Annotated in this window: 50 protein-coding genes (2 of these 50 cut by a window edge); 19 read left to right on the forward strand and 31 right to left on the reverse strand. The window is 44.5% G+C overall.

Annotation, left to right across the window (positions count from 1 at the left end):
- The 13 genes from ACE1CD_RS06840 to ACE1CD_RS06900 all read right to left on the reverse strand — a co-directional run.
- Nucleotides 1-819, reverse strand: the 5' portion of a protein-coding gene (locus ACE1CD_RS06840; RefSeq protein ID WP_374822652.1) for a P-aminobenzoate N-oxygenase AurF. It extends 387 nt beyond the left edge of the window; only the first 819 of its 1,206 coding nucleotides appear in the window; its start codon is at nucleotides 817-819; its stop codon lies beyond the left edge, outside the window.
- Nucleotides 820-821: 2 nt separating this feature from the next.
- The gene (locus ACE1CD_RS06845; RefSeq protein WP_374795372.1) at nucleotides 822-1,745 is read right to left on the reverse strand and encodes a ferritin-like domain-containing protein; all 924 of its coding nucleotides are present in this window, start codon (nucleotides 1,743-1,745) and stop codon (nucleotides 822-824) included.
- A 72-nt stretch (nucleotides 1,746-1,817) separates the two neighbouring features.
- Nucleotides 1,818-2,930, reverse strand: a complete 1,113-nt coding sequence (locus ACE1CD_RS06850; RefSeq protein ID WP_374822655.1) for a Rieske 2Fe-2S domain-containing protein — start codon at nucleotides 2,928-2,930, stop codon at nucleotides 1,818-1,820.
- Nucleotides 2,879-3,619, reverse strand: coding sequence for a hypothetical protein (locus ACE1CD_RS06855; RefSeq protein WP_374822659.1), 741 nt, complete (start codon nucleotides 3,617-3,619; stop codon nucleotides 2,879-2,881). Before ACE1CD_RS06855 ends, ACE1CD_RS06850 begins: the two co-directional genes overlap by 52 nt.
- A gap of 187 nt (nucleotides 3,620-3,806) precedes the next feature.
- Nucleotides 3,807-4,811 (reverse strand): Rieske 2Fe-2S domain-containing protein, encoded by a 1,005-nt coding sequence (locus tag ACE1CD_RS06860; RefSeq protein WP_374795369.1) that lies wholly within the window; start codon nucleotides 4,809-4,811, stop codon nucleotides 3,807-3,809.
- A 77-nt stretch (nucleotides 4,812-4,888) separates the two neighbouring features.
- A complete protein-coding gene (locus tag ACE1CD_RS06865) occupies nucleotides 4,889-5,188 on the reverse strand; it encodes a type II toxin-antitoxin system RelE/ParE family toxin (protein ID WP_374795368.1) in 300 nt (99 codons plus the stop codon).
- Nucleotides 5,185-5,415, reverse strand: a complete 231-nt coding sequence (locus ACE1CD_RS06870) for an addiction module protein (protein WP_374795367.1) — start codon at nucleotides 5,413-5,415, stop codon at nucleotides 5,185-5,187. The genes ACE1CD_RS06865 and ACE1CD_RS06870 overlap by 4 nt, the downstream gene beginning before the upstream one ends.
- 44 nt (nucleotides 5,416-5,459) lie before the next feature.
- A complete protein-coding gene (locus ACE1CD_RS06875; protein WP_374822662.1) occupies nucleotides 5,460-5,870 on the reverse strand; it encodes an Mpo1-like protein in 411 nt (136 codons plus the stop codon).
- 9 nt (nucleotides 5,871-5,879) lie between these two features.
- Nucleotides 5,880-7,592 (reverse strand): amidohydrolase family protein, encoded by a 1,713-nt coding sequence (locus ACE1CD_RS06880; protein ID WP_374795365.1) that lies wholly within the window; start codon nucleotides 7,590-7,592, stop codon nucleotides 5,880-5,882.
- A gap of 86 nt (nucleotides 7,593-7,678) precedes the next feature.
- Complete coding sequence (locus tag ACE1CD_RS06885) at nucleotides 7,679-8,566, reverse strand: hypothetical protein (protein ID WP_374822665.1); 888 nt, start codon at nucleotides 8,564-8,566, stop codon at nucleotides 7,679-7,681.
- Nucleotides 8,563-9,630 (reverse strand): DNA-methyltransferase, encoded by a 1,068-nt coding sequence (locus ACE1CD_RS06890; protein WP_374795363.1) that lies wholly within the window; start codon nucleotides 9,628-9,630, stop codon nucleotides 8,563-8,565. The genes ACE1CD_RS06885 and ACE1CD_RS06890 overlap by 4 nt, the downstream gene beginning before the upstream one ends.
- 109 nt (nucleotides 9,631-9,739) lie before the next feature.
- Entirely contained in the window at nucleotides 9,740-11,029 is a 1,290-nt protein-coding gene (locus tag ACE1CD_RS06895) for a glycosyltransferase (protein ID WP_374795362.1), read from the reverse strand.
- Between the two features lies 1 nt (nucleotide 11,030).
- The gene (locus ACE1CD_RS06900; RefSeq protein ID WP_374822668.1) at nucleotides 11,031-11,675 is read right to left on the reverse strand and encodes a YybH family protein; all 645 of its coding nucleotides are present in this window, start codon (nucleotides 11,673-11,675) and stop codon (nucleotides 11,031-11,033) included.
- A 154-nt stretch (nucleotides 11,676-11,829) separates the two neighbouring features.
- Here ACE1CD_RS06900 and ACE1CD_RS06905 point away from each other — a divergent pair, with 154 nt between their 5' ends.
- A complete protein-coding gene (locus tag ACE1CD_RS06905; RefSeq protein ID WP_374822671.1) occupies nucleotides 11,830-13,032 on the forward strand; it encodes a bifunctional sterol desaturase/short chain dehydrogenase in 1,203 nt (400 codons plus the stop codon).
- A 246-nt stretch (nucleotides 13,033-13,278) separates the two neighbouring features.
- On the opposite strand, the gene ACE1CD_RS06910 is transcribed toward ACE1CD_RS06905, so the two are convergent.
- A complete protein-coding gene (locus tag ACE1CD_RS06910) occupies nucleotides 13,279-14,148 on the reverse strand; it encodes a DUF4435 domain-containing protein (RefSeq protein WP_374795359.1) in 870 nt (289 codons plus the stop codon).
- Nucleotides 14,145-15,503 carry an AAA family ATPase gene (locus ACE1CD_RS06915; protein ID WP_374795358.1) on the reverse strand — a complete coding sequence of 453 codons (1,359 nt, stop codon included), beginning with the start codon at nucleotides 15,501-15,503 and terminating at the stop codon, nucleotides 14,145-14,147. Before ACE1CD_RS06915 ends, ACE1CD_RS06910 begins: the two co-directional genes overlap by 4 nt.
- Nucleotides 15,504-15,618: 115 nt before the next feature.
- On the opposite strand from ACE1CD_RS06915, the gene ACE1CD_RS06920 reads away from it, so the two are divergent.
- On the forward strand, nucleotides 15,619-15,801 hold the full coding sequence (locus ACE1CD_RS06920; RefSeq protein ID WP_374795357.1) for a hypothetical protein: 183 nt from the start codon (nucleotides 15,619-15,621) through the stop codon (nucleotides 15,799-15,801).
- Between the two features lie 88 nt (nucleotides 15,802-15,889).
- On the opposite strand, the gene ACE1CD_RS06925 is transcribed toward ACE1CD_RS06920, so the two are convergent.
- The 6 genes from ACE1CD_RS06925 to ACE1CD_RS06950 form a co-directional block, all read right to left on the reverse strand.
- The gene (locus tag ACE1CD_RS06925; RefSeq protein WP_374822674.1) at nucleotides 15,890-17,386 is read right to left on the reverse strand and encodes an ATP-binding protein; all 1,497 of its coding nucleotides are present in this window, start codon (nucleotides 17,384-17,386) and stop codon (nucleotides 15,890-15,892) included.
- A 236-nt stretch (nucleotides 17,387-17,622) separates the two neighbouring features.
- Nucleotides 17,623-18,405, reverse strand: coding sequence for an intradiol ring-cleavage dioxygenase (locus tag ACE1CD_RS06930; protein ID WP_374822677.1), 783 nt, complete (start codon nucleotides 18,403-18,405; stop codon nucleotides 17,623-17,625).
- Nucleotides 18,406-18,674: 269 nt separating this feature from the next.
- Nucleotides 18,675-20,954: a GAF domain-containing protein gene (locus ACE1CD_RS06935; protein ID WP_374822680.1), complete on the reverse strand. Its 2,280-nt coding sequence runs from the start codon at nucleotides 20,952-20,954 to the stop codon at nucleotides 18,675-18,677.
- Between the two features lie 387 nt (nucleotides 20,955-21,341).
- On the reverse strand, nucleotides 21,342-23,303 hold the full coding sequence (locus ACE1CD_RS06940; protein ID WP_374822683.1) for a response regulator: 1,962 nt from the start codon (nucleotides 23,301-23,303) through the stop codon (nucleotides 21,342-21,344).
- Nucleotides 23,300-26,611 (reverse strand): response regulator, encoded by a 3,312-nt coding sequence (locus ACE1CD_RS06945; protein WP_374822686.1) that lies wholly within the window; start codon nucleotides 26,609-26,611, stop codon nucleotides 23,300-23,302. Before ACE1CD_RS06945 ends, ACE1CD_RS06940 begins: the two co-directional genes overlap by 4 nt.
- Nucleotides 26,596-27,399 (reverse strand): alpha/beta fold hydrolase, encoded by an 804-nt coding sequence (locus tag ACE1CD_RS06950; RefSeq protein WP_374795351.1) that lies wholly within the window; start codon nucleotides 27,397-27,399, stop codon nucleotides 26,596-26,598. The genes ACE1CD_RS06945 and ACE1CD_RS06950 overlap by 16 nt, the downstream gene beginning before the upstream one ends.
- A 598-nt stretch (nucleotides 27,400-27,997) precedes the next feature.
- Here ACE1CD_RS06950 and ACE1CD_RS06955 point away from each other — a divergent pair.
- Nucleotides 27,998-28,258, forward strand: a complete 261-nt coding sequence (locus ACE1CD_RS06955) for a MoaD/ThiS family protein (RefSeq protein ID WP_374795350.1) — start codon at nucleotides 27,998-28,000, stop codon at nucleotides 28,256-28,258.
- A 50-nt stretch (nucleotides 28,259-28,308) separates the two neighbouring features.
- On the opposite strand, the gene ACE1CD_RS06960 is transcribed toward ACE1CD_RS06955, so the two are convergent.
- Nucleotides 28,309-28,545, reverse strand: coding sequence for a hypothetical protein (locus ACE1CD_RS06960; RefSeq protein WP_374795349.1), 237 nt, complete (start codon nucleotides 28,543-28,545; stop codon nucleotides 28,309-28,311).
- A 321-nt stretch (nucleotides 28,546-28,866) separates the two neighbouring features.
- On the opposite strand from ACE1CD_RS06960, the gene thrC reads away from it, so the two are divergent.
- From thrC to ACE1CD_RS06975, 3 genes are all read left to right on the forward strand, one after another.
- The gene (thrC, locus tag ACE1CD_RS06965) at nucleotides 28,867-30,168 is read left to right on the forward strand and encodes a threonine synthase (protein WP_374822689.1); all 1,302 of its coding nucleotides are present in this window, start codon (nucleotides 28,867-28,869) and stop codon (nucleotides 30,166-30,168) included.
- 88 nt (nucleotides 30,169-30,256) lie between these two features.
- Nucleotides 30,257-30,532: a MoaD/ThiS family protein gene (locus ACE1CD_RS06970; RefSeq protein WP_374795347.1), complete on the forward strand. Its 276-nt coding sequence runs from the start codon at nucleotides 30,257-30,259 to the stop codon at nucleotides 30,530-30,532.
- 191 nt (nucleotides 30,533-30,723) lie between these two features.
- A complete protein-coding gene (locus tag ACE1CD_RS06975) occupies nucleotides 30,724-31,359 on the forward strand; it encodes a DUF2996 domain-containing protein (protein WP_374822692.1) in 636 nt (211 codons plus the stop codon).
- Nucleotides 31,360-31,414: 55 nt separating this feature from the next.
- Here the strand turns inward: ACE1CD_RS06975 and ACE1CD_RS06980 are convergent, their stop codons facing one another.
- A complete protein-coding gene (locus ACE1CD_RS06980) occupies nucleotides 31,415-31,882 on the reverse strand; it encodes an NINE protein (protein WP_374795587.1) in 468 nt (155 codons plus the stop codon).
- A 366-nt stretch (nucleotides 31,883-32,248) separates the two neighbouring features.
- Here ACE1CD_RS06980 and acsF point away from each other — a divergent pair, with 366 nt between their 5' ends.
- From acsF to ACE1CD_RS06995, 3 genes are all read left to right on the forward strand, one after another.
- Complete coding sequence (gene acsF, locus ACE1CD_RS06985; protein ID WP_374795345.1) at nucleotides 32,249-33,325, forward strand: magnesium-protoporphyrin IX monomethyl ester (oxidative) cyclase; 1,077 nt, start codon at nucleotides 32,249-32,251, stop codon at nucleotides 33,323-33,325.
- A gap of 257 nt (nucleotides 33,326-33,582) precedes the next feature.
- On the forward strand, nucleotides 33,583-34,326 hold the full coding sequence (locus tag ACE1CD_RS06990) for a hypothetical protein (protein ID WP_374795344.1): 744 nt from the start codon (nucleotides 33,583-33,585) through the stop codon (nucleotides 34,324-34,326).
- 292 nt (nucleotides 34,327-34,618) lie between these two features.
- Complete coding sequence (locus ACE1CD_RS06995; protein ID WP_374822695.1) at nucleotides 34,619-35,173, forward strand: hypothetical protein; 555 nt, start codon at nucleotides 34,619-34,621, stop codon at nucleotides 35,171-35,173.
- Nucleotides 35,174-35,228: 55 nt separating this feature from the next.
- Here ACE1CD_RS06995 and ACE1CD_RS07000 read toward each other — a convergent pair whose 3' ends face one another.
- The 3 genes from ACE1CD_RS07000 to ACE1CD_RS07010 all read right to left on the reverse strand — a co-directional run bounded on the left by ACE1CD_RS07000 (nucleotide 35,229) and on the right by ACE1CD_RS07010 (nucleotide 39,930).
- The gene (locus ACE1CD_RS07000) at nucleotides 35,229-36,863 is read right to left on the reverse strand and encodes an AMP-binding protein (RefSeq protein WP_374822698.1); all 1,635 of its coding nucleotides are present in this window, start codon (nucleotides 36,861-36,863) and stop codon (nucleotides 35,229-35,231) included.
- A gap of 142 nt (nucleotides 36,864-37,005) precedes the next feature.
- Nucleotides 37,006-37,947, reverse strand: coding sequence for a GNAT family N-acetyltransferase (locus ACE1CD_RS07005; protein WP_374822701.1), 942 nt, complete (start codon nucleotides 37,945-37,947; stop codon nucleotides 37,006-37,008).
- A gap of 828 nt (nucleotides 37,948-38,775) precedes the next feature.
- Nucleotides 38,776-39,930 (reverse strand): DUF3419 family protein, encoded by a 1,155-nt coding sequence (locus ACE1CD_RS07010; protein WP_374822703.1) that lies wholly within the window; start codon nucleotides 39,928-39,930, stop codon nucleotides 38,776-38,778.
- 57 nt (nucleotides 39,931-39,987) lie between these two features.
- On the opposite strand from ACE1CD_RS07010, the gene ACE1CD_RS07015 reads away from it, so the two are divergent.
- Complete coding sequence (locus ACE1CD_RS07015; protein ID WP_374822706.1) at nucleotides 39,988-41,280, forward strand: FGGY-family carbohydrate kinase; 1,293 nt, start codon at nucleotides 39,988-39,990, stop codon at nucleotides 41,278-41,280.
- 386 nt (nucleotides 41,281-41,666) lie between these two features.
- Here the strand turns inward: ACE1CD_RS07015 and ACE1CD_RS07020 are convergent, their stop codons facing one another.
- From ACE1CD_RS07020 to pcrA, 3 genes are all read right to left on the reverse strand, one after another.
- Nucleotides 41,667-41,891, reverse strand: a complete 225-nt coding sequence (locus tag ACE1CD_RS07020; protein ID WP_190474410.1) for a DUF4327 family protein — start codon at nucleotides 41,889-41,891, stop codon at nucleotides 41,667-41,669.
- A gap of 133 nt (nucleotides 41,892-42,024) precedes the next feature.
- Nucleotides 42,025-43,623 (reverse strand): alkaline phosphatase D family protein, encoded by a 1,599-nt coding sequence (locus ACE1CD_RS07025; RefSeq protein ID WP_374822709.1) that lies wholly within the window; start codon nucleotides 43,621-43,623, stop codon nucleotides 42,025-42,027.
- Between the two features lie 104 nt (nucleotides 43,624-43,727).
- Nucleotides 43,728-46,088 carry a DNA helicase PcrA gene (pcrA, locus tag ACE1CD_RS07030; protein ID WP_374795337.1) on the reverse strand — a complete coding sequence of 787 codons (2,361 nt, stop codon included), beginning with the start codon at nucleotides 46,086-46,088 and terminating at the stop codon, nucleotides 43,728-43,730.
- Between the two features lie 113 nt (nucleotides 46,089-46,201).
- Here pcrA and ACE1CD_RS07035 point away from each other — a divergent pair, with 113 nt between their 5' ends.
- Nucleotides 46,202-46,933, forward strand: coding sequence for an SIMPL domain-containing protein (locus ACE1CD_RS07035; RefSeq protein ID WP_374822712.1), 732 nt, complete (start codon nucleotides 46,202-46,204; stop codon nucleotides 46,931-46,933).
- Here the strand turns inward: ACE1CD_RS07035 and ACE1CD_RS07040 are convergent.
- Nucleotides 46,930-48,702 carry an ATP-binding protein gene (locus ACE1CD_RS07040; protein WP_374822714.1) on the reverse strand — a complete coding sequence of 591 codons (1,773 nt, stop codon included), beginning with the start codon at nucleotides 48,700-48,702 and terminating at the stop codon, nucleotides 46,930-46,932. The genes ACE1CD_RS07035 and ACE1CD_RS07040 overlap by 4 nt on opposite strands.
- 971 nt (nucleotides 48,703-49,673) lie before the next feature.
- On the opposite strand from ACE1CD_RS07040, the gene ACE1CD_RS07045 reads away from it, so the two are divergent.
- The 4 genes from ACE1CD_RS07045 (at nucleotide 49,674) to ACE1CD_RS07060 (ending at nucleotide 52,409) form a co-directional block, all read left to right on the forward strand.
- Nucleotides 49,674-49,892, forward strand: a complete 219-nt coding sequence (locus tag ACE1CD_RS07045; protein WP_374795333.1) for a hypothetical protein — start codon at nucleotides 49,674-49,676, stop codon at nucleotides 49,890-49,892.
- Between the two features lie 33 nt (nucleotides 49,893-49,925).
- Nucleotides 49,926-50,771 (forward strand): PHP domain-containing protein, encoded by an 846-nt coding sequence (locus tag ACE1CD_RS07050; RefSeq protein WP_374822717.1) that lies wholly within the window; start codon nucleotides 49,926-49,928, stop codon nucleotides 50,769-50,771.
- Nucleotides 50,772-50,878: 107 nt separating this feature from the next.
- The gene (locus ACE1CD_RS07055) at nucleotides 50,879-51,760 is read left to right on the forward strand and encodes an oxaloacetate decarboxylase (RefSeq protein ID WP_374822720.1); all 882 of its coding nucleotides are present in this window, start codon (nucleotides 50,879-50,881) and stop codon (nucleotides 51,758-51,760) included.
- A gap of 247 nt (nucleotides 51,761-52,007) precedes the next feature.
- A complete protein-coding gene (locus ACE1CD_RS07060) occupies nucleotides 52,008-52,409 on the forward strand; it encodes a hypothetical protein (RefSeq protein ID WP_374822723.1) in 402 nt (133 codons plus the stop codon).
- 125 nt (nucleotides 52,410-52,534) lie between these two features.
- Here the strand turns inward: ACE1CD_RS07060 and ACE1CD_RS07065 are convergent, their stop codons facing one another.
- On the reverse strand, nucleotides 52,535-54,331 hold the full coding sequence (locus tag ACE1CD_RS07065; RefSeq protein WP_374822726.1) for a cyclase family protein: 1,797 nt from the start codon (nucleotides 54,329-54,331) through the stop codon (nucleotides 52,535-52,537).
- Between the two features lie 77 nt (nucleotides 54,332-54,408).
- Here ACE1CD_RS07065 and ACE1CD_RS07070 point away from each other — a divergent pair, with 77 nt between their 5' ends.
- The 4 genes from ACE1CD_RS07070 to ACE1CD_RS07085 all read left to right on the forward strand — a co-directional run.
- Entirely contained in the window at nucleotides 54,409-54,924 is a 516-nt protein-coding gene (locus ACE1CD_RS07070; protein ID WP_374822729.1) for a dihydrofolate reductase family protein, read from the forward strand.
- Between the two features lie 253 nt (nucleotides 54,925-55,177).
- Nucleotides 55,178-56,335: a radical SAM/SPASM domain-containing protein gene (locus ACE1CD_RS07075; protein ID WP_374822732.1), complete on the forward strand. Its 1,158-nt coding sequence runs from the start codon at nucleotides 55,178-55,180 to the stop codon at nucleotides 56,333-56,335.
- A gap of 17 nt (nucleotides 56,336-56,352) precedes the next feature.
- A complete protein-coding gene (locus ACE1CD_RS07080; RefSeq protein ID WP_374822734.1) occupies nucleotides 56,353-57,381 on the forward strand; it encodes a hypothetical protein in 1,029 nt (342 codons plus the stop codon).
- A 25-nt stretch (nucleotides 57,382-57,406) separates the two neighbouring features.
- Nucleotides 57,407-57,671, forward strand: partial view of a hypothetical protein gene (locus tag ACE1CD_RS07085; protein ID WP_374795325.1) — the 5' portion only. It continues 254 nt past the right edge of the window; 265 of the gene's 519 nt are visible here — the first part of the coding sequence; it begins with the start codon at nucleotides 57,407-57,409; its stop codon lies off the right edge, out of view.

Below are 57,671 nucleotides of genomic sequence, written 5' to 3' on the forward strand. Positions count from 1 at the left end.
GATCGAACTTTCAAATGCAGTCGGCGGCGCAAGGCAAGTGACAACATCGTGAGATATAATCGTCGAACTATTGAAATGAAAGCTTTCATCCAAAAAGTGATAATAAGAAATTTTAGCGGGAATGGGTGCTTCGTCTTGATGGGGATGTTTCTGATAATAGTTGCTGAGTTTGTGTTGGATCAATTTACCATTTAACGTCCGCACTCCTCTAACTGTGAAATACTGACAAGCCAAAAAGGTATTATTTGCCGAAATTAATCCAAAGTATTGCAATTGCATCTTTTTCCACCAAGTTTTCAGCGCATTGGTGTCGGCATAAACCATTGTTTCGGTAAAGGGACTTCGCATTGGGTAGGTAAAGATATGCTCTCCAAACAAAGCTTGCTCGACTTGTTTGGCAATAGTGCGAAATGCGTTGATATGAGCGCGTTCTTGAGAAGATTCCAAATCTAAAGTATCGCAGATTAAACGAAAGTCTTCTTGCGCGTAAAGTCCGGCTGCACTGGTTTGATTGAAGAAGATTGTCGCAATTTCAGCGGAGACTATTTGGGAGTAGTAGGCTACCCAGTAAAGCTGATTTAAAATGACGCGCTGATGTTGGCTGGATTGTTCCCATAAAGGCGTACCGTACAGCAGCGAAAACTCTTCTGGATTCCAATATTCGTTTTGGCAATCTTCATAACGAAAGTGTCCGACTGCTGCATCGATCGCAGCAGTGCGATCGTGCTGTTTGTTGCGTGTGTAATTAATTTGCAACTTGCGATATATCGTTGGATTATCTGACAGTTGCTCAACAGTTTGTTTGAAATCGTATTTCATATTTAATCCACGCATTTATGAGCGGGTAGTGGTTCAAAATATCCGCGTTCTTCTAACGCTTGGACGATCGGATCTCCAGACCCCCCCTGCATGAGCGATCGCAGCAGTTTTAATCGCATCCCGCTGTGAGTTTCCGTATCCAATTCTTGCAGAATTTGAATTTTTTGCGATCGCGACAGATGTCCCATCACCCGTTCGATCGCTGTCAGCACGCTTTGCGGGCCCACCTGTACCATCATAAGGAACCTTGCCAACAGTTCGATAATTAATGTTTGACTAGATTGTGAAATAGAAATTTCCTCAAACAATAAACTTCCCGTAGCATGATGGCGTGCTTCTGCGTCCAAAAAACTAGAAAAAAGCTCCGCAAGAACTTGATGGCGACATTCCTTTGCCAGTCGGCGGTAATGACTTAAACCCCATCCTTCTAACACCACTTGTAACACAAACAACAGCACCGTTTTATCTGCACTTTCAACTACTTCTGCTAATAACCGCAGAAACGGATTTTCGCTGGCAATTTGTGCCATTTCCGGCCAAAAATAACCAAGCTGACTGAGGTGAGTAGCTTCATCAGCCGCAAACAATCCATAGAGCATTCGCTCCTCAACTGTTTCTGCTAACAACACCATTTTTGCCATGTAGCCAACGCCTGCTTTCTCTATGAAATAGGATTCTTCTAACAAGCTGCGATTAGTTAATTGCAGAATAGCAGATTTTTCGGCATCACTTGCAGCTTGAAAAATTTTGACTCGATCTAGGTTAAAAAATGCAGCGTCCCAATACTCGCATTCACGGTACGAATTAACTGTGCAATTTACCCGATGCGGCAATGCTGCTGTGAGTATGCGCCGCAATCGATCGTCAGATTCTGTATGCGGTAAGTCAAGTCCAGACACTGAATATTTTAAATTTTTATTTGTCATAATCGAGCATTAAAGAAGTAGATGAAATTACGCAAATAAACCGGGTTTCTCTGAAAAATCTATTGGTAACTATTACGAAGAAACCCGGTTTCTGGCCTCGTCGTGCGTATTATCCTCTGAGTAATTCGCAGCTTCCCAATTTCCCCAATTTAAAACTTTCTGGCGATTGACGTGCTGGATAAATTCTAGAATTGAGCGATCGGCTTTTGTAGGAGTCTTCAAATCGAATTGAATCGTTTGAAATACTTGCGTATCCCCCTTCGCAAAGTAATTACCAACCTGCTGCGTTAACCACAGTAAACCCCGGTTTATACCCCATCCCAAACATCCCGATCGCTTGCGAGTCACCAAAATAGTTTGTCCTTCTGTTTTACCGCCTTCTATCATTCGCAAAGCAAACATAATATAGAAGTGCAGGAAATCGGGGCCAAGCGTTACTGTCCCGGTGCTTCCATACCAATAGCACATACTGTAGGTCACTTCATTCTGATATAGAGGACGAATCAGACGAATTAACCAGGAATCATCACCTCCCCGCGTAGTGTTGCTAAAAGTAATCGCATTAGATTTCAGTTCTTGCGAATCAAATACAATCTCCAAGGGCAGATTGTGTACTGTATTGAAATGATGGGCATCGATCGCATTAATTAGCAGCACATTGGGATGACAATTTTTGACAAACCGAGCCCCCAAAATATAATCGCATTCTACCTCTTCCAGTTCCGGTACAAACGGAAGCGAACTTGGCTTTTCTTCTCCCACCCAAACCCAAATCATGCCGTACTTTTCTTCAGTTTGCCAAGTTTTGATACATACAGGTAGCGGTTTAACAAGCGAAGGAATATCTACACAAATTCCCTCAGCATCGTATTTCCAGTTATGGAAAAAACAGCGAATTCCATCCCCATCCACCTTTCCCTCTGCCAAATGAGCGCCCATGTGAGGGCAATAGGCATCGATCGCCACTACCTGACCGCTGAAACCCCGATAAATTGCCAAATTTCTACCCAAAAGTGTGACAGCTTTTACCCTGCCAACTTTTAATTCCCTGGATAGCAATGCCCAGTACCATCCTTCTATAAATTGTGTCGGATTGTTAAACGTCGAGTGTGGCTTGTTAGGAGACATAGAAGTCAAATCAGAACAGTGTCTTGCACGAATTGTAGCGGCGATTTTGCTTGCCACATACGTTGTCCAGCACGGGTCAAATTATCATAACGTATTTCAGTCAAACAAACCAATTCATCACCCAGTCGATAGCCAGGATTTTTTTCTTCAAAAAACTGGATGTGAGGATTCGTCTGTCGTCCTGTCGGGATTTCAATTAACCCCTCTTTAAGAATTTGCGGATGTTTGAAACGGACAATTCCCATCGCTTCTTGGTAAGAGTTGCCATAATATTCCCGCGCCAAACTCGCCATCAGATTCGCAATTCGATCGGGTGTTGCTGCATCGTAGCGGGGATAGAAATCTTGCCAAAAAATCGGCAGAAAGCGGTACGTGCGAAAACCAGAACAAATTAGCAGCCAGTACAGTTTGTTTTCCGCATAGTGTTGGCGCAGAAAATTGACGGCGGCGATCCAAGTACGGGGTAAAGTTGTACTTGACCAAGCGCTAGGATCGACGATCGTATCGCCAGAATAAACAACGCTGATTTGCTCTCCGGAAAAAACCGTCTGACACAACATCATCGTCGAAAATCCTTTCAAAGCATTGGATGTTTCGTCCCTCAACAATAACACCCAGTTTTTGCGGTCGAGATCGCTTTGAAAACCATCCCAAGTTACACCTTCAAAGTGATTTTCTAGAAGCGCATACATTGCTGTGCGATCGCATAGACGTAACTTTTCAACGGGAACCAGCCAACTATTCATCGTTTGGGAAGTACCGAGACTCGGTTTTGGGGAATACACTTAACAGTTTACTGAGCAAATTGGCTGGAGATGATGAGCAAGGTGACAGATTTCAAAATGGTTGCTTTCATCATTCATTAGACATCTCTAAAAATTATTGTGGGGTAGGCATCCTGCCTGCCGAGAGAGATTCTTTTGGAGATGTCTATTACTCATCCTTTACAATCCGCGACCATCGAGACGGTTCAAGTTGGTTTACATACTGCATATACTCAGCTAATGGCGCATCAATACTCAGGAGTACGTGCGGATTAAAGCGAATATTGTCATAAATCTTGCCATCCTCATCTCTGAGCATATAGTAAGCCAAACGGGTACACAACAGTAAAAACTGACTGAGCAAATATCCCATAATTCCTTTACGTTTCTCGGTAACGTAAATCGGTTGAATGCGCGTTCTTCCAGGTGCGATCGGAGTGTAAGCATAGAGCATATGAAGTGTCGGAAATAGCCGCACCTTTTTCATCATTGTTAACAAACCGATGCAACCATCTGCATACCGCATCGAATACTCATAGCTAGAGCCTAAAAATCGTTGACCTAACCGTTCGCGAAACGTTGTTTGTGGAAATTCGCCGCGCATAGTAAAGTCAATCTGCGTCCCTAATTCGTTCTGGTGCAGAGATAGATCCATTTTGATATCTAAATGATGAATAGTCTTCAAATGTTGAGCATCAATGCCATTCATCATGCAAATATGGTGATGGCAACTTCTTGCAAATGCAGTATCGGCTTGCGTAACAATTGCTTTACCCTTCAGTTCATCAAAATTAGCAACTCCCTCTAGTGCTTCAGCATCGGGATAAACCCAAATAAACCCATACTTTTCCTCGGTTGCATAAGCTTGCAATTTAGCTTTAGCAGGAATTTCGGATTGACAGGGAATGTTTTGGCAATATCCTGTTTCGTCAAATGCCCAATGATGAAACGCACAGCGAATCCAATTCCCATCAACCTGTCCAATTCCTAAATCTGTTCCCAGATGAGGACAATACGCATCAAGCGCACGCACTCGCCCATCTTCACCCCGAAATACCACAATTCTTTGCCCGCAAACCTCTACAGATTTGGCTTGACCGTGAGATAATTCCCTGCTGGGACAGGCAATATACCAACCCTTAGCAACTACATTCCAATTGTTGAATATCTGCATGATTGAACGTTAGTGTTATACTCTTATCAGTGAAGCTGAGTAAAAATATTCACAATATAATACGCTTATTTTTAATTTTATTCACCACTTCTACGTTCTTGCCAGTAGCCCGGTTCTCGACTACAGTGCATCACAGCCAAAATCAGAATATAATCTGACTCAATTGTATAAAGTATCGCATATGGATACTTTTTCGTCAGACATTGACGAACGTCTTCATCGATTATCCGCCAGCGAGTAGGTGATTCTCTGATGCGAAAAATGGCATCTTCGATCGCATCCACGAATGCCTGAGCTAGCTCCATGCGACGAGCGGCATAATACTGAACAGCTTCAGCATATTCAGTCAGTGCTTCTGGGTGAAAAACGTACCTCATTGGCCAATAATTCTTCTTACCTCAGCCAAAGCTTCTTCCCCTGAAATCCCTTGAACAGCACCGCTGCGGATTTCTTCTCGCCGTCTCTTTGCCTGGGTATTCCAAGCTGTTTGAATTGCTGGCTCTATATCGAATTCAAGGCTTTCTATTAACTTTTCTGCTAGCAGCGCCCTTGATGCACTAGGTAAAGATAATGCTTCTTGGGTCAATTGTTCGAGGGATAGCATACTTACGACGACTGTCTTTAAAAGAATTCTACCATTATCATAGCTTAATTCCCTTTTGACTGATACTTTCGCAACACTTCTTGCCGTTGCTGAATATCCTCTCCATACTTGCCTAACAAAACCCTCAAGAGCATTCGACCCAAACAGCGAGAAGCCCGCCAAGAAAATACCGCATCTTGTAAATCGATATGACTTCTTTCAAATAACAAATGTCCGCTCAAACCGACTAACTGAGTCAGAGGCAAACCCAAGAGTAACCAGAAATTTTGCAACTTCCAGGCGGAAAAGAGCAAACCGTAAAAAATGAATATCCCCACAATATGTAGAGCGACATTAATTGGGTGCTGGTGTTTGAGAACAAAAATATCCCAGTAATCTGTAAAGGGATGATCCAGAGTGCGATCGTCAATCCGATTTCTCAATTTTTGTTGAAGATTGGCATTGCTTTCAGTCATAGAATTTATTCATACAAAGCACGGAGATAAGATTGTTCCCAGACGTTCTCTACCTAAGCGATCGCAAACTTTACCTCGATCGACAACCTGAATCCCATTAATATAAACAGCTTCTATAATATCATCCGAACCGCGTTTGACCATCCGATGTTCGCCATCCAGAATCGCATCTGAGATTTCCACTTGGGGACTGATGGGTTGATTGAGAGCGTTGGGATCGAGTAAAACGAGATCGGCTTTAGCACCAATTTTCAGGACTCCCGTATCGAGGCGAAACCAACAGGCGGGTTCTCCCGTGACGCGAGCGATCGCAAATTCCGGTGCGAGGAACTTCGTCACAACCGCTTGCTTGAGCAAAGATAACGCTCCATCATAGTAACCCAGATTACGCACATGAGCGCCAGCATCCGTAAAACCGGGCAAAATATAGGGGTGTTGCATCAGCGCCAAACGCGGTTCTAAGCGATCGTTCGCTCCCGTCGCCACCCAACGCAAATCTGTGTCGTACTTTTGCAACACTTCCATAAAAAAATCTACAGGTTCTTGTTGCTTTTGAGCGGCAATTTCCGCCAAACTTAACCCTTGCCAACTTGTTTCCGGACAGCGCACAATTTCCATTAAATCTAACTGACGATGGAATGATTTACGCCAATTATTTAGCCATTCTTGGCGAAACTGACGGCGAAAAGTTTCCGACTCCCATAATTTTTGCCGTTCTTGTCGCGAGTTGCAGCTATTCAGTTGTGCGCCTGTCGGGAATTCTTCAAATAAAGGAGTGACGGAACCATCAGAGTAAATCGTGAATGGTTCGGTCAAAGTTTGAAAGCGAACATTGCCCTTGAGAATGCGGTTCCAGATGAATAGAAGCGGAGAAAATAATCGCCACAGTTTGCGATCGTGTACGGCATCCAGCGCCGATAAAACGGTCAATCTTAAAGGTTTTTGCCCAATTCCCGCTCCCATCCGCATAATATCGAGAAACGAAGCAAGTCGCTGCAAATTCGGCGTAACTTGAAAGACTAAATCTCGTTCCCGACAGAGAGCCGCTAGCATAGCATATTCTTTCAATTTGGCGTGTTGAGATGGAATTGTGCAGCCGCGCCATTCTCCACTCATTCTATGCCAAGGAAACATATCAATTGAAATTCCAAGAAATCCCGCCTCTAAAGCATCTACCGCAATTTCCTGCATCGTTTTTAGCTCGGATTCTGTTGGTTGAACAGTTAAGCTGCGTTCCAATCCCATCACATGAGCGCGTAAGGCACTATGCCCAAATAGTGGCGCAACATTAGCACCAAGCGGTAATTGCTGTAAATGTTCTAAATATTCTGCGGGTGTCTGCCAAGAAACCGATTGTTTCAACCATTTGGCAATCAGTTGGTGGGAAAGCGTTTCGACTCTCTGAAAAATATCTGCCAGCATTTGCGGCGCACCAATCGCAACAGACAAGCTGCAATTACCAATGACAACGCTGGTAACCCCATGACGCACCGATTCGCTCAATCCCGGTGCAATTTCTAACTCTAAATCGTAGTGGGTGTGAATATCGATGAATCCCGGCGTCACCCACAAGCCGGAAGCATCTACAACTTGATGAGCATGAGAGGGAAGAGAGGATGCGATCGCCACAATCTTACCATTTTGAATGCCAATATCTCCCCGCACTGGTGCAGAGCCCAAACCATCGAAAATTAACCCATTTTTAATCAGCAAATCTAACATAATTATTTGTTTTTTTTGCTTGTTACCTGTAATTAACCCTGGAGCGATCGCATCCTACCCAGCAAATTATTTCTGTTTGGTAATTTTTAGCTATCATCAGCAACATCCTCATGTGTAGAAACTGGTAAGGGTTGTCCCACAGACAACAAAGTACTTTGTGGTAGTTTTTCCTCAATTTGTCTCAACATTGCCTCAAGTTCCACTCTTGGGCTGGTTTGTAAACCAAGACACTGTGCAATTCCATTTGCGTCGGTACTCCACCGTTCAGTGAGTTGAATGCGGTAGCCTGAAGTTTCGGAAAGTAGTTCATAAGAGTGAAAGTGCATGGGGTCTCCGAGACGCGGAGCTTGAATATGCTCAAAGGAGAATTCCCGTTTCATGTAATCAATAAGGCAATCTTGAACTACTAGAACAAGATGTTTACTGAGATGTTCAAATGTGTGAATTTTATGGTGGAGTTGCATCAAGATTGTCTTCGCAGTCATTTTCCAGTTCATACCAAAGCCTTTTGTCGATGCAACATCTACATCTCTTACGGGCAAACCATGATTTTGAAGAAAGCGTTGTCGTTCGGGCCAGACTGTACCAGTGGTGTCGAGCGTTTGCAATTCTATGCCAATAAAATCAATAACTTTTCCCAAACGTACAGATGCAAGGCAGTAATCAATGCTACCTCCAGGCACTGAAATTTCAGGAACAATCCGAAGTTCATTACCGGGTTGATGTAGTGTCAATAAATGAAGACAATCGATAAAGATTTGGCTGCGTTCAAGAAGTCGAAAGGGGCAAATGATGATGTTTCGCGATTCTCTCCCATAAGAGACGGTGCAGGTGCCAATAGTAATATCAGGCTCACTTTTCCGATTTTTGAGGCATTTGCGAGCTAAAAATGGACAGGTTTGACCAGATACAATGTCACTCAAAGAAAGTGATTGGTTAGTAGAATGTCCATATAATTCAGTAACTTTAGTCATAGAAGCAGCCCACACCTTTCACGAGCAACAGCAATGTATTCATCTGAGATATCAATTCCAATCGATCTACGTTCTAGTTGAAATGCAACAAGGTTTGTTGTACCTGTACCCATAAATGGATCTAGGACAACGCCATCTTTTGGACAGGTTGCCAGAATTGGAATTTTACACAGATCCTCTGGGTAAGGTGCAAAGTGGAGTGTTCGCTTTTGAGTATCCTCCGGAATAATGTCCCAAACATCACCGGGTTTACTGCCGTTAGGGTGGTATCTGAGAAAGTAGAAACCGCGTTCGGCGAGTTCACGCGCTCGTCCAGAAACTCTTGCCGAATCAGAATGTGTGGTTCGTTGCTGACCGCGAATAATCATGCGAAAATCAGAGATTTTACCGACGCGGACTTCTTCTAATACTTCATTAAGAGCTTTTAGTGCATTGGTACGTTCTGAATCGTTAAGTGCTGTAGATAACTCAATTTGTCGGCGATAGCGTATACCAGAAACACCCGTCGCAGAAACTACGGAACCATTCACAATTTTGGCTTGTCTCGGCTTTGAGCGGATTGCATCAACATCATAAAAGTAGCGATTTGTTTTGACAAAATGGAAGACAGGTTCATATATGTTTCGCAGCTTGTCTTTCGCATTGTCGGGTGAGCCTTTTACTTTATTCCAAATAACATTATTGCGAAGAAGCCAACCCTGTCTATCGGTCATTGCAAGTGCAACTCGCCAAGGTATACCAATCAGAGATTTACGCTGATACGCATCTCCGATATTTAGCCAAAAAGAGCCTGTAGGTTTAAGAATGCGTTTAAGTTCGGAAAAAATTGCAAGCAAAGTATTAATATAGTCTTCCCATTTACCCTCAAGCCCAATTCCTCCATTAATGTAAGCTCTTTGACCCCAATAAGGCGGAGATGTTATTACACAATCAATGCTATCAGAAGGAAACAGTTTTAAAAGCGCATAAGTGTCACCCTGTAAAAACAGTGGGATACGATCTAATGAGGTTAGATAATCTTTGACCGCACCCAAGGCTTTTAAAGGTTCGTTCTCCTCGGTCATGGCTACACCTGAACATTTCATCATACCACTATACTTGAATTCGGGTATTTTTTGGTGCAAACGTTTATTACTTAAAGAACTAACTACGTAATTATGAACTATAGGGCACTTAACCAGTTCGACCATAATGTTCGGTTTTTATCCACTGCTCGCGCCTCCCTTTCACACACATCCTTAAAGTTACCACAATCATCACTGGAATCCAATGCACCATGTAGAGAGAGCCTTGAATGGTTGCCCAAAGCAAAGACCATCCTCGCAAATCTTGAAATTGGTAAACTCCAGCGATAAAACCAACTGTCAGAATGATACTGAGTAGTGTTTGCAGTGGCAATAAAATCGGATGATGGCTATAAAATATTGTCCATAGTAAGTCAGGAATAAGCCCGATTGGGAGCAGAAATTGCAACAGATAAAACAATAGTAAATCAATTTCTTTCGCCCAACCTAGTGTCAGGATTTGGGGGAAGTAATCCAGATAACGCTGATAGCCACCTTCTGCCCAACGGCAATGTTGATGCCAAAGATTTCTCCAAGTAGTTACACCTTCTTCCTGAATGGCTGGATTCGTGACAAAGGCAAGTTCAGCGTCTACTAGGTAAAGTTTAAAGGTAAGATCGAGATCCTCTGTGCCCGTGTCCTCATTCCAACCGTTACACTTTTCTAGTAGTTCCCGACGCACTAACATTCCATTACCCCGTAGCTCAGACATTCCGGCAACGGCAATGCGATGGATTTGTAGAAAACAATCACAACTCATTTCCATTTGCTGACAACGAGTTAAGAAATTAGTATCGGCTTTAGAAATATTTTTTCGTACTTGCACTGCACCGATCGCCCTATCCTGAAACAAGGGTACTGTTTGCCGCAGAAAATTAGCAGGAACGAGAGCATCGGCATCGCAGATTAGCACAATCTCTCCTTGGGTAGAGGGAAAAACGGCATTTAGCGCCCCTGCTTTACTGCCTTTCGATGATCGTCGATGCACCTGTAATGTGGGAAATTGAGTTTGTAATTTGTTCAAAATCTGGGGGGTTTCATCGGTACTGCCATCATCAATAATCCAAATATCTAGGAAATCGATCGCATAGTTGAGTTGGAATAAGCTATGAACTAAATCGGCTAAAACTGCACTTTCATTTTTGGCGGGAACCAAAATCGAAACTTTAGGCAAATCAGTATTGTCCTCGATCGCCACAGCGATCGGTTTTGCCATCAGCATCCGTACCGTTTGAACTGCCAAAACTGCGGTTAATCCCACCATAAACCACTGCGTCTGCGGTTGCCAGTGCAGCAAACTCACGATACCCCAGACAAGTAAAACTACCAGAGTTGCCTTGAGACGACGATCGCGATCGACGCGAACATCATTATTTGACCGATCGATACTTGTTCCCACTTTACTGGCTATCCTTTTCGGTTGGTTGTTTGCGCCACCGACGCCACAGCAGCATTGCAATTGACCCCAACAGGAAGCCGCCTACGCCTGCTGCGATCGCAATAACGCGACCTATGCGCTGTGTACCGTTCAGTACCGGATTATCCAGTAAGTTGGCAGAAAAATGCAGCGATTGGATCGTCCATTTGCTCTGAAACTTTTGCAGGACTGCTGTCCACCGCATCGCCATCGTAGCCTGATTGCCATCCCGGAAAGAAAAAGTTGCGATCGCATCTCCGTAAGAAATCGCCGTCTCCGGCGAAAGGAACCTTCTGGGATCGTCCACCTTAACTTCCATTGCGATTTTTTCGATCGAACTGGAAAACTGTTGATTCCAGTACTTCTCAAAATCCTGCACCTTATGGAAAACGCGGTTATCGACCGTTGTAATCGTGAAAGTTGGATGTAAGTAAGGCTCAATTTTGGAAAAATCGCGAGAATTGAGCGCTTGCACAGCCATCTCCCGCGTGCGAATAATCGCATTGAAGTCCTGTTGGCTGACATCTGCCAGAGCGCATTGCGGCAAATTCCAAATTGCCAGCACGAGCAAAATGCTCCAAAGTAGCTGCGTGCATTTATATCGGCTTGTCCGTCTCTGTTTGGTCATGTTGGGTTATTTTTTCGCTTACCATCCGCGATCGCGATCGCTTTGAAGATTCGCAATTTATTAGAGATACACCACTACTTGCTATACATTACGTTACATTTAGCGATAATTGATGGAAATACGATCGTAAACTGGCTAGGTTTCAAACTGCTATATGGACTTCAAACTGGTATACAGTCAAATATTCATCCAATTACTCCTGGGACTCGTCTCTGTCATCTTTGCGGAACTGGTGCGGGATGTCTACCACCTCGCAGGGCATTACTGGAAACCATTACAGAGCTACCATACCCTGCACCACAAAGCTTATCGTCGCGATTTGAGCATGACGAGCTTAGAAATGTACAAGAAAGCGCAGTGGTACAACGATGTGCCCGAAGCCCTCGTCATGGTGGGGTCAACGGCGCTAGTCGCAGGACTGGCTCAGAACTATGGAATGTGGCTCGGCTGTCTCTATTCTCTGATGTTCCTGATTCCTGCGATCGCTCGTTCCCAAGGGCTTCTCCTCCAGACCGATTTAACCCATAAACCTGGGGATTTGGTAGAAATTCCGTCGCGATGGACTGTGAATCGTACTTATCATTGGCGACACCATTTCGATCAAGGCAATGCCTACTTTTGCGGTTACTTTACCGTAGTAGACAAGGTATTGGGAACGAGTTTATCTCTCAAGGGAAAAGTGGTGGCAATTACCGGAGCCTCCGGCACTCTGGGACAGGCGTTGATTGAGGAATTGTCGCTCCAAGGAGCTAAGGTAGTCGCCTTAACTACTACCAAAGACGCACAGTTTAAGCCGGGAATTGAAGTTTTGCACTGGCAGTTAGGGGCTGAGACAGACTTGATGACCCGTCTGAAAAACGTCGATATTTTGATCGTTAACCACGGCGTAAATGTGTACGGCGATCGCTCCCCGGAAGCCATCCAAAAGTCTTATGAAATCAACACTTTTTCCGCGCTGAAGTTAGCAGAATTATTTCTGAGTACCGTTACAGAATCAGACCACAAAGCTATCAAAGAACTCTGGTTTAACACCTCCGAAGCAGAAGTGAATCCGGCTTTAAGTCCGTTGTACGAATTGTCAAAAAGAACTCTGGGAGACTTGATTACTCTGCGTCGCCTCGATGCTCCCTGCATTATCCGCAAGTTGATACTAGGGCCATTTAAGAGTCAGCTAAATCCGTATGGTGTCATGTCTGCCCGATGGGTCTCTTGGGCGATCGTAGCTCTGGCAAAGCGGGATTTTCGGAACATTATTGTTACGATTAATCCCATTACTTATATTGCCTTTCCGATTAAGGAGTTTTTCCAGTCCCTTTATTTCCGCTTGTTTACATCCGCGCACACTCAAGTTAAGTAGGACTTACGCATTTTATCGCCTCATCCACTACAGATGTAGAGTCAATTCATGAATTGACTCTACATCCAGTGGCAAAAGCGCTTGCTTGCGTAGTCCTGTTAAGTAGGGTGACAGCCGACGGGGAAAAATGGGCTCTCCCCTATAAGGCGTGATAACTTTAACTAATCTATTTGTAGGTTGGGTAGGGCGATAATGGCAATATTGAAGCGGTATATTGAGTCAGGTAAGTGCCATCGTGATGCGGAACTATAGGTCATTCCGAAAAACTTTAAATGGCTGATTGTTGGCTTCCCATGAGTGAACAGACAAGTAAATCTGCGTCTTGCAAAAATAAGTTACCTCATAAGCAAGCCGTAAATTACGCTCAAGACTGTTCGGCTCAACATCAGAAGTTTTAGCAGAGCCAATTGCCTTACGTAAGCCAAGAGACAATATTTCTACTAAGTCGTGACCACAACAGATCTGCCAAGGATCGTGGTCACTACTTTTTTGTATCATTAGCCGTTGTTGTAAATACTCGCTGTCTAAAGCAAAGGCTTGCGATTTATTTTTTACCTCTTGAATGAGTTTTAATTGGTCAATTTTTAGGGTTGGTTCGTTGATGAAGCTACTAAACTTGATTCCCTCAAAAGCTAAATTTAACCCATCAATTTGAGAAACCCAACGAAGATAACCAATCGGCATTCCATTTTCAAGCAGTGCTGTTCTAATATCTTGACCAAACCTAGCTGTTTTCTCCTCCGACCCAAACTCAGCAATCACTTTGTCAAGGGCAGGTGAATTGAGCAGCATAGTTTCCAGATCGTGGGTGTCTGTCCGAAAAAGATTAGGACTACTATGCAAAGGAACTTCTAGATGATCGAAATCTGCATCAACAATAGCAAAAATTCCCTGAAATTTTTCTTTTTCTAAAATATTCATTACTTCGATCGCCCAAAGTTTGCTGGATGGTTTTCTGCCTGGATAACAAATTAATTGACACTCTGATTGGTCAACAAAACGTTCATAGAAAGTTTTATCTGAGCTACCTTCAACTAATAAAAAAGTTCCAGAAAATGTCTCACGTCGTAGTCGAATTGCGTTAGCATCACGAGCAACTGAAAGGTGTTCCCTCATTTTTCCGATCCCTTCAGTTCCACAGTCAAATCCCAGCGGTCTTGAATGATGTCTGGAGAGTGCGTAGCCATTAAAACATCTAAATCTGCAAGCTTTATGATTTCTTGCAAATCCTTCAGAAACTGAACTTGCCATCCCACATGAAGTGATAATTCAGGTTCATCAATCAAAACTAGAGAATTAGGCTGAACCTTAAACAGTAGTTCATAGAGAAGAACCAACTCATGCTGTTCACCAGATGACAAGTCTGTTGGAGAAAGAGTGTCTCTATTAGAGGGAGAAGGATGATAAAGTGTTTTAAAGATAAATCCTTTTTCCTTGTTGAAATTCATCTCTTTGTAAGAATAAGCAAACTTACTATTGACAATCCTCCTTAAAAGGTCAATCTTGCTTGCAATTTCGCTGAAGACACCAAGCTTCTTTTCTACATCTCCAACATACACGGACAATATCTTCTTAGTGCTTCCATCTATAGCTTGTGGCTGAATTTGAAAATCCGAGTTATCATCTTTATCTAACAAACCTACCTCTATAAGACGAGAGCGTGTCTTTTCAAGTTCATTTAGTTGAGAACGAAGTTGTTCATCTGTTAACTCAGTGGCTGGCTGTTGTTGTACTACTCTTGCAGGAAACGTCCTATCAAGAGATTGAGATGTTGTACCATACTCAGCAAGCTTAGATTGAATGAGTTGTGCAATTTCCTCAGAGTAGGCAGAGACAGTTGGTAACATTGAAGGTGTCCCAGAATATAGCCTTGTAGAACGACTGGGAACAAAGTTTAATAAACGCTGTGATTCTATTAGGCGAACATGAATATCATTTTTCAATTTCTCTAGCCATTCAGGCTCTTCTCGTAGTTTTACTTTCGAGGGCAAAACATCTTCAAATCGATCTATGACTTCGTTTAAAGAAAGAGTTTCACCAGTGTAAATATGTCGCCAAAAATTAGCTCCTACCCGACGAATTTCAGGTATTATGTCATCTAAAATATCTACTTGAAAATCAATATTTTGAGGGCTTTTGGTCGTTTTTAACGCAAAAGAAACTTTCTCATAACCAGATTCGTAAAAATCGAAACTTATATGTTCTATTGTCTTCGGTTTTTCCGGGTTATCAGAATTTTTTACTACTTCAACTCTACTACCAGTATCGAATTCAACTCGGAATTTGACAAATGGGATAGTCCGAAATACTGAGTATCGAGAGTTGAAGAATCCATTTAACATTCTCAGCATTGCTGTTTTTCCAAACCCATTAGGGCCATGAATAATTGTGATTCTCTCATCCATATTTAATGGAATTATATGGTTAAAAATTCCAAATAAACCATCGACAGATATTTGCTGAATTTGCATGGTTTCCGATTTCCACAGCCACAGGCTTCCTAGTTTCCATTGTAACCTCTAAATGTCCAAAAAGGGCATAACCCTTGTCCGCTATACGTTTTGGTGCTTTGACCGGGGAAAAGATATGAGGTATGAGCATCCGCCGCATAACAACCCTAATGCACCCGACCGCCTAGCCTGCCTCGTTTCTAGGTTAAGTAATATCTCTCAATTAGCTGCTAATCTTTTGGTTATGGGCGATCGCACTGCTAGCCTGGTAAATGCTCTGGAAGTAGGGACAGAGCCGCAATCAGCAGAAACAATATAGCTGTTCCGGTTTCCAGCATGGCAACAAATTGAACCTTAGTAGTGCAATACCACTTTTGCTGCCAAAGAATAATCCCAAATTTAATCATTTAAAGCAAAAGTGCCATGATATTACAACCGATGTAACCGATCGCCAAAGGAGATCGATCGCTCAGAAGCAACAAGATTTGGCGGAGGTTTTCTGGAAGAGTCGCCCCATGCACGCGCCACAATCTTTCGCGCAGTTGGTTTAAAATGCGATCGCCTGCAATGTCATCGGTACCGGGTCGCACTAACCAATGGGTTCGCAATATCTTAAAATGACGAATATCGTTGTTCCGCACAGCGCGATCGATTTCTAGTGCAGCGCGTTCGACCAACTCATCCGTGACTATTTTCATTACCAGCGGTTGCAAGGTAAAGGAGGATTCCTCTGCATTAAACCATTTTTCCAGTAACGATCGCCTGTCTAAATTTGCCATTGCTGCCAAAACTGCTGCTGGATCGACTGAGATGAGAAAATGGGTTGGCAATCGGCAGAAAGAAACTGGCTCTTGCCAAATCGCCAACCAATAAAGAATTTCTCGCTCTAAGTCCGAAAGTTGCTCGAATTGCTGTTTGAGGATTGTTTGCAGACGCTCGCTAATTACTAAAGTGTTTTGATTGAGAAATGCGGCGATATTCCCGCCGAAGACAGACTGAATTAACGGTGTGACAAGTTTAATGGCTAAGGGGTTGCCGCGATACAGTTTAATTAAGGCAGATAAGCCGAGTTCTTTGCCTGTAAATCCTCTCGATCGCAATAGTTCGACAGCATCTGTTTTTGGCAAACCTTGTAGATTCAAACAGCGAACTGTTTTTGTATTAATTGCGATCGATTTCGGTTGTTCGCAACTGGTAATGAGAATGCAGCTTTGATGGCGATCGCGACTTAATTTATCTAATAATTGATTATATTCAGCCGCGTATTCTTGCTTGGACAAAACTGCTGACAACCCATCGAGGATCAGCAGATAGGGACGTTGTTGCAGGTGGTGTAGAAGTTGCGCTATACCTTGTTGAAGATCGCCAACGACACTGGGAGCGATCGCATTCAAAATGCTGTCCAGCAGGGATATCGGAGATGGAGAAGACTGAAGCGATCGCCAAATGCAACGAGCGAATTTTGACTGAATGCGGTCTGCTAAAGCAAGCGCTAATGCTGTTTTGCCAATGCCGGCAATGCCAACAATTGCGATTAACTTGCCGCGATTTGTTATAATCCACTGCTCTAGCTGTTCTAATTCGCGATCGCGTCCGTAAAAACTTTCGACATCCGGTGCTTCGTTCCAATCTATATCGGGTGTATTTATGTCTGAAATAGGTTCAAAGTTGAAATCGGGAGAATCGGCGATCGCCTCCCAATTGCTAATCCCAACCGCTTGACAAATGGCGATAAAAATGTCTCGCCCAATGCGATCGCCCTGCCAAAATCGGCGTAAAGTAGCTCTAGAGGTATGAGCGTCTTGCCACCAACGAGCCGTACTGGTTTTCGTCCAACCGCGACGCTGACGCGCTTTGTCTACGATCGCCAGTCCTTCCGTCGATGCCGAAAGCGAATTTGACATAGCTAGGGGCTAGGGGCTAGGGGCTAGGGGCTAGGGGCTAGGGGAAGAAGGGATTAGGAGCGAGGGTTTCAGGAATTAAGATGCCTTAACTTAGATCTTGCACCTGGCATAGAAACCGGGTTTCTTGCAAATAGCTAAACTTGAAAACCTATATTTTTCGTGAAGAAACCCGGTTTCTCAGGTCTTGTTGAGAATGGTGCAAGATCTGAGTTAACCGCCTTCACTGTTGCTATATCTCAATTTTGGCTTGTTTGCAGCCCAATATCGAAAGTTGCTGCGTAACCTTGACCGGTTTTGGTGAGTGCGAGCAATAATTGCTCTCCACCTTCTACGAAAATCTCGTCTTTTGCGTTCTTGTCGGTGCGCTCTCCCTTGCCGGCGTATGGTGCTTGTTTCAATATTCGATCGGTGAGCGCGTCATCAAAATACAGCTGTGAGGTAAACTCGTGACTCTGCGCTGATGTTGCAGGAGTGCGTATTTTGAAGTGAATGTGGACTGTTCTGCTGGGATACCAACCGGGATAAATGGTTGCGAATTGAACGGTTCCATTTGCGTTTGTCACTTGATACCCGCGCAGGAACTTTTTGCCTGTGGTATTGTAACTCGGATCTACCACGTCGGAATAGATGCCCTGCGCGTCACATTGCCAAATATCTACCATCGCACCTGCAAGTGGTACGCAGCTAGTACCGCTAACTTGAGAAACGCGAATTGTCAGTTGAAGCGGTACGCCTGGTTTCACCGAACCATCTGAGGGATCGGATCGGATATCGGAACGATTGAGCTTTTCGTCTACAAAATATGGCCCTTCGGTTTGTTGCGGTTTGACAATACACTTGGGCGATGTTGCGGAATTTGCCATAGATAATCCTTCGGCGGGTTGACTCGATCGCGACTGCATGGAGATAGATTTTCTCGGTATCGAGATCGCAACCATTGCAGCTGCGCCTGCTCTAAATAGAGCGAGTACCTGTCTTCGATTGAGAAATCGACTCATTTGATGAGAGTTATTTTTCATCTTATCTATCTCCAGTAAGATCGCATTTCTATTAAACTCATTCATCGATGACTGTTGGCATCGCGTTTGAATGACAGTTTTGTAATTTGAACAGAGAATTTTGAGATGGAGTTGCGATCGCTCTCCAGGAACAGACGCACAATTAACTGAGTTAGGCGCACGCACGATTGCCGCTGTTGTGCAACAGTCACAAGAATAGTCGATCGCAGCTAGCGATCGCCTCAGCTATAAGGAGGAAAACTCAAGCTCAACCGATAAAGGAAAAGCGATTATTTCCCTTCATACATTATTGGTAATTCAACTAAGAAGGTCGTATGTCTCGATTCGCTTTCAACTTGGATCGAGCCTCCCAAATAACTTACCAGTTTATCTACAAGTGCCAGTCCCAGTCCCGTGCCGCCATGTTTCCAGGGGTCATTGCTGGGAATGCGGTAGAATTTATCAAAAATGCGGTGCATTTCGTGACGTGGAATTTCGATGCCAGAATTGCTCACCCTTAACTGAATCTTGTCCGAGTTAATGCGAACGCCTACTGTAATTTTTCCCTTGGCTGGGGTGTACTTACAAGCATTGTTGAGCAATTCTGTGAGGATACGCTTGAGACTGAATGGATCGGAAGCCAGGGGAGGCAGTTGCCGAGGGATGTCAATTTCTAAAATTTGTTGCTGGTTGTGGATGAGATGTTCAAAGGGTTCGACAACATGAGGAATCCAGTCTTGTAAATGAATTATTCTTCTGTCAAGCAGGAGAGTTCCGGCGTTGAGTTGCTGCAATTCCAGTAAATCGTTGATTAAATTAATTTCTCGCTCGCACTCATCATTCAAAAGATGAAAGTAACGAGCGGCTGTATTATTTTTATGGGTATTTTCTAGTTCCGGATCGAATCCGCATTCCTGATTCATCGTAACTTCCAACATTTGAATTGCCATCTTCATGTTGGATACTGGTGTTTTTAATTCGTGGGAGACGGTATTGAGGAAGTCGTCTTTGAGGCGGCTGAGTTTTTCTAGTTCTTCGACTTGAGCTTGTGCTGCTTGGTAAAGTCGAGCTTGTCGAATAGCGATCGCGCATTGATTGGCTACCTGCTGCACCAATCTAATTTCTAATTCATTAAACACATATTCTTTCGGCTTTAACAACCACAAATCCCCCAGCACGCCTTGATTATCTAAAATCGGACAAGCCAGCACAGCAACGCGATGCTGAACTTGCGGTATCGAGTGGGAAGCTATTTCGCAAAATTGCAGATACTGACCTTGCAGAAGCTGAGAGTAAATGCCAGGAAAATCAGCCATTTGCAGGACGCAATTGCGATCCGATGGCGATGTAATTGCATATTCCGAGCAAATGCTAGAAGTAGCTTTTTCGAGATTGTATAGTGCCGTACAGCAATAATCTGCTTTCAATCCCAGCGCTAATTCTTGCACTGCTGTTTGTAAAATGTGGCTCTCATCGAGGGTATCGCGCACTTTGTCGGTAATGCGTTTGAGCATTGCTTCCAAATTGAGCGCTTGCTGCAACAGATCTGTACGTTCCTGTACTTGTTTCTCTAGGTCGGTATTGAGCCGTGCCAGGTGTTGATATAATTCTGATTGTTGGATGGCAATTGCTACCTGAGTTGCTAATTGCTTGAGCAGGTCTATTTCTAAGTTCTGCCAATGTCGTGGGCCGCTACACTGATGGGCAATCAACAGCCCCCACAATTGGGAATTTTGTGTGGAATTTTCTAATTGAGAATTCAAAACTAAGAATTCGGAATTATCTTGCAAAATGGGTACTACTAAATGAGCCCTGACTTGAAATCCAGCTAGCAAGTCGAGCAAAGATTGAGGGAGTCCCAATGTGTATATATCGGCTTTAGCTTGAATGCGGTTTTGTTGGTAAGCAGGGATATAATTTTTTCCCAAGTACGGATAGGCAATTTTTTTTCCTAAAATTGGTATCCAACGATCGCCTACCGATTCCACTACTATGCTACCGTGACCGTCGCAGTCGTAGCGATAAATCAGCACGCGATCGGCTTGCAGAAATTCCCTCACTTCCGCTACTGTTGTATTGAGTATTTTCTCCAAGTTCAAAGATTGACGGATGCGCTGCGCTATCTTATCGATCAGTCGCTCTCTTTCCGTTTGCTGTCGCAATTCTTGTTCGGCGCGAGAAGCTTCTAGCAAACGACGCACCCGCTGACGCAGTACCGCCCAATGGATGGGCTTGGTAATATAATCGATCGCACCTGCCTCAAAAGCTCGGTCTACTGACTCTTCATCTTCCAGCGCCGTGATTGTCAAGATGGGAATGCGATCGCCTCCGGGAAGGGAACGGATTAGCTTACAGCAGGTAAAGCCATCCATCACCGGCATCATACCATCTACCAGCACTATATCCGGTTTTAAGCAAGTATAGGCTGCTAATCCCTCTTCTCCGTCCACAGCTTCTGCCACTTGGTAACCTTCTTGTTCCATCGCTCGGCGAAGCTGAATTCGCATTAACCTATCGTCGTCGATGACGAGGATGAGGGTTGAATGTTTCGGTGAATCGGAGATATTCATACTTGATTTGGCTGGGGTGCTTCTCCCGTACTTATGATAGAAAACGCGGTTTTTTGGGCATCTGGTATGGGGCATGGGGCATGGGGCAGAGAAATGCCTTACTAATTTTTACTTATCACCTTATGTACGCGAGAGTCAAACTCATTATTGACGACTACTATATAATCTACATTCAGTATGCCCGTGCCGATCGAGTAATTTTCACCTTGTTGACAAAAATATTCATCTTGCTAATTTTAATCGCCAACTTAAATATAAAATTACAAATCAATTAGCCTAATTACTTAATTTAGTTATTTCGCAATTTTTAGGCAAATATTCATCTGCAAACCTTTTTTATTCTCCTCTCCTGCTGCGCTGCTAGCCATCCGAAAAACTGCATAACCCTTAATTTTTTTTACCGTCTGCCGCAATCACCGAGCGCAAGCTTTTTAACAATTCCTCGGAAGTGAATGGTTTTGGTAAAAAAGTTGGCACGCTCTGACGATTTAATTCTGTCATCTGAGAGTTTGATGTCAGTCCGCTAATGGCAATAATTTTGACATTTGGGTTAATTTTTTGCAGCGTCCGGATAGTAGTCGGGCCATCCATCAACGGCATCATCATATCGACCAACACCACGCTAATATTTGTTTTTCGTTCCGCATATAAGGCGATCGCTTCGACCCCATTGCTAGCACCGATCGCCTGATAATTATAACTTTCCAGGGAAGTTTTGGTGATTTCGCGGATGGCATCTTCGTCATCAACTACCAGAACTAATTCTCCGTTTCCTCTCGGTAATTCTCGATAGATCTCTTGGCTGAACTTGCTTTCATCTGTTGATGCTGCTGGTAAGTAAACATTAAATTTTGTTCCTTTTCCCACTTCGCTATAGACATTGATAAAACCCCCGTGTCCTTTGACAATACCAACTGCGGTTGAGAGTCCTAACCCGGTACCCTTACCGTGTTCTTTTGTGGTAAAGAATGGCTCGAAAATGCGATCCAATATTTCCCGTGGAATTCCTGTTCCGGTATCGGAAACGGTAATTACCACATACTTACCAACTTTTGCCTCTATATTCATCCTGGCATAATTTTCATCGATGAAAATATTTTCGGCAACCACATTCAAAATTCCGCCTTTGGGCATGGCGTCGCGAGCGTTGACGCAGAGATTCATCAAAACTTGCTGTAACTGCGTCGCATCGCCGCAAACAGTCCAAATTTCTGAGCTTGGCACATCTGTATAAATTTCAATAAATTTGGGAAATATTTGTTTGACTATTTTGGCAATTTCGGATATTAAATGCGCTACTTGAAGATTAGTGCGATCGCCTTGCAGCCCTCGCGCAAAAGATAGCACTTGTTTGACTAAATCGGCGCTGCGTTTCGTATTGGCTTCCAGAATTTTCAGCAATCGCTGACTGTGTTCGTCGTGGCATTTCGTTTCTAGGAGTTGCACAGACATCAAAATTGGCGCAAGCGCATTGTTTAAATCGTGAGCGATGCCACTAGCAAGAGTGCCAATACTCTCCATCCGCTGGGCACGCAAAAATTGCGCTTCCAATTGTTTTTTCTCTGTAATATCGGTATTAACTGTCAGGATCGATTTAGGTTGCTTTTGTTCGGACTGCACCAGCGTCCACCGACTTTCCACGATGATTTCTTTGCCGTATTTGGTGATTTGAAGCAATTCACCTTGCCAGGAACCAGCCTCATCAAAAATTGGCCGCTCGCTTTCCAGTTCGCTCTTAATTTGTTTGTACAACAACTCGTTGACATTTTTACCGATCGCTTCTGCCGACGTCCAGCCATACAAACGTTCAGCACCTTTGTTCCAAAATAAAATTTGGTTGTCCAGATTTTGCACCAAAATAGCGTCAGTGGCAATATCCAGTAGAGCAGCTTGTTCGTGAATTTTTTGTTCTGAGCGCTCGCGATCGATTTCGGCGCGACAAGCTTCCAGGAGACGGCGCACCCTTTGACGCAGGACTGCCCAATGGATGGGTTTGGTGATATAATCGTTTGCACCCGCTTCAAAAGCTCGATCGACAGATTCTCGATCTTCCAGCGCCGTAATCATCAGTACGGGCGGGGGATTGCAAAGAGATTGCGTTTGGCAGATATTTTGCGTGCGGATTAGTTTGCACAAGGTAAACCCATCCATCATCGGCATCACCGCATCCAGCAGCACTATATCCGGATGCCAGCGCCTGTAAGCAGCTAATCCTTCCTCTCCATCAGCAGCTTCTACGACTCGATACCCTATTTCTTCCATCGCCCTGCGAAGCTGAAGCCGCATGAATTTATCATCATCGATCGCCAGAATTAGCGGTGCATCTTTTTTGTCTGTGGAGATATTCATACCTTGTGTTGCTGACGTTCTATTTGCAAAGCTACTTTGACTCTTTCATACTCAGCTTCCAGAAGAGGTAGTTTTTCTTTGCCTTCTTTAGTATGCCCATTTCGCCCCATAGTTTCTAGCTCTTTGCAATAATTAGATAAATTTGTCGCTCCCAAGGTCATACTACTTGCCTTTAAGGTATGACCTGCTTGGCGCAATTGACTTGCATTTCCTTCTGCTATGGCCTTAGCGATATCTGCCAATAATTTTGGCCCATCTTCCAGGTAGCAATCGATCAATTCGGATAGAATATCTTCGGCATTTTTACCGATCATTTTGCGGAAAGATGCCAGTACTTTGGCATCGACGACTGGTTTGTCAGGGGTCAGTTGTTGTGGCCCAGGCGTCTCGCCTGTGTCAGTTGTCGGTTGTTCTTTATTGCTGACCGTTGATGAAGCAGGCTGACATTTACTTAACGCAGTGACAATATCTTCAAGGCGAACAGGCTTACTGATGTAATCATCCATACCCGCAGCGATACAAATTTCGCGATCGCCTTGCATCGCGTTTGCTGTCATCGCAATAATTCGCGGACGCTCACCTATAGGCCATTGTTCCCAAATGCAGCGAGTAGCTTCCAATCCATCCATTTCTGGCATTTGCATATCCATGAACACCACATCGTAAAATTGGCGACGCAGTGCGGCGATCGCTTCCAATCCGTTGCTGGCCACATCTGCCTGATAGCCCATTAACTGTAACAGATGCAAAGCTACTTTTTGATTGACTTGATTATCCTCCACTAACAGTATTCGCAAAGGTAATTCTTCTACCAAGTGGGCATTTATTTGCGGCCAAATAGGGCGGGATGCTTTAATTTGTTGCGGCTGTTCTCCTAGAACGTGACTTAACACATTATAGAGATGGGATTGTTTGATCGGCTTAGTTAGGAAAGCTGCGAAATCTATCTCTGAGGTATGATGACTTGCTGACAGTCTGCCTATGGAAGTTAACACGACTAAAGGTAATTTTTTGTATTTACCCAGCTTGCGGATTTCTGTTGCTAGAGTTAAACCATCCATTTCCGGCATTTGTATATCCAAAATAGCAATATCAAATGGTTCCTCTTGATGCAGCCATTCCAAAGCTTCATATCCAGACTCAGCCGCACGTGCTAGCATTCGCCAAGATTCTGCTTGCAGTGTTAATAATTCCCGGTTTGCACAGTTATCATCCACGATCAGAAGGCGTTTGCCATCTAGCTGAGGCGGCAGATTTTGAGAGGCAAGCGGCGATATATCGGGAGCTGATGCTGCCACTATAGTGAAATAAAATGTGGAACCTTCACCCACTTGACTTTCTACCCACATCCTACCGCCCATCATTTCGCTGAGCTGTTTGCCGATCGCCAATCCCAATCCCGTACCGCCATATTGACGAGTGGTCGAGGCATCGACTTGGCTAAAAGGCTGAAATAAGCGATCGATCCTGTCCGCAGAAATACCGATGCCCGTATCTCTGACAGCAAATTCAATTAAATATTGCTTTTCATCGCTATTTGTTGATTGTTGACCCTCATCGGTTAATGCTAAAGCTACTACCGAAACTACTACTTCTCCTGTTTTGGTAAACTTAACTGCATTGGCGAGCAAATTTACCAAAATTTGGCGCAACCGCGTGACATCTCCCACAATTGTATTGGGAGTTTCGGGGTCGATCAGATACGCTAATTCAATTCCTTTTTCGGCTGCCTTAAAAGCTAACATATCGAGAGATTCTTCAAGGCAAATTCGCAGATTAAAAGGAGCTTTTTCTAACTCCAGATTGCCGGATTCAATTTTAGACAGATCGAGAATATCGTTAATCAGCATAAGTAAATTATCTCCACTGCTTTGGATGGTTTCGGCAAAATCTCGCTGTTGGTCAGAAAGTTCTGTATTTACTAACAAACCGATCATGCCGATAATGGCATTCATGGGAGTGCGAATTTCATGGCTCATGTTGGCAAGGAATTGACTTTTGATTTGAGTAGCTACCTCAGCAGCAGCCTTTGCTTTTTCCAATGCTTGATTCGCCTGAAATAATTCTTGGGAACGTTCGACTAGCGATTGTTGAGCGAAATAACGATCGGTAATATCATCTAATATCCACAGACGCCCAGGTACATCCCGCACTTTCGTAGCAGTGCTGGCAATACTGAGGACTTTTGGTTGCGGTTGTGGGAAAATCCAGTTCCAGTTCCGAATTTCTGCTTGAGGTTTGGTGAAAAATTTTGCCGCTTGTGCTGCTATTTCTGTTTGATTATCGGCGCTTGTGCGTAAAGTTGCCATTGCAGAAGCGATCGCACTCGGTTCTACAGCGCCTGGATTTAGTCCCAGTTGTGCCGCCGCAGCTTGATTTATCCAACCTTGTTCGCCACTTTCATCAACAAACACGACTCCTTGATGAATCGTTTCTAACATGGCGCTGAAGCGTGCTTGTAATCGATCCAAACGTAAGGTAGTATCGCTAAACTTCAATAGAGTTCGCAATTGACCGAGTACCGACTCCATCAACTGCTGCAAGTGCGAAGAGATATTCGCTTGGCGATACCAAATGAGCAAAATTGCCCCCCGCAAACTGCTTTTATCTTGCAGTGGCAATACCGCCAGGGATTTAGTTCCTTGGGCTAACAATACGTGGAAAGCATTGGGAGTAGACGGGTAATCTATATAATAAAGACAGCGATTTTCGGAGAGCGCTTCCGCGAAAAGTGTTGGCGTAGTCAAGCGAGCGGGTAAAGTTCTGGAAGGCAAACTTACCAAAACTTCTGCCGTCACCTCGTCGAGTTCGCGCAGAACGATCGCCGCATCCGCACAAGCATAGTCGCGCAGTAAAGTCAGAACCTGACTGATAATTGTATGGGCCGGAATTTCCCCGCTACCGTACTTGGCAGTTATATCAATTTCCGAAAGAGTAGCCAGCACGGATTGAGAAGCCAATCGCCACTCAATATTTTGGAGAAATTGACGAATTAATCTGCCGAATAATGGTAGAATAGCTATTTCAAATGCGGGACGCAATAGCAACCCATCACCGTGCAGTATTCCGATTAGCAATGCCCCTAAACCCAGCAACGGTGCGACTCGCAATGGAGAAAGAGGGAATAGGGTGCAGAATGTTAATATCCCTGGCGCTAACAGCCATAGCAGGCTCCATTTCTCCACTACACCCAATAAGACAAGTAAGATAGCAAGACCGATCGAGACGGCTTCAAAAGTTGGCAGTCGATCGGGATGATGAAATGGTAACTGAGAAGTCAAACTATTTTGTGTTATGCGGCAAGACATTGAGCGATCGCACTCGTTACTACATCAGGCGCACTTATATGAGGTAAGTGACCTCGTGCGTTGATACGAACAAGCTTACTTTGAGGAATTTTATCTGCCATGTACTCCCCGACTTGAGGTGGTACGGCAATATCATCACTCGCCTGTAGAATTACAGTCGGGACCTTCAGTCGCGACAAATCATCTCGGTGATCCGACTGATAAATTACCTTAGCAACCGCTTGGGCGATATCGGGACGAGTAGCCGCCAGAGTTCTGGCAAACTCTGCTGCCAACTCGGGTTTATCTTCGGTAGCCATTGCTATGGGAGCAAAGCCGCTGGCCCACGCATAATAGTTGGCTGACATGGCTTCGTAAAAGGCATCCAATTCATCCTGCTCAAAGCCACCGTAATATCCAACATCATTGAGATAACGGGGAGAAGCATCCAGAAAGATCAGCTCGCTGAAGCAATCTGGCTCGACTAATGCTGCCAGAAGGCTAACCATACCGCTAACAGAATGACCGACCAAAATGCTTTTAGTTAGCTTTAACTCAGCACACAAATCGAGCAAATCCTCTGCGTAACTGTAGAGGCTGCTGTAGCGACGCGGACTGTAGGCAGAAAAATCTGATTTACCCGCGCCAACGTGATCGAAAAGTACGATGCGAAAATTGGGCGCAAATGTTTCTACCTGATGTCGCCACGCGGTCTGATCCGAGCCAAAGCCGTGGGCAAAGACGATCGTCTGAGAACCGCTACCCAAAACGTTGACGTTATTGCGCTGCATTATGCTAGTAGTCTTCATAAGCTAGCAATCCTTTTTTTTGTTTACTTACTCAACAACTGAACTTAAGAACAAATTAAGGCTATACCAACTACTACGATAAAGCTTTGGCTAATATCCAGACTACGAGAATATACGGTATTTGACACCATTCTAGAAATGAGGTATAGCCGAATAATTTCTTGATGCCATTCTCCAGCAAAAATTAAGATTTTCTACGCAATTAGTATCCCAGTATTTACCCCTCTTCCCTGTGACATGAGGTAAACTCCTGTTTGACGAAATATCTCAAAAAGCAACAAAAGCTTAAGAAAGCCACGAAACCCAACATTTAACAAAGCCTTCTGCTGGCGAGAGCGGTTTGCTGGGGAGTGCGTTATAAGAGAATTGGCTCGCTTAGCATAACGGCAGAAGCAATCCACCTGTTTTCTTCTCCCCCTCTCCCCCAGGGCTAATTCATATTCGCGGAAGAAATTATTTTTATGTTGGTGGCGTGTAGAAAAATCGTCAAACTTTCTTGCCCCCTGCCCCCCGGCTCCCCTGCCCCCCTGCCCATCAATTTTCTTTGACGACAATGAAGTAGCCCTGCCCTCTCCCCCTCTCCCCCTCTCCCCTTCTCATGTCCGAGTCTCCCATTACCGTTACCGTCAAACTCTTCGCTGCTTACCAAGAAGCTTATGGCGTTCCGGAACTGGTATTAGAGTTCCCATCTTCGACACCAGTAGCAACGGTGCTGGAGCGTTTGATTGCCGAACATCCCGAACTCGCCCAATGGCGCGATCTGACGCGCTTTGGCATCAATCTGGAGTTTGTCGAACCCAATATCCCCCTACAGGATGGCGATGAGGTGGTGCTGATTCCACCTGTGAGTGGAGGCTAGAAAAGTCAAAAGTTAAAAGTCAAAAGTCAAAAGTCAAAAGAAAAAAAGGTCTAAGCCATTGCAATCAGCGTATCGATCGTTCCACCAAAGCTCAAACCGTCAGAGTCTGCTGGAAAGATTGGTTTTGCGAACAAAAAACTAGCCCATAAAGAAGGGTGGTTGGAAAGGTCGGTAATCACTTCCCGGCCATCAAACTGATTGAAGCGACGCTGCCAAACCAGTGCAGCGAAGAGTTCTTGCGGAGAATAGGATTGGGCGATCGATTCGATTTTAGCTAAGTCAAACATCGCTATTCCTGCCTTGCCCGCATCGCACTACTATTGTTTCAATACCAACTCGAACCGATCGATATGGAATAATTGATTTGTTTTGCCTACATTATTTTACGAGTTTCTACAAGGAAAACTCCTAATTACTTGTAGAAATATTTCATATTTTATAGAAATATTTCATCAGTTGGAGAGAGGTTTGATGAAACGTCTCTCCAAATGGGATGAGAACAAATATAGCAGCAAACCCGACAAAAAAAGTCGGGTATGTTTGACGGGCTGTGGAGGTCGTGTTAGCATCAATCGAAAGTTGACAGACACCGAGGGAGAGCAGCCACCATGACCCAGACGATCGCAGCCCAAGCAACCACAATCGCCACCTTTAAATCGCTTAAGTGTAAGGAGTGCGGTGCAGAGTACGAGCCCAAAGCAACGCACGTCTGCGAGTTCTGTTTTGGCCCCTTGGAAGTGGCTTACGATTATGATGCTCTCCGCCGCACTGTCACCCGCGAAACTATTCAGGCAGGGCCAAACTCAATTTGGCGCTACCGCCCGTTTTTACCGGTCGCTACCAACAACCCGATCGATGTGGGAACAGGCATGACACCGTTGGTGAGGGCAAATCGCTTAGCTCGTCGTCTGGGATTGAAAAAGCTATATATTAAAAACGATGCCGTCAATATGCCGACTCTCAGCTTTAAGGATAGGGTCGTGTCTGTCGCCCTAACTAGAGCTAGAGAGTTGGGTTTTTCTACAGTATCTTGTGCCAGCACCGGAAATTTAGCGAACTCTACAGCTGCGATCGCCGCTCATGCCGGTCTTGACTGTTGTGTATTCATCCCCGCCGATTTGGAAGCAGGTAAAGTTCTCGGTACGTTAATTTATGGCCCGACCGTAATGGCGGTGCAAGGAAATTACGACCAAGTAAACCGCCTCTGCTGCGAAGTTGCCAATACACACGGTTGGGGATTTGTCAATATCAACCTGCGCCCATACTATTCGGAAGGTTCCAAAACCTTGGGTTACGAAGTAATAGAACAACTGGGTTGGGAATTGCCCGATCGCATAGTAGCGCCTCTGGCATCCGGTTCCCTGTTTACCAAAATCTACAAAGGCTTCCGGGAATTCATCGAAGTGGGATTGGTGGAGGAAAAGCACGTTCGCTTCAGTGGCGCTCAAGCAGAAGGTTGCTCCCCCATCGCCCAAGCATTCCGGGAAGAGCGGGATTTCATCAAACCAGTCAAACCGAGTACAATTGCCAAATCGATCGCGATCGGCAACCCGGCTGACGGCGTTTACGCATTGGAAATCGCCCGCAAAACAGGCGGCAACATCGAATCGGTAAACGATGCAGAAATAGTCGAAGGGATCAAGCTACTGGCAGAAACCGAAGGCATCTTCACCGAAACCGCTGGCGGTACAACAGTTGCCGTGCTGAAAAAACTGGTAGAAGCGGGTAAAATTGACCCTGAAGAAACAACGGTTGTCTATATCACCGGCAACGGACTGAAAACCCAAGAAGCCGTACAAGGTTATATCGGCGAACCGCTGACGATCGAACCGAAGCTGGAAAGTTTCGAGCGTGCTTTAGAACGAGCCCAAACACTCGATCGTCTCGAATGGCAGCAAGTCCTAGTTTAATCAGTAGCGGCTAGTGGAAAAGAAAACCCTCTTCAGCCCTCGGACAACTGACAACTGACAACTGACAATTGACAACTGACTATTAACTATGACCGTAAAAGTTTTAGTTCCCACCGCTTTGCAAAAATTCACCAACGACAAAGCCACCTTGGAATGTAGCGGTAATAGTATTGCCGAACTACTAGATTCCTTAGAAAATAGCTGTCCCGGCATTAAAGCGCGTCTTTGCGATGAAAAAGGCGAACCGCGTCGCTTTTTGAACTTCTACGTCAATAGCGAAGATATCCGTTTTTTGGATGGCACTCAAACACCCCTGCAAGATGGCGACGAAGTGAGCATAGTTCCCGCAGTTGCTGGCGGCTGAAAACACGATCGACCATTTGAGATTTGGGATTTGAGATTTTAGATTTGGAATTATTTTAAGTACCCTCTCTCCCTCCGGTAAAAGGTAAATCCAAAATCCGAAATCTAAAATCCTTGCATCTAAAATCCTTGCATCCAAAATCTAAAATCCTTGCATCTAAAATCCTTGCATCCAAAATCCAAAATCAAGTTATGGCAGAAGAAACCAATCATAACGAAGCAGGAGAAATCGCTCCCAGCACCGACTCACCAGCGACGACAGATATTCCCACTGCAAATGCGCCCGATCCCACAGCAGTAAATCCAGAAGCGAATCCTAACGCCGCTGAGGAGAAACCTGCCAAAGAAGCAAAGGCAGCTGCGAAAAAGCCTCCCAAAGCAGAAGCAGAAGCAGGTGGCGATACAGAAGAAAAGCCAGCCAAAAAACCTGCTGGCAAAAAAGAGAAAGCGCCCGGTGTTGAAGATAAGCCGTTTGCAGATTTTGTGAAACAAGATTATCTGCCAGCCATAACGGCAGCACTCGCCAAACAAGGCGTTAATGATTTACAGCTATCTTTTGAAAAGCAAAAGATTCCCATTATTGGCTTTGCCAAAGAACCGGAATGCTGGCAAATTATCGGCAGTTGGAACAAAGGTCTGCGTCAGTTCCGCGTTTATTTCTTTAATGAAGATATTCAAGGACAACGCGCTTTTTCCTTTGCGGAAAATGGCGGCAAACCGAGTACCCTCGAACCTTTCTTGATCGACGAACGTAAGATAACTCTAGATTTGTTGGTGTTTGGCGTCGTCCAAAGATTGAATGCACAAAAATGGTTGGTGCGAAATTAGGGGGGAGAAAAGTCAAAAGTCAAAAGTCAAAAGTCAAAAGTCAAAAGAAATAAGTTTAGAGTTCTAGGAAGTGGTAAATTACGACACCCGTGGTTGGGTGATTGTCAACGCTAACATAGCCGGATTTCAGCATTTGCTTTAAGACGGCTTCTACTTCCGCAAACCCGACACCTGTATCCATTACTGCTTGAGTTACGGAAATTTTGCCGCCTCTAGCAGATGCAGCTTTGACGAGTTTCACCATCAGCTGGTCGCGGGTGGGTGGAACTGTTACCGTAACGGCGGGTTGGTTTAACGGTATGCCTTTGGGAGAGTAACCCAATTTGGCTCTGACTTTGCTGTTGTGTTCTTCCACCATGCCGGGAATGAGAAGCAAATCGACTAGCTGTCCCATTCCCAACAAACCAAAAGTGAACAACCACAACAGTCCCGTGCCGATTTTGCGGTTGTATAGGCGGTGCAGCCCGTGCAGTTGCAGAAAGCAGGCAAACCACAATATATAGCTAGTGCCAATATCGTTCATGGATCGATCGCACTCACATTTTCCAGTTCTCATCCCGATCCTAGATCTTCCACCCTCAAAGGTGGAGTAAAAAATTTTCCTTTTTATCTTTAAGTTTCTTAACATTCCGTTGCAAGTTTTAACTAAATACTTAGCTTCTACTTACCCTAAGCTTGGTAGACTGGAACGCAGCCAGTAAAAGGAACTGGGAAGCAGAAGTGCAGAAGTCCAGAAGTGCAGAGGTAGTCCAGGTGCAAAGGTAGGTGCAAAAAGAATATCTCTCGACGCCCGACGCCCAACACCCTAACTCAAGAGTCTTTTGACTTTTGACTTTTGACTTTTGACTTTTCGACGCCCTAGCCCCTGAAAAGAGAGCAAAAGAACATTATGGTAGATTCCCTCAAAAAACCCAGCTTTGAAGAATTAAGGCCCGGAATTAAGGTTCCGGCGAAGGAAACCATCCTGACGCCTCGGTTTTACACCACCGACTTTGACGCAATGGCAAAGATGGATATCTCGCCAAACGAAGACGAGCTCAGAGCAATTCTGGAAGAGTTCCGCGCCGACTACAACCGCCATCACTTTGTCCGGGATGCGGAGTTTGAACAATCCTGGGATACTATTGATGGGGAAACGCGCCGGTTGTTCGTGGAATTCTTAGAACGTTCTTGCACGGCAGAATTTTCAGGTTTCCTGCTTTATAAAGAATTAGGACGGCGGTTGAAAGATAAAAACCCACTCCTAGCAGAATGCTTTAACTTGATGTCGCGAGATGAGGCGCGTCATTCTGGCTTCTTGAATAAAGCATTATCAGATTTCCATCTTTCCCTAGACTTGGGATTTTTGACCAAGAGTAAAAATTACACTTACTTCAAACCCAAGTTTATTTTCTACGCGACTTACCTGTCGGAAAAAATTGGTTACTGGCGCTACATCACAATTTATCGCCATTTGGAAGCTCATCCCGAAGATCGGATTTATCCAATTTTCCGCTTCTTTGAAAATTGGTGTCAGGATGAAAACCGTCACGGTGACTTCTTCGATGCGATGATGAGAGCGCAACCCGACACATTGAATGATTGGAAGGCGAAGCTGTGGAGTCGTTTCTTCCTGCTGTCGGTATTTGCGACGATGTATCTCAACGATATCCAGCGATCTGGTTTCTATGCTTCGATCGGTCTGAATGCACGGGATTACGATATCCATGTGATCGAGAAGACAAACGAAACGGCGGGACGGGTGTTCCCGGTAATTCTGGATGTGAATAACCCAGAATTTTACCAGCGTCTGGATACCTGCATAGAGAATAACGCGAAGTTGAGTGCGATCGGCAATTCCAAGACACCGAAATTCCTGCAATTCTTCCAGAAGCTGCCTTACTACGTGTCGAATGGCTGGCAGTTCCTGCGGCTATATTTGATGAAGCCGATCGATGTAACTAATCTGGAAGGAACTGTGCGTTAGTTTTCATTTGTTGCTCCTTGATTACTTCGGTTCTGCGAAGAGCAGAACCTTTTTTTTAACGCAAAGGAACGCAGAGGTTTACGCAGAGTTACGCAGAGGAGTAGCAGGAAGACAGAAAAATAAGATAAGCTAATGGCATTGCATCGACGCATAGATGGAAGTGGCCAAAAAAAACCGATCGTACAATAACTTCCTCTGCGTTCTTTGCGAAAACCTCTGCGTTCCTTTGCGTTAAAAATATAAAATCTGTACTGAATATGAAATTAAATTACTGGGTTTTATTAATAAGCAGTTGCTTGACGCTGGGAATAACACCTGCTTGGAGTCAAACGGAACCAGAAACAACTCCTACCCAACCAGAAACAACTCCTACCCAAACAGAAACAAAGCCTACTCCCAATGCTAGAGATTTAGATTTAAGTCCGGAAATCATACAAAACAGTCCGGTTTTGCGGCGATGGATGCGTAAGATACCGAATGTTTTGGAGGATATCAAAAATGACCCCAGTTTTCGGACGCGGTTGCGGTTGGGTTATACTGATTTTGCCGCCACAGATGACGGAGATGGTGCAACTTTTGGCGTAGAGGATATTTTTATCGGTAGGAGTGGGTTCACGGTAAGCGGGGATTTTCAGACGACTTTTAATGGCGATCGACAAAATTTCGGTGGAGATTTGCGTTACTATATTCTACCATTAGGCGGTTATATTAATGTAGCACCTGTGTTGGGTTATCGCCATTTAGAAACTGATAGTTATACTACAGATGGATTGCAAGTTGGCGCTAAATTACTGTTAGTTTTATCTAGAGGCGGTGCGGCAGATATTTCTTTAACTCAGAGTTGGGTATCGCCCGGTACGAATGAAGAAGTTGGTTTGACAACGCTTTCGGCGGGTTATGCAGTTACTCGCAATGTTCGAGTATCGACAGATCTTCAGCGACAAAATGCGAAGCAAGATAAGGATACTCGCGTGGGAATTGTGTTGGAATGGATGCCTTAGAAGAATCATAACTTCATTATTCCCAGGCCCGCCTGGGGTTTAAACCCCAGGCTGATAGCAAAAGTCCGTTAAAACGGACTGAAGAAAAATAGAAATTTAGTCGGTTTAAACCGACTTTCGCTATGAGCCTCGTGTCTGGAGGCTCTGCCTCTGTCTGCCATCTTGAGGCAGGTGCAATACGTGCTATGATCCGATCGCCTTGCCAATCGATTCACGAGAAATGTGCGGTTTGGCAATAGCTGGCAAAAAACTTAGCCGTTTAATTCAAATTTCGATTTTTGGATAATTAGTAATGTACAACCGCACCAAATTTATAACTTTATTTTCAGCAGTTGGACTTGTCGGAATTACGGGATCGATCGCTTTATCGCAAGCGAGACTATCCAACCAATCGAAACTATTAGTTAACGGTATTGGTTCCATCCGAGTTGGGATGACTGTTTCTCAAGCTTCGCAAGCTGCGGGAACTCGTTTAGTTTCCTTAAACGGCGCTGCAATTAATAACCGAGGCTGTTTCTATGTGAAACCGGTTTCTGGGCCAAATGGCGTCGAACTTATGCTTACAGATGGTCGTATTGCCAGAGTCGATATTGTTAGAAATAGTAGCGTTACTACTGCAAGCGGCGCAAAAATTGGGGATACGGAAGCGCGAATTAAGTCACTTTATCGAGGGCAAATTCAAGTTTCTCCTCATAAATATACTCCCGGTTGGCACTACTTGACTTTTATACCCAAAAACGCTTCCGAACGAAATTATCGCCTTGTGTTCGAGACGGATGGTAATCGCGTGGTTCAGTTCAGGTCTGGTAGAGTTCCGGAAGTGGAATCTGTGGAAAGGTGCGGATAAACGATACTATAAGTCCCTAAAGTTTAGTTTTGTCAAGCATAGCAGGCTACAAAAATCAGTCAGTCGATCGAGAAACCTGCAAAAGTTTGTGCAAAGTTGGATAATCTATTTTACTATTATGACGTTTATCTACGGGAATTTTTTTGAAAACTTTAATTGATTGAATATGATAATTTGCTAGAGATTTATGCAAAGATGTCAAGTTAACTTTAGATTTGCGATTGTTTAATTCAACTACTAAAATTCGCTGTCCTCGATGAGAAACAACCGCAGCGCGACGAATGCCGGGATAATGTTGAACTACCGCTTCGACGGCAAATGGATAAAGCATACCGTATTCGTCTTCGATGCAAGCTTGACAGCGACCTAATAACCACAAGCGACCTTGCAAATCGAGATAACCAGCGTCGCCAGTTCGATGCCAGGGTGTACCGTCTACGCTGAATTTTGTTTCTGCATTGCCATATCCGTGCAAATAGCTGGGTAAAACATGATTGCCGCTGACAACAATTTCTCCAGTTGATTCCGGAGGTAGGCAAGCTGTTGCAAATTCGGCACGAGAATAAGAATGAATAGCTTTTCCCCATTGTTGGCGCATAATTCTCAGTTGAATGGCAGATACAGGTTTTCCTACTAGCAAACCGTGTCCGTTGAGTGTCGCAACAATGTCTTCGTGTTTGATGTCGCGATCGGAAATGTGAGCAATCGGTTCGGCTTCGGTGGAACCGTAGACGATGATGAATTCGGCTGGGGGAGAAATGTGCTGCCATTGTGCGATCGATCCTGGCATGACAGCAGCACCACCGCTATAAATTTTCTCAATACTGGGGAGGGTAATCCGATGTTTGAGACAATATTCAGCTAGGCGTTCTAAAAATGCGGGAGATGCTAATATTCGATTCGGTTTGTGAGTTTGAATTTGTGTAATTATGGGAGATGGTGCGATCGCACTCGGAAATCGCAAATCGCCGCTGGGAATTAATGTTGTCATCCCCGAAGCTAAATTTGCCAGCACAAAAATAGGTAAAGCAGTCAGTTCGATTGTTTCTGGAGTTGGTTGCAAAGTTTGTGCCAAAGCGCGATACTGTGCGATCAGAAAACCATGTGTGCGTAAAGCGGCTTTCGGTTGTCCGGTGCTACCGCTGGTAAATGTTAGCAAAGCAGGTGTATCCGCATTGCAACGCACAATCTCCGGATCTAACGGTAAATGCCGTCCGCTGTGCCAAGAAATTGCGCCGGGAACAGGAAAGCCGATCGCAAATTTAATCGGAATGCGACGCAAAGCGGGTGATACCAAGCGCAACAGGTGAGCTTTGGGACTACCGATAAATGCTTGAGGCGGGTGTAAATTACAACATTTTTCTATGTGTTTTCTACCAGCGCTGGGGTCTAGGAACATTGCCACCAGTCCCAGGCGGAACAAGGCAAGCAGTATCGCGTAAAGTTCTGCGGACATGGGAGAAAAGACCAGCACGGCATCTCCTGGCTGCAAATTGCTGCGGCGCAACAGGGTGCAAGCGCGACTGGCTGCAAGTTCCAGTTCGGCAAAACTCGTGATGCGGCTGCTACCTTTATATGTATCAATTATTGCTGGTACTAAAGGACTGCTGACAGCGCGATCGTGCAAAATAGCTGCAATGTTCGTTGTCGGTAAGCGGTAATTGTTGGTGGATAGTTGGCGATCGTTCATTGGGCTCTTTCGGCTTTACGGTCAAAAATGTTATTTATGTTACTGATAAGGCAGATGATGGGTTACGGCACGGTTCGTTAATTATTGGTTGAAAGCCCTGAATTTATTGCCCGTGCCTAACCCATCCTACGATTAAATAAGACTAAATTAACTGTTTGGCAAAGAGGGTATAGCCACGAATAGTTTGAGCGTAACGGCGGCTCAAATTGCGGGAAGGATTGGCATCGTGCATCAAAGCGTGAATAGCTCGACTATAACCTAATTGATGTGCGATCGCCTGACATTTGGCAACTAATAAATTACCCAATCCAGCATAGATGCGTTTGGGTAAAATGGCAACGGTTTTGATAATAATTGTGTTAATATTTTCTCCCCGTTGTGCTTGCAACCAGTCGGGTATGGCAAACAAAAACCCAACCGCATTGCCATCGTGTTCTGCTATCAGTATCAACTCAGATTTTAAATAAGGTAATAGGGGACGGTACTGGGCGGTAAATTCGTCTTCCTTAAGGGGTGTGTAAAGAAAGTTACCTTGAAAGCTGGCGATCGCTACCGTATAAATGCGGTGTAGTTCCTCTTCGATACGCTGCAAATTCAGCGATCGAATTTGCACGCCGGCATCCTCCAAACGCGCAGCTACTTTCTTTAAACGCGGCTCTACATAACTTAAATTAGTATTCAAAGCCGATGTATAGTGAGCCAGCGTTGTAAAACCTCGGTCTAAAAAATGACAATGCCAATCATCGGGATGATCGGGTTCTAAAAAGAAAGTCGGTTGTTCGCCTCGTTCTGTTAATAGTCGATAGCTTTGCCACGTATTGCCATCAATCGGAGCAACTGCCATTGTGCAACCAAACGCGGCTAATTGTTCGCAGGCGTGTTGCAGAATTCGATCTGCTGCTGCTGCATCTTCAACTGTATAATGACCGATTAAGCCTAAGTGATGGTTAGGGTAAGGTGGAGTATTTTGCCACCAGAGAGAACAACGTCCTACTATATTGTTATCATTTCTAATTAAAACTAAATTGGCATCAGCGGTTTCTGGTAATTTGCTCTTATTAATTAAGAACTTTTCATTGCTCATTTGTTTTTTTCTCAATCAAAAATTTGGCTACTAACTTAAGCTGGGAGGAACCTCACCCCCCCAGCCCCCCTCTCCGCCTGCGGAGAGGGGGGAGAAATGCACTCAACTCCGCAGGCGGGGTGACAACTATGGCTGAAAGCTTGACAGTTGTTTTTCAACTCACTCACATCTGAAAAAATGCTGACGGGGTGACAACTATGGCTGAAAGCTTGACAGTTGTTTTTCAACTCACTCACATCTCTTCAAAATTAGCCCCTAAATCTTGCGATCAACAACGAATACATGAGGCTTGTAGCTACTCTTACTTGATAATAGTATCAATAAAGCCCTGACGGGGTGACAACTATGGCTGAAAGCTTGACAGTTGTTTTTCAACTCACTCACATCTCTTCAAAATTAGCCCCTAAATCTTGCGGTCAACAACGAATACATGAGGCTTGTAGCTACACTTACTTAATAATAGTATCAATAAAGCCCTGACGGGGTGACAACTATGGCTGAAAGCTTGACAGTTGCTTTTCAACTCACTCACATCTCTTCAAAATTAGCCCATAAATCTTGCGGTCAACAACGAATACATGAGGCTTGTAACTACACTTACTTAATAATAGTGTCAATAAAGCCCAAAAATGGGTGCATTTTTTGGCAAAGGTGACGTGGTACAAAAGATACTGTACAAAGGTTTCAGCGATACTTGTCACCCCGTCAGTTCTTTTCCCCTAGAGCCCCTCTTGCCTTTGCTCCCCTCCCCGTAGACGGGGAGGGGTTGGGGGTGGGGTTTGACGCTGCTACAGTATAGTAAACACCGAAGATCCTCACCGATTAGCACTAAATAATTTCTTCTACGATCAAATTTCTATAGAAGAAAACCTTATCTTTTTGATATAATTCGTCAGCCAAACTGGACAACGATCGCAAGCAGTCAGCCATCGATTCGGGGCGACGACGTTCTACTAACCGATTCCAATATACCAATCTTCCCTTGCGCCGTCCAACTCGCATTATTTGTCTCAGCAAATGGTGGTAGTTATCCAAGGACATAAACTCAAAAATATTACTCAAATTAAAGCGATCGATAACATCTTTATCCCCATTACCTAAAAAATCTTCAATAGCAGTACATCGCCACTCCAAACGGTCAAGGTTAGTACGAATTGAATCGAAATTTTCCGGACGCAAAGCGTAGGGAAGTACGTGGAAATGCTGCCCGAATATCATCCAGTGTAAATAGGGATTTTCCGCCGGATTGAGGGTTATTAAAGCATGGCGGGTGCGTGCTAAGAGATGCTCTGCTAAACTAATGTTAGCATACTTCAAAAAACTAGGGTCTGTTCCCAATCGTCCCAGCACAAACTGGGAGAAGAAAACTCGAAATAAAAGCTGCCATCGCCAATTATTCCAACGATTTTCGTAAAAGATATGTCGTTGTTCGGGGGTATCTAGTTTAAGCAAGTTGACGATATCATCTCGATTGTGAATCAGGGGTAGAATGTAGCGACGAAACATCGCCAAATAGCGCTCAAATTTTCCAGATGCGCCGATACCAGAAGCGATCGCACTCAGACGATCGTCCCAAAACTCGCCCACGTTTGGCGATAGATGCGATCGACAGCGACGGTAGAGTTCGATTCTGAGTTGAGAAATCTGCGGGTGATGAGTTGTAGAAAAAGGAATATAATCTTCTGCTTCCTCTAATTCATTCCTTGACCCCATCAACACCAACAATTCTGGATGAGTTAATTCGCGATAAGCTGCTACGCGCAATTCCAAACAGGCAATTTGTGCTGGACTCAAATCGACAGCAATTACTCTTTTTGGACGGCGACTCAGCATCGCCAGTGTGTTGTCTCCACCAGATGCGATCGACAAACAAACAGAATCTGCTTGGATATCGAGTGCGGATAGCAGAATATCCGCATCTTCCCAACATTGGGCGTAACGGATTTCAGAAAAATTTGCAGCAAGCGCAATTTCACTAGGCATTGGTAATTAGTATAACAGTCAAATTGTATCATAGTTACAGAAATCTCTTGGGCAGTTATGGAACTTTACCTGGGCATCGATTTTGGTACATCTGGCGCACGCGCAATCGCAATCAATCGAGAAGGAATTATCCAATCTGAAACGCAATATGCTTTTGATGAATCGCAGGCGGGGACGCCTGCGCCACAAGATAACTTAGCGCCATCAGATAATTTAGCAAAGATTTGGCAGCAAGCTTTATTCTTTCTCATTCAAGAGATTCCGTCACAAGTGCGATCGCAAATCAAAGCTATTTCCATCAACGGCACTTCTTCCACTGTGTTGCTATGCGATGCTGCTGGAAATCCAATCGATGAACCGATTTTGTATAACGATGCGCGGGGTGTGGAAGTGATGGATAAACTCAAAGAAATTGCACCGCAAAACCATACAGTAATCAGCGCAACTTCCTCACTGGCAAAACTGTTGTGGTGGACTCAGCAACCTGCGTTTGCAAATGCGAAATATTTTCTGCATCAAGCAGATTGGTTGGCATTCCTCCTACATAGAAGATTGGGAATAACAGACTATCACAATGCTTTGAAACTCGGTTACGATGTCGAGCAACTTTGTTATCCCAAATGGCTAGAAAATCAGGGAATATCGATTCAATTACCGTCAGTTATCGCGCCGGGAACTCCTATTTGTGAAGTAACAACTGAAATAGCTAATAATTTGGGTTTAAAACGAGATTGCGTAGTTTGTGCGGGGACAACTGATAGTATCGCGGCATTTCTCGCCAGCGGTGCGACATCTCCCGGTGAAGCTAGTACATCTTTAGGTTCTACTTTAGTAATCAAGCTGTTGAGTAGCACTCGCGTAGATGATGCAAAATATGGAATTTACAGTCACAGATTGGGAAATTTATGGTTAGTTGGCGGTGCTTCTAACACTGGAGGCGCGGTGTTGCGGCAATTTTTTAGCGATACTGAATTAGAAAATCTCAGTCGCGAGATAGATGCAGAAAAAGAGAGTTTACTTGATTATTATCCTTTATTGAAAGCAGGCGATCGCTTCCCCATTAACGACCCCAACTTGCCGCCAAGACTCGAACCGCGTCCCGAAAATCCAGTCGAATTTCTGCACGGTTTATTAGAAAGTATCGCCCGCATTGAAGCACGCGGCTATCAGTTATTGCAACAATTTGGTGCAACTCCTTTAACTCGCGTTTACACTGCTGGTGGCGGTGCAAAAAATCCGACTTGGACAAAAATTCGCCACCGTTACTTACAAGTACCTATCTTACCGCCAGTAAACACAGCCGCAGCTTACGGTACAGCACTATTGGCGATGCGGGGTGTTTCAAATTGATGATGAAAACCTCTCTCTTATCTGCGTTCATCTGCGTTTATCTGTCTTAATCTGCGGTAAAAATTTAACCCTCAATTCCAACAGACAATTTTTCGCATCACTCATGTACTCCGGACAAGACCTGAAAAACCGGGTTTCTTTACGAAAAATCTAGGCTTTCAGGTTTAGCTATTGGCAAGAAACCCGGTTTTTAGCTTAGGTGCAAGATCTGAGTCTATGTTACAAGTAGGTGCGATAGTGGGTTACAGCACGGGAACTTAATTATCGATCGAAAGTGTTGAACCGATGGCCCGTGCCTAACCCACCCTACGATTAAATAAGTTCTTATTATTACCACAACAACAGGAGAGCCAAGTTTTTCTCCCTAAAAGCGAACAGAAACGATATTAATCGTCGTTCCATTTTTCGCAACCCACCAAATCGCAAATGCGATCCCTTAGCAAAAAGCCTCTATCCTCTAACTCGAACTCAACGCATTGCCATTCACCCGGTCTAATGTACTGACAAAGCGCATAGATAGGTTGCTGACGGCTAACAAGTCCTTTGTGTACGAGTTCGCGAGCTTCGTCTTTAATAACGTCTATCGAGTAATGAACGCTAGAAGTAATCATTGCTTTACTCCACCCAGTTTTTTGCTAAATAGAAATTTCGATTATGTTTCTATGATCGTCTTTTCTGGAGAAGTTAACTCAGCCCATCTCAAAAAAGATAAAAAAAGTAAAATATTGAAATCTACCGCAAACATCAGTCAGACTCTGGCTGCAATTCGACGCTGTAAACGGTTTTCCCTTCTACGTCGATAAAAGCAACGGTCATTCTTTGCGTACCGCTGTCTATTTTCACAGTGCCGAAAAATAGCAATCCCTCTAAAGGAGGAAGATTTTGTTTCATCCCGACTGGGGCGCTTTCGTATTTCACTTGGGGGCCAAAGGTGTTGTCAATCGCTTGCGGCCCATAAGTGCCGCCGTGCAGTGGCCCCGCAGCAAACTCCCAGAACGGTTTGAAGTCAGCAAATTGAGCTTTTGATGGGTCGTAATAGCTGGCTACACAATAATGCAAATCTGATGTGAGCCAAACTATATTTTTGATATGATTTTGTTTGATAAAACGCAACAAGTCGGCAATTTCTAATTCGCGTCCCAATGCGGGGCCATCACCATTGGCGAAGTTTTCAAAAGCGGTTTTACCGTCGCGAACGATAATGCCAATTGGCATATCGCTAGCTATTACTTTCCAGGTGGCTTTGGAGGCGAGTAATTGATTTTTTAGCCAACGTACTTGTGTACTACCCAAAAATGCTGCTTCTGCACTGGCTACCTGTTGGCGATTGGCTGTATTTGGCCCCCGATAACTGCGTTCGTCGAGCATAAAAATGTCCAAGTGCGAGCCATAATTAAAAGAGCGGTAAATTCGTTCTGGATCGTTGGGATCGAAGCGAATTGGCATATATTCAAAAAATGCTCTTTTCGCCCTTGCAGATAAGAGATTGCAGCTTTTCACCAGTTGATAGCGATCGTCCTCATTAAGCATCTGCCCAGGATACCAGTTGTTGCGGGTTTCGTGGTCATCCCACTGCACCAACAACGGCACTTGTGCGTTGAAGCGGCGCACGTTTTCGTCTAATAAGTTATAGACGTAATTGCCGCGAAACTCGGCTAAAGTTTCCGCAACTTTTGACTTTTCTGCTGTGGTGATATTTTTCCAGATTTTGCCGTTATCTAGTTTTACTTCTGATAGGATAGGGTTATCGCTGTAGACGTTATCGCCGCAGTGAATAAAAAAGTCTGGATTCAGCTTTCTGATAGTTTCATATATTTTGATACCGCCCCAATCTGGATTTATACCCCAACCTTGACCGACGCTGCAACCAGACCAAGCGAAAAAGATATCGCGATTACCTGTTGTTGGGGTGCGAAAAGTACCGGGAACGGCGGCGCTGTAGGTGTTTGGATAAGCTAAATCTTCAAATAAAACGCGATAGAATATTTGTTGATTTGTGGGTAAATCGGCAAGGTAAAGTTGCGCTGTGTAATCGGTGTTTTCCAAAGCAGCCGATCCGACAATTCTTTGCGCGTTGCGGAAAGATTCGTTGGTGGAATATTCGACTATCATGCGTGCGGGTCGATCGCATTTACTCCAAATCACGGCGCTGTTACCGCTGATATCGCCGCTAGCGACACCGTAGGGGATTTGGGGACGCATCTTTTCCGATGTGACGATACCGGACGCTTGTGCTAATCCGGATTTGGAAAGTGTGTTGGCGGCGACGATTCCGCCAGCTGTAAGTGCTGTATTTAGCAGGAATTGGCGGCGAGTTAACTGCTGTGAAGGTTTGCTTTGCACGATCGCGTTTTCCCCAGAACGCTGTTTTGTTTTGACTTTTGACTTTTGACTTTTGACTTTTGACTTTTGACTTTTGACTTTTGACTTTTGACTTTTGACTTTTGCTATACTTTTTGCAGTTTGGCTATTCTCGGATCGACTATTTTTCGCCCAACGCCAGGAAAATGAACGGCGACAGTCATTTTTTCTCCGGAACCTAAAATATGGGTGATTTGACCGATACCGAAGGATTTGTGAAGGATGCGATCGCCTACTTTCCAATCTTGCACCTGAGTTGCAGAAGTGCGATCGCTTTCTTCCGCAATCTTCTGTCGCTGGAATCTTCTCCCTGCAACCGTACCGCCGCTGCGAATCGTCGCTCCGACTTTACCACTTAATAACTCAACGGGCAATTCTTCCAAAAATTGCGATTCGATCGCGGGTGCGCGATCGCCCCACAAGCGCCGTTCTTGTGCGTGACTCAGATACAATCTCTCTTGGGCGCGAGTGATGCCAACATAACACAAACGGCGCTCTTCTTCCAGTGCTGCCGGATCGTCCAAACTGCGGGTGTGCGGCAACAATCCCTGTTCCAATCCTACCAGAAATACGACGGGAAATTCTAACCCTTTCGCCGAGTGCAGCGTCATCAAAGAAACTGCTTTTTGTCCTTCTTTCAGATTATCTAAATCTGATGCTAAAGTAGCATTTGCTAAGAAGCTTTCCAAATTGGCATCCTGATTTTCTTCTTCAAATTGCAGCACAGCGTTAAACAATTCAAACACGTTTTGCAATCTGTCCTGCGCTTCATCAGTGCCTTGCTTTTTCAAATCGTCAATATAACCGGAATCTTCCATAATTCCCTGCACGATTTGGGATGCCGTCTGTACTTCCATTTGCTGCTGCCATTTCTGGATTAGCTGCACAAAACTGTTAATTTGTTTGGCTGCACGTCCAGCTAATGTACTTACCGATGTTTCGTCGCTGATAATTTCCCACAAAGGCACACCTAATTGCTGTGCGGCATTGAGTAGCGCGTCTATTGTGGTTTTGCCAATACCGCGTCGGGGTGTGTTAATTACGCGCACCAAACTAACTGTATCGGCTGGGTTGACAATTAATCGTAAATATGCAATTGCGTCTTTGATTTCTTTGCGATCGTAAAACCGCAAACCGCCAACCATCGTATAGGGAATCCCCCAGCGCAGCAAGGCATCTTCAAACGGTCGAGATTGGGCATTTGTGCGATAAAGAACCGCAAAACTACCCAAGTTTAATTCATCGTGCTGGCGTTCCAGTTGGCGAATTTGCTGCACGGTAAACTCAGCTTCGTCGAGTTCGTCCTCAGCGCGATGAAGGTAAATCGGTTCTCCATGTCCGCGTGTAGGACGCAAAATTTTATCGATGCGTTGGGTGTTATTTTCAATTAGCTGATTCGCCGCTTGCAGGATGTTTTCCCTAGAGCGATAATTTTCTTCCAGCTTCACCATTGTGCGGGTTTCTTCATCTGCCAAACCGTCGCCAAAGTCTTCTTGAAATTCCAACAAAATCCGGAAGTCTGCCATGCGGAACGAGTAAATCGCTTGGTCAACATCGCCAACGACGAACACAGAACGATTTTGCCAATTATTGAACTTTTTGGGGTTTTCGCCGTTAGTTACCAAGAGACGAATCAAGTCGTATTGGGTGCGATTGGTATCCTGATATTCATCGACTAGAATATGTTGAAATCTGCGATGCCAGTAACCCAAGACTGTCTCGTTTTGTTCAAACAGATGGACGGGAACTGAGATGAGGTCATCAAAATCGAGGCCGTTATTTTCGGCGAGTTTATCTTGGTAGATGCTGTAAACTTGGGCTATTATTCTACCGCGAAAGTTCGGCTGCTCTCGCTCGTATTCTTGGGGCGATAAGCCTTGGTTTTTGGCGTTGCTGATGGCGTAGCGAACCGAGTTCGGATCGAATTTCTTATCGTCTAGGTTTAGCTGTTTGACGACAATTTCTTTAATCAAACTTTTGACATCCGATTCGTCAAAGATAGAAAAGTTGCGATTCCACTTGCGTCCTTTTTCGTCTTGGTATTTTTCGATATCGTATCTGAGAATGCGAGCGCAAAGGCTGTGGAAAGTGCCAACCCACAAGGGTTTGATGTAAGTTTTGTAAACTTGCGATCGCAATCGCGTCTGTTCTTCTCCCGAAAGCGACTCAAACGACTTTCCAGTCTCTCTTTCAGCTATCTGTGCGGCGAATAACTTTTCAATCCGTTCTTTCATCTCCCGCGCCGCCTTATTGGTAAAAGTGACAGCCAAGATATTTTCCGGATCGACTTTGTGTTTTAGGATGAGATTGGCAACTCGATATGTCAGCGCTCGCGTTTTGCCGGAACCAGCCCCAGCCACAACAAGCAATGGGCCGCAAAAATGTTCGACGGTGCGACGTTGGGAGGGGTTGAGATGGCTGAGAAAGTCGGTGGTTGTTGTGGTCATAGGTAGAAAGTCAAAAGTCACTCATTCAAAAGTCAAAAGTCAATCTGTACTAAAAAATGATGGGATTAATTACTCTACATTTAAGATTAGGTTTATTGCGTATCAACAAAATTATGCCTCAAATGTTGCAGTTGCGTTCTCAGTTTAATATGTGGAGCTATTTTATAGCTTTATCTTTAGCTTTGGGTATGGTTATCGACCCAGTTTTGGCGCAAGAGCAACCAAAACCGAGAATTCTCACCGTAACGGGTCGGGGAATGGTAACAATCCCTACAACAGTAACTCAGGTAAGCCTGGGTGTTGAGGTGCAGGGGAAAACCGCAGGTGAAGTACAACAGGAGTTGGCGAGACGATCGTCTGCCATTGTAGCGCTATTGCGATCGCGCAATGTCGAAAATCTACAAACCACCAGCATAACCCTCAATCCCACCTATAGCTCCGATCGCGACGGTGTGCAACGCTTCACCGGATACATAGGCAGCAATATTGTCAGCTTTCGCATCAACACGGAATTATCGGGTAAACTACTCGATGAAGCAGTGCAAGCAGGAGCGACTCGCATTAACGAGATTAATTTTGTCGCCGCCGATGATGCCATTGCAGCTGCTCGACAGCAAGCTATCCGCAACGCTATTCAGGATGGTCAAAAGCAAGCAGAAGCAGCTTTGGGTGCTTTGAATTTCACGCGCCGGGATGTTATCAATATTCAGATCGACTCAGACAGATTTTTCTCGCCACCAGTCAATGCCGATTTTGCAGCACGTTCAGCTAATATTGCCGTCACCCCAGTCATAGGAGGAGAGCGACAGGTACAAGCTTTTGTAACTCTGCAAATTACTTATTAACTGGCTAAGTTGGCGGTGCAAGAAGCTGGCAAACTTTCATCAATAATACCCACCGGTAAGCAAACAGTGAAAGTAGAACCGTGTCCGACCTTACTTTCTACAAAAACTTCACCACCCATCATTTGACAGAAGTGGCGACAAATTGCCAACCCCAGTCCAGTACCGCCATACTTTTTCGTAGTCGAGGCGTCTGCTTGGGTGAAGGCTTGAAATAAGCGTTGCTGTTGTTCGTAAGATATGCCAATACCTGTGTCTTGCACCTGAAAGCAAATCCACTCAGAAGATTTGGGATCTTTATAATTATGCGATTTGCGGGTAACTGTCAGCTTTACTTTACCGTGTACCGTAAATTTGGCAGCGTTGCTTAGCAGATTGAACAATATCTGCTGCACTTTTGTTTGGTCGGCGTACATGATGCCCAGGTTTTCGTCGCAATTAATCTCCAAAACGTTGACATTTTTTTGCACCAACGGCTTAACTGTAGTGACAACGTTATTAATCATATTCTCGATCGCAAATGTCTCCGGGTAGAGAGTCATTTTTCCCGCTTCAATCTTCGACAAGTCGAGGATGTCGTTAATCAATGCCAGCAAATGTTTGCCGGCGGAGTTGATTGATTGGAGATCGCTGACAAATTCTGCATCGCCTAAATTGAGTTCCTGGGCGTCTTCTTTGAGCAGTTGGCTTAAGCCTACGATCGCATTTAACGGTGTCCGCAACTCGTGACTCATATTGGCAATAAACTGGCTTTTAGCTTTGTTAGAAGTTTCCGCTAATTCTTTAGCTAGTTCCAGTTCTTTGGTGCGATCGGCTACCCGTTCGATCAAATGATTGAAAGAAATTGCTAATGAGCCGATTTCATCTTTTGTTGTCACGGGAACTCGCAGATCGAAATTAGACTCTCTCGCCACTTGCTCGGCTACTTCTGTTACACTGACGACCGGTTTGGCGATCGCACGACTGCTACGGTATGCCACAATTGAGGCGATCGCTACCGATAGCAGCATACTCAGGATAATAATCTGTTTTTGCAGTTGTTGTGCATCCTCTATTGCGATTTCCCCTTGTCGTTCGCGATCGCGAGCGCTTTGCAGGATGTTTGTCAATTCCCCGCCCAGGCGTTCCCAGCCGATCGCTTCTGACCCTACCACCGTCTTTTCTAGCTGCTTGTGTAGCGATTTAACCGCCTCTGGCGATAATGGCAAGCGATCGAGCTGCTGCAAAATTGGCTCGGTAGTTTGTGTGTAGGATTCTAACTTTGTTCCGTAAGCCTGCAATAAAGCCTTCATCTTCGCGGGATCTGCTGCTGACCGAGCCGGATTGCTTTCTAGATAGCGTGCAATTTTATCCCGCAGTTTCTTGCTTTGGGCCATAGCCTCGCGAAAGCGGGTTTTTTCGGTTTGCAATCGTCCTAAATCCGACTCCAATACACTAGCTAATCGCGAAGTCTGCAATTGTGCCTTTACTGTCGCCTCCTTGAATTCACTCAAAAGTTGCGATTGCGCCTGAGCATCAGCTAGCTGCTTTACTTCTTTTCCTTGGTAATAGTCTGCCATTACCAGTCCGCTAAATGAGCCAAAAAAGGCAATTGCGATCGCTAAAAAATACCCCTGACCGATTTTTTGCTGGAAGCGCCAGTCACTCGCTTTTCGTTTCCAACGGGAGATAAATTCCGGTTTTAACAACTTGCTAGAGACCCGCTCGGTTAAAACTTTTTCGCTTTCTGTATTTTTGTCAGAAGCGGTTAAATTTTCAAGTTGCGCGACCATAAATTCCTTGTCCTCCCGCGAAAAGAGATATCTCACTCTTGTAAATCGAACTACCTCAACTGCCAATTTAAACTCAGCATTAGTATTTTAATATCACAATACCTAGATAAGTATCCAATTGCTTTAGAATTATTCCCAATCCTCCTCCGGAGTGATTTTTGCCTAACAGCACCAGTCCACTCAAACTGAGATCCCCTCAAAAGTCTATGCTCAGGGTCGGAGTTCTGGAAAAACGTAATTTTATATATTGCCTCTTTATCAATAAGGCTAAAGGAATCGGCTAGAACTTCTCAGCTATGTAGGCTTCTAGCTAAGGGCAGATGTATGAAAGCCAGTTCCCGATATGGTGCAATATACTGAGGTAATTAGTATTAAAGCTAACAAAAGGAGGAGTATGGGTTTAGATTTAGGGACAATGCCTACGGCACGCTTCGCGAACGCCCTGCCGTGGTCTAAATATAAACACAGATTATATTTCTTTTGTCAACCTCTTTTACTGTACTGGCGCTTTAGGGGCTAGGGGAAGAAGGTCGTCGAATCAAGGGTTTCAGGAATTAAGAATGTCCTAACCGCCAAGGGGTTTGCTATATATATAGGTTATCTGTGGGGGAGGGCGAAGCATTCGGATAGTTAGATCTCGGTTGAATTTCATCAGCTGTCGCCCGAATGCTTCGCCCCTACAGAATTTCGCTGCAATATATCATCTCACATTTACCAACAACATCAATAAGACGGACTGTAGAGACGTTTCATGAAACGTTTCTACTCAATGGCGAGTATTTTTAACTCTCCGATGAGTAGAAATGACTCAACGACGAGTATTTTTGACTCGCCGACGAGGAAAAATAACTCAACGACGAGTATTTTTGACTCGACCACGAGTAGAAATAACTCAACGACGAGTATTTTTGACTCGACGACGAGTAGAAATGACTCGACAACAAGTATTTTTGACTCGACGATGAGTAGAAATGACTCGACGACGAGTATATTTAACTCGACGACGAGATGCGATCGCTCATCGGAGAGTAGTTACAATTCTGGCAGTCACAGCGATCGCGTGCGGCTCACTTCCGTCTGGGTGTTGTAAATTGGTAACTGTCATTGCTTTGTGGGAGTGCGATCGCATCTCGTGTCGATCGAATATTGATTATACTCGACTAACCTCTTCCCTCTTCCCTCTTCCCTAATCCCTAACCCCTAACCCCTAACCCCTGTAGAGAATGATCGAACTCCACTGTCATACTACCTACTCCGATGGCACCCTCACACCAACTCAGCTTGTCAAAGCAGCTGCCCAAGCTGGTGTGAAAGCCCTCGCGATTACCGATCACGATACGATGTCCGGTTGGGATGAAGCGATGAGTGCGGCTTCATCTTATAATATGGAGATTGTTCCCGGTTTGGAACTCAGCACAGTTCATCGCGATCGATCTCTGCACATTCTGGGATTTTACCCAAATCGAGAATTGCTTTCCCCCGCATTGGCAGAACGCTTAGAAGGACGGAAACGCCGCGCTGCGGAAATGGTAGCCAAGTTAGCCGCACTGGGATATCCGATCGAGATACCGGAAATGGGAGAAGGCATGGCACCGGGACGCCCCCACATTGCTTCTGCACTGGTGCAAGCGGGATACGCCGAGTCATCTGCGGAAGCATTCGATCGCTGGTTGGGGGATAATGGCCCAGCATACGTGCATTACGAAAAATTTTCGATCGAAGATGGCATCTCATTATTACGCAGCTGCGGTGCTGTCCCAGTTTGGGCGCATCCCTACCTATTCCGAGGCGGTGACGTGGAAGAAGTTCTCGCAGAAATGGTAGAAGCGGGATTGATGGGAGTGGAAGTTTATCACCCCAATCACACACCCGCACAGCAGAAGAGAATGTTGGCTTTGTGCGCGGAATATGGTTTACTGGTGACTGGCGGCAGCGATTACCACGGCCCGGGTAACGCCAAAGGTGGAGAAACCACCACCCTGAATCAACTGCGCGTACCCTTGGAATTGCTTTACCCGATCAAAAGTGCAGCCCAAACTCTGCAACTGACCGCCCTCTCCGCATCCTAAATTGGTATCCACCCGATGAGTGGATTTTGGATTTTGGATTTTGGATTTTGGATTTACTCCCCCACTCTTGTTTTTGACTTTTGACTTTTGACTTTTGACTTTTCCTCATGCCTTCCGGTCACGAACTCCGAAAAATACTCGATCGCTCCGGCATCCTGGTACTTCCCGGCGTGTATGATTGTTTGAGCGCCAAACTTGCCGAACAGTTGGGTTTTGAAATTGTTTTCACCAGCGGTTTTGGCATTTCTGCCTCTACACTCGGTCGTCCGGATTACGGCTTTCTCACCGCCACGGAAATGCTTTACAGTGTCGGGAGAATTGCACAATCGATTAACATTCCTTTAGTTGCCGATATCGATACCGGTTATGGCAATCCTTTAAATGTAATTAGAACTGTTACCGACGCGGTAAATTTGGGAGTCGCCGGAGTCATTTTGGAAGACCAAGAATGGCCGAAAAAATGCGGTCACTACCAGGGAAAGCGCGTTATCCCAATGGCGGAACAGGTAGAAAAAATCCGCGCCGCAGTCCACGCCCGCGCTGATAGCGGTTTGGTAATAATAGGAAGAACGGATGCTTTAGCGCCATTGGGATTGGCAGAAGCGATTCGTCGCGGTCGCGCTTATTACGAAGCTGGCGCGGATGTGGTGTTTATTGAAGCACCGCAGTCAGTGGAGGATTTGAAAGCGATCGCATCTGCTTTCCCCGATGTACCATTGTTTGCAAATGCGATCGAAGGCGGTAAAACTCCCTTCCTGACCGGTTCGCAGTTACAAGAATTGGGTTTTAAAATTGTAGTCTTCCCCCTCTCTGGTTTATTTGCCGCAACTCACGCCATCACCGCTTGCTTGCGCCAACTAAAGGAACAGGGAACGACAACAGGTTTTTCTAATTTAGTTTCCTTCCCAGAATTCGAGCAAATTATTGAAGTCCCGAAATATCGCCAGTTGGAACAGGAGTATAGTATTTCACCCTCCCCTAATCCCTAGTGCAAGATGGCAGAAATTTCCCACCAGTCCTAATGGCAGGGGAGCAGGGGGGCAGGGGAGCAGGGGGGCAGGGGAGCGAAAGAATTAATATTTTCCCTTTTCTTTTTGACTTTTGACTTTTGACTTTTGACTTTCCCTAGCCCCTAGCCCTCTCCGTAAAATTGCGGAACTCCAACACTGCGATCGCTGTCATTAAGAATGATTAAAAACAGTTCCCTAAAACGTCATTATGGGAGTTGGCGCAAATATGAAGCGAGATATTCGACTTGCCGCAACTTGGGCGATCGCGGCTTTAGCAATTAGCTTACCATCCAAAGCCCTTGCATTGGAAAATTTTGATGTTGCTTCGGGCAAACAAGCAACCGATCCCAGGGTTGTCCTTAATAATAACATCGACCTCAATCGCGCCAAAAACCTTGCACGTCAAGCAGGTGTATCCGCTAACGGCGGTTTGGGTCGCTATCGTCCCGAAGATGCAATGCACGGCCCAGCTACAGAGGCACCCTTTGTAGATAATGGCAATGGCACTTGGACGTTTACTTTTAAAGGTCGTCGTCCCGATTCCACTGTCTATAGTATCCAAACTGTTGTCACCGTTTCTAAAGATGGCAGGCAGGTAAATGTAGACTACAACGGCCCGATTCGTTAGTAGAACCCCACCCCCAACCCCTCCCCGTTCACGGGGAGGGGAGTAATTTTTGATGGCAATCTTATCTGCGTTTATCTGCGTTCATCTGCCTTCATCTGCGGTTAAATTTTAACTTAAATTATTTCCTACGGAACTAACGCTATCACCGCCGCAGGAGAACCAGAACCATCTTTAAGGCGGAGAAGACCGATAACTAAAATAGTACCAATTGGCGGCAATCGCTCCAAATTAGTTAAATTTTCCAATACAATACCCGATTGTGCCAATACCAAACGGTTAGTAGCAAAGGTGGGATCTTGAGCGCAATCTACGCCGTGAGTATCAATTCCCACACCAGCAATTTGACGTTCTGCAATTAAAAACTGAGTTGTTTCGCTGGCAAAAGCGGGAAAATGCAAGTTACCTTCATTATCTTGATTGAAAAAAGCATTTTTGTCAACCCATTTTTCCTGCCAACCCGTGTACAGCAATACGATACTATTAGCTGGAATTTTACCGTGTGTTTCTTCCCAAATTTTAACATCGTTAATAGTGAGGGTATAATCGAAATTATCGGCAACTTTGTCGCGAATATCGATGACTACAGCAGGTACAATTAGAGATTCGGCGGGATAGCGATCGATCCCCACTCCAGTAGCATGAAAACTATTCGGTGCGTTGATATGAGTCGCGCTGTGTTCCCCAATGGAGAAACGCCGTAAATAATAGCCATGTTTCTCCAATTCAGCGACGATTTCAAATTCAAGAGGTGGGTCTCCCGGCCATTGGGGAATATCGGTATCGATGACGTGACTGAGGTGAATTACTTGCGAGTAAGTAATCGTTTTATGTTCGCTTTTTCTAGTAACTGTCTGAGAACGAGTTAATCTTTCCAGCGTTGCTTCCATGAGTGCGGTAGTTTGACCGGAAACGGTGAAAACTAGAGCTTCTCGATAAACGCGCTGTGCGGCATGGTTGCTGTAATTTGCTGCCCCGCTGGAAACGGTAATGGCGGCGTGGGCAATGCGGACTGCGAGTTCGATCGCCCAACTTCTTAAATGTAGTTTTTCTGATAGTTCAATGTTTGTTTTTTGTTGAGCTTCTCTAATTGCAGTTCGACATTGTGCGAGTTCGTTATTGAGAGACACAAATGCTTTATTTATAAAAGTAAGCGATTTATTTATAGCGGCTGATTCGATAATATCGAGTCCCGCACTAGCGCAACCGAGTACCAAACCAGTCGCACGCAAAACATTCTTTCGATCGTTTTCGTGTATCCAATTTTGTGGTTTAATAGAAAGTATGCGATCGTCCGGCAAAAACCAATCTTTGATAGTTGCAGTCACCGTGTTGGTTGATGTCATTGCTGCCAGTTGCATCGGTTCGCTAAAATTAATGTGACCGCCCAAACTTTGCTTTGTTTCCCCAAAAGGAAGCATACCAAAAACTGCTCTACCATCCGATAAACTAGCCGCAACAATAAAATATTGAAATATCCTCCATCCTGTCACCCAAGGAACTTGTCCTTCTAATAAATAACCGCCATCTACAGGGGTAGCTGAAATTAGCGGGTCACCTGACCGTCGCAGTTGCGAAAAACCCACACCTACCAAAACCTCGCCGCTACTCATACGGGGAAGATATTCTTGTTTGAGAGATGTGTTTTTACTGTCAAAAAGCATTGCCGCAGCGCTTTGGTGTTGAGTTTGCAAGAAAGCTAAAGCGCCGGAATATTTAGCGACCAATTCTTGAAAAGATTGAAAGGTATCTTCGCTGACACCTTTTCCGCCCCATTCGGTCGGAATTCTCAGCGCCAGGACACCCAATTCGCCCAAACTTTTGAGTGCATGAAACAGAGTGTCTGGGTTAGTATCTATATTGTGAGCGATCGCGGCTACCGATGTCCGCAGATAAGACTCGGTGATGTCGAGCAAGTGTGGCATAAATATGGTATTTGTGTGCTACCCTTCGAGAATATTATGGATCGATCGCACATCGTTTAAAACTTGGCAACCAAACCATGCGAAAAATACGTTTGTACATTGCCTCCAGTCTTGACGGCTACATTGCGAGAACATCCGGCGATGTCGATTGGTTATTCACCGACGCCGACTACGGTTACACCGAATTCTTCGCCCAAGTTGACACAATACTCATGGGCAATAAAACATATCAGCAAGTTCTTGGTTTTGGGGAATATCCATACAAAGGTAAACAAGTGTTTGTTTTCTCCAATACTTTGCCAGGTCAAAAAGATAATAATAACGTAGAATTTGTCGGCGGCGATTTGAATGAGTTCGTCAACAATCTGCGTCAATCTCCCGGTGGCGATATTTGGTTAGTTGGGGGAGGAGAGATAATTGATTATTTTTTCAAACACAGTTTGATTGATGAACTAATCCTTTCAATTCACCCAATTATTCTAGGCGATGGTATCCCGCTAATTGGAAAAGATGCAAGTTTACAAACCTCACTTAAATTGAAAGATGTGAAAACTTATGATTCCGGATTGTTGCAAGTTTCTTACGATTTATAAAAAATTGCTTAGGTACGTTGTTGCGCTTTAGCGCTAAAGACCAGGGTCAGAAACCGGGTTTCTTGCAACTGCCCTTCGCTGAAAGCCTAGATTTTCTGTTGAGAAACCCGGTTTCTTCAGCCTTGTTGGGTAATGCCCACCATCTCCTCAAAAAAGCAAACCAACCTGTAAATGTTAACTTTTTTTACCATTACTTTTAAGAGCCAATGCCACACATTAACCTAGTGTATGCCGCCCTTAATCTAGCCAATATATGAACCCTTTTCTTAGCAATATTCGTCTCAAATGGTTCCTTGCCACTAGAGCTTTAGACTACAGCGCCGACTTTGTGAAAATTTTGTATCAAATCTATCTAAATCATAACAAAATCATCCATTTCCGTAATGGATACCCGGTTTACTCCCTATCCACTCCCGCTTTATTCAGCAAACCAGCCTCTAACTTCATCGCTCGCGCCCTATATCGCACCATTCAAAATAAAAATTTGCCCAACTTGATGAGTTTTGCCGTCAATGATATCTGCAATGCTACTTGCGAGCATTGCAGCTTTTTTAATGCCGTTGAAGAAAAAAGTATAAATATTCTCACATTACGGCAAGCCCAAAAACTCATCAAAGACGCGCAAGAATTAGGAGTATCTGTAATTAACTTTGTCGGTGGGGAACCTCTGTTGCACAAAGAATTACCGGAAATTATCAAGGCAGTTAACAAAGATTTTTCCACCACTATTTTATTTACAAACGGCTGGCATTTAGAGCAGCGTGCAGCAGAATTAAAGAAGGCGGGTTTGGACAGCATTTATATTAGTATTGATGCGGCGACTCCGGAAAAACACGATCGATTTCGCAAGCAACCGGGTTTGTTCGATCGAGCAATGCGAGGTATCCAAACAGCGAAAAAGTTAGGTTTTTCTGTGGGAATCTCTACAACGATGACGCCCGAATCTTACCGGGATGGAGAATTAGACAGAATTGTTAAATTGGGGAAAAAGATAGGCATCCATGAAGTCCTGGTTTTCGACGCATTGCCAACTGGAAGATATAAAGAACGACAAGACTTAGTTGATAACAACGATTGGATAGAAGAGATGATTCAGTCAGCTAGAAAATATAACCAAAATCCCAATTATCCGGGAGTAGTTTTCTTTGCTTATTTCACCAGTCATCGCAGCGTCGGTTGTTCCTGCGGTACGAGCTATTTTTACGTTTCGCCTTACGGTGATATTATGTCCTGCGATTTCAATCATGCCAAGTTTGGCAACATCCTAGAAGAACCCCTTTGGAAAATTTGGGACAGATTGACAACTCTACCAGAATTTTGTCAGGCAAAGTGGGGTGGATGCAAAATCAAAGATTCTGAATTTCGGCAAAAAGAAACTGTCTCAGGCGGGAACCTCAATATTCACATTTAGTAATTCACGATTACCCTATGATTTCACACCTCTATCTCAATCCCATTCTGGCAAACTGCAACTTCGATAAAAGTCCAACTCTACCTATCGTGGGATTTGAAATCTTTATTTTTGCAGGAGTTGCTGCCGCTTTCATTATCCTCTCTAAAATCACAGATAAACTGCCCCTACGCTTTCTGATAATGAGCGCGGGAGTGATGATGTTTGAGTTGTTTACCGCTCCCATGTGGCATAACTATAGAATGGGTTGGTGGGCGTATGTTTATCACGATGTTAGTTGGATATTAACTATAGGTTGGTCAGCGTTAATTTTGGGAGTTGTCTTACTGGTAGATAAGCTTTTACCAGATTGGAAAGAGTGGAAAAAATTTGTAATCTATCTAATTATATTGACACTGGCAGTCATAGTTTTGGAAACGATCGTTGTCAATATAGGACTTCGCAGTTATGCTCCGGAAGTTATCGACGCAACTTCAGGTATTTGGGTGGCGGGAGTACCGCTGGAAATCCTATATTATGTGCCCGTGTTTATGGCATTAGTCATTTGCTTTTACAAGTATTGGAGTTTTGTAATAGACGATATTCCCCTCATACCTGTAAAGCGCAGAAAATGGGTACGCAGCTTTTTCCTCGCTTGCATGGGAATCTTCTTATTTGAAGTAATGATTGAGCCAATGGTGAGCAATGAAAAATTTCCCAAGTGGTCGTACATTTTTCACGATATTAGCTTTATCCAAACAGGGATGTGGATTCTCATTGTCGGGTTTGCTGCGGCTGTTATAGGTAAGTTTTTTCTGCATTATCCGACTCCGCAAAGATTTGTCATTGCTGTAATAATTACGACGGCTATAGCTTGGCCGATCGAATCTTGGTTGATGCAAAATAACTACCGAGTTTACAATCACAGCACAGTGGAAACTTGGCTCGGTTATAAAACACCTATCCTTAATACACCAGTAGAATTAGCTTTTGCTATACCCATTTACATGACATTAATTATTGTGTTCATTCGCTACTGGGAAACGATAATTGACAATAGATTGTAATCGGAAATTTTGAGGTAAATTGCAAATGTTACGACAACGAATGAGTGAAAATGAAAAATTAACTTTTCATTTGTTAAGTGTTTTTGTGGGAGCGATCGTCATCTTTGTTGTCTTAGTCGCCACTACGGGTAGCGTACAAAATGCGGTCACAAGTTTAATGTTTTTAGCAATCTGTACGTTGGGAATTGGAATTGCTTTTCTTGGTGCGATCGCTTGGTTGATAGGTCTGGCGATAGTAGCGCCTATTTGGGGCATCATTTGGGGAGGAATTTTACTATATAAATATCGTA

This window comes from Aerosakkonema sp. BLCC-F183 (assembly GCF_041929145.1).
In the GTDB taxonomy this organism is placed as follows: domain Bacteria; phylum Cyanobacteriota; class Cyanobacteriia; order Cyanobacteriales; family Aerosakkonemataceae; genus Aerosakkonema.

Bases quoted from the DNA above. Each gene is read 5' to 3' on its own strand.
- ACE1CD_RS07035 (WP_374822712.1), top strand. From the start codon at position 46,202: ATGCCTCAAATGTTGCAGTTGCGTTCTCAGTTTAATATGTGGAGCTAT.
- ACE1CD_RS07020 (WP_190474410.1), bottom strand. From the start codon at position 41,891: ATGATTACTTCTAGCGTTCATTACTCGATAGACGTTATTAAAGACGAA.
- ACE1CD_RS06915 (WP_374795358.1), bottom strand. From the start codon at position 15,503: ATGCAAATTCAGCAAATATCTGTCGATGGTTTATTTGGAATTTTTAAC.
- ACE1CD_RS06845 (WP_374795372.1), bottom strand. From the start codon at position 1,745: ATGACAAATAAAAATTTAAAATATTCAGTGTCTGGACTTGACTTACCG.
- ACE1CD_RS06890 (WP_374795363.1), bottom strand. From the start codon at position 9,630: ATGACCGAGGAGAACGAACCTTTAAAAGCCTTGGGTGCGGTCAAAGAT.
- thrC (WP_374822689.1), top strand. From the start codon at position 28,867: ATGACCCAGACGATCGCAGCCCAAGCAACCACAATCGCCACCTTTAAA.
- ACE1CD_RS06995 (WP_374822695.1), top strand. From the start codon at position 34,619: ATGTACAACCGCACCAAATTTATAACTTTATTTTCAGCAGTTGGACTT.
- ACE1CD_RS06860 (WP_374795369.1), bottom strand. From the start codon at position 4,811: ATGCAGATATTCAACAATTGGAATGTAGTTGCTAAGGGTTGGTATATT.
- ACE1CD_RS06955 (WP_374795350.1), top strand. From the start codon at position 27,998: ATGTCCGAGTCTCCCATTACCGTTACCGTCAAACTCTTCGCTGCTTAC.
- ACE1CD_RS07005 (WP_374822701.1), bottom strand. From the start codon at position 37,947: ATGAGCAATGAAAAGTTCTTAATTAATAAGAGCAAATTACCAGAAACC.
- ACE1CD_RS06960 (WP_374795349.1), bottom strand. From the start codon at position 28,545: ATGTTTGACTTAGCTAAAATCGAATCGATCGCCCAATCCTATTCTCCG.
- ACE1CD_RS07015 (WP_374822706.1), top strand. From the start codon at position 39,988: ATGGAACTTTACCTGGGCATCGATTTTGGTACATCTGGCGCACGCGCA.
- ACE1CD_RS06945 (WP_374822686.1), bottom strand. From the start codon at position 26,611: ATGTCTTGCCGCATAACACAAAATAGTTTGACTTCTCAGTTACCATTT.
- ACE1CD_RS06875 (WP_374822662.1), bottom strand. From the start codon at position 5,870: ATGACTGAAAGCAATGCCAATCTTCAACAAAAATTGAGAAATCGGATT.
- ACE1CD_RS07070 (WP_374822729.1), top strand. From the start codon at position 54,409: ATGCGAAAAATACGTTTGTACATTGCCTCCAGTCTTGACGGCTACATT.
- pcrA (WP_374795337.1), bottom strand. From the start codon at position 46,088: ATGACCACAACAACCACCGACTTTCTCAGCCATCTCAACCCCTCCCAA.
- ACE1CD_RS07045 (WP_374795333.1), top strand. From the start codon at position 49,674: ATGACTCGACGACGAGTATATTTAACTCGACGACGAGATGCGATCGCT.
- ACE1CD_RS06925 (WP_374822674.1), bottom strand. From the start codon at position 17,386: ATGTCAAATTCGCTTTCGGCATCGACGGAAGGACTGGCGATCGTAGAC.
- ACE1CD_RS06935 (WP_374822680.1), bottom strand. From the start codon at position 20,954: ATGAATATCTCCGATTCACCGAAACATTCAACCCTCATCCTCGTCATC.
- ACE1CD_RS06910 (WP_374795359.1), bottom strand. From the start codon at position 14,148: ATGAGGGAACACCTTTCAGTTGCTCGTGATGCTAACGCAATTCGACTA.
- ACE1CD_RS07000 (WP_374822698.1), bottom strand. From the start codon at position 36,863: ATGAACGATCGCCAACTATCCACCAACAATTACCGCTTACCGACAACG.
- ACE1CD_RS07040 (WP_374822714.1), bottom strand. From the start codon at position 48,702: ATGGTCGCGCAACTTGAAAATTTAACCGCTTCTGACAAAAATACAGAA.
- ACE1CD_RS06990 (WP_374795344.1), top strand. From the start codon at position 33,583: ATGAAATTAAATTACTGGGTTTTATTAATAAGCAGTTGCTTGACGCTG.
- ACE1CD_RS06880 (WP_374795365.1), bottom strand. From the start codon at position 7,592: ATGTTAGATTTGCTGATTAAAAATGGGTTAATTTTCGATGGTTTGGGC.
- ACE1CD_RS06870 (WP_374795367.1), bottom strand. From the start codon at position 5,415: ATGCTATCCCTCGAACAATTGACCCAAGAAGCATTATCTTTACCTAGT.
- ACE1CD_RS06865 (WP_374795368.1), bottom strand. From the start codon at position 5,188: ATGAGGTACGTTTTTCACCCAGAAGCACTGACTGAATATGCTGAAGCT.
- ACE1CD_RS07050 (WP_374822717.1), top strand. From the start codon at position 49,926: ATGATCGAACTCCACTGTCATACTACCTACTCCGATGGCACCCTCACA.
- ACE1CD_RS06855 (WP_374822659.1), bottom strand. From the start codon at position 3,619: ATGAATAGTTGGCTGGTTCCCGTTGAAAAGTTACGTCTATGCGATCGC.
- ACE1CD_RS06900 (WP_374822668.1), bottom strand. From the start codon at position 11,675: ATGACCAAACAGAGACGGACAAGCCGATATAAATGCACGCAGCTACTT.
- ACE1CD_RS06980 (WP_374795587.1), bottom strand. From the start codon at position 31,882: ATGAACGATATTGGCACTAGCTATATATTGTGGTTTGCCTGCTTTCTG.
- ACE1CD_RS07065 (WP_374822726.1), bottom strand. From the start codon at position 54,331: ATGCCACACTTGCTCGACATCACCGAGTCTTATCTGCGGACATCGGTA.
- ACE1CD_RS06920 (WP_374795357.1), top strand. From the start codon at position 15,619: ATGAGGTATGAGCATCCGCCGCATAACAACCCTAATGCACCCGACCGC.
- acsF (WP_374795345.1), top strand. From the start codon at position 32,249: ATGGTAGATTCCCTCAAAAAACCCAGCTTTGAAGAATTAAGGCCCGGA.
- ACE1CD_RS06940 (WP_374822683.1), bottom strand. From the start codon at position 23,303: ATGAATATCTCCACAGACAAAAAAGATGCACCGCTAATTCTGGCGATC.
- ACE1CD_RS07080 (WP_374822734.1), top strand. From the start codon at position 56,353: ATGATTTCACACCTCTATCTCAATCCCATTCTGGCAAACTGCAACTTC.
- ACE1CD_RS07060 (WP_374822723.1), top strand. From the start codon at position 52,008: ATGAAGCGAGATATTCGACTTGCCGCAACTTGGGCGATCGCGGCTTTA.
- ACE1CD_RS06905 (WP_374822671.1), top strand. From the start codon at position 11,830: ATGGACTTCAAACTGGTATACAGTCAAATATTCATCCAATTACTCCTG.
- ACE1CD_RS07075 (WP_374822732.1), top strand. From the start codon at position 55,178: ATGAACCCTTTTCTTAGCAATATTCGTCTCAAATGGTTCCTTGCCACT.
- ACE1CD_RS07010 (WP_374822703.1), bottom strand. From the start codon at position 39,930: ATGCCTAGTGAAATTGCGCTTGCTGCAAATTTTTCTGAAATCCGTTAC.
- ACE1CD_RS06975 (WP_374822692.1), top strand. From the start codon at position 30,724: ATGGCAGAAGAAACCAATCATAACGAAGCAGGAGAAATCGCTCCCAGC.
- ACE1CD_RS06885 (WP_374822665.1), bottom strand. From the start codon at position 8,566: ATGACTAAAGTTACTGAATTATATGGACATTCTACTAACCAATCACTT.
- ACE1CD_RS06950 (WP_374795351.1), bottom strand. From the start codon at position 27,399: ATGAAGACTACTAGCATAATGCAGCGCAATAACGTCAACGTTTTGGGT.
- ACE1CD_RS06930 (WP_374822677.1), bottom strand. From the start codon at position 18,405: ATGAAAAATAACTCTCATCAAATGAGTCGATTTCTCAATCGAAGACAG.
- ACE1CD_RS06970 (WP_374795347.1), top strand. From the start codon at position 30,257: ATGACCGTAAAAGTTTTAGTTCCCACCGCTTTGCAAAAATTCACCAAC.
- ACE1CD_RS07055 (WP_374822720.1), top strand. From the start codon at position 50,879: ATGCCTTCCGGTCACGAACTCCGAAAAATACTCGATCGCTCCGGCATC.